The 57,671-nt window shown below is 63.6% G+C and carries 49 protein-coding genes and 1 tRNA gene (1 of these 50 running past the window's edge); 25 read left to right on the top strand and 25 right to left on the bottom strand.

All coding sequences use genetic code 11. The features are described 5' to 3' along the window. Positions 1-522 (top strand): peptidoglycan editing factor PgeF (gene pgeF, locus ACO550_RS34495; RefSeq protein ID WP_485995103.1); only part of this gene is annotated, 522 nt, incomplete at its 5' end. Here the strand turns inward: pgeF and ACO550_RS34500 are convergent. After that, entirely contained in the window at positions 519-761 is a 243-nt protein-coding gene (locus ACO550_RS34500) for a hypothetical protein (RefSeq protein WP_315596658.1), read from the bottom strand. The two genes, pgeF and ACO550_RS34500, sit on opposite strands and share 4 nt — an antisense overlap. A 321-nt stretch (positions 762-1,082) precedes the next feature. Here ACO550_RS34500 and phaC point away from each other — a divergent pair, with 321 nt between their 5' ends. The 9 genes from phaC to ACO550_RS34545 all read left to right on the top strand — a co-directional run bounded on the left by phaC (position 1,083) and on the right by ACO550_RS34545 (position 12,043). Continuing rightward, the gene (phaC, locus tag ACO550_RS34505) at positions 1,083-2,966 is read left to right on the top strand and encodes a class I poly(R)-hydroxyalkanoic acid synthase (protein WP_315596659.1); all 1,884 of its coding nucleotides are present in this window, start codon (positions 1,083-1,085) and stop codon (positions 2,964-2,966) included. Between the two features lie 79 nt (positions 2,967-3,045). After that, complete coding sequence (locus ACO550_RS34510; RefSeq protein ID WP_315596660.1) at positions 3,046-4,224, top strand: acetyl-CoA C-acetyltransferase; 1,179 nt, start codon at positions 3,046-3,048, stop codon at positions 4,222-4,224. A 138-nt stretch (positions 4,225-4,362) separates the two neighbouring features. After that, positions 4,363-5,103 (top strand): 3-ketoacyl-ACP reductase, encoded by a 741-nt coding sequence (locus ACO550_RS34515; RefSeq protein ID WP_315596661.1) that lies wholly within the window; start codon positions 4,363-4,365, stop codon positions 5,101-5,103. Positions 5,104-5,518: 415 nt separating this feature from the next. Next, a complete protein-coding gene (gene phaR, locus ACO550_RS34520; protein WP_315596662.1) occupies positions 5,519-6,070 on the top strand; it encodes a polyhydroxyalkanoate synthesis repressor PhaR in 552 nt (183 codons plus the stop codon). 279 nt (positions 6,071-6,349) lie between these two features. Beyond that, positions 6,350-7,216, top strand: a complete 867-nt coding sequence (locus ACO550_RS34525) for a hypothetical protein (protein WP_315596663.1) — start codon at positions 6,350-6,352, stop codon at positions 7,214-7,216. A 179-nt stretch (positions 7,217-7,395) separates the two neighbouring features. Beyond that, the gene (gene rimO / locus ACO550_RS34530) at positions 7,396-8,766 is read left to right on the top strand and encodes a 30S ribosomal protein S12 methylthiotransferase RimO (protein WP_315596664.1); all 1,371 of its coding nucleotides are present in this window, start codon (positions 7,396-7,398) and stop codon (positions 8,764-8,766) included. 119 nt (positions 8,767-8,885) lie between these two features. After that, positions 8,886-10,070, top strand: coding sequence for a beta-ketothiolase BktB (bktB, locus tag ACO550_RS34535; RefSeq protein WP_315596665.1), 1,185 nt, complete (start codon positions 8,886-8,888; stop codon positions 10,068-10,070). A 35-nt stretch (positions 10,071-10,105) separates the two neighbouring features. After that, positions 10,106-10,735, top strand: coding sequence for a hypothetical protein (locus ACO550_RS34540; RefSeq protein WP_485995104.1), 630 nt, complete (start codon positions 10,106-10,108; stop codon positions 10,733-10,735). A 93-nt stretch (positions 10,736-10,828) separates the two neighbouring features. Further along, on the top strand, positions 10,829-12,043 hold the full coding sequence (locus ACO550_RS34545) for a cystathionine beta-lyase (RefSeq protein ID WP_315596666.1): 1,215 nt from the start codon (positions 10,829-10,831) through the stop codon (positions 12,041-12,043). An 87-nt stretch (positions 12,044-12,130) separates the two neighbouring features. Here the strand turns inward: ACO550_RS34545 and ACO550_RS34550 are convergent, their stop codons facing one another. The 6 genes from ACO550_RS34550 to mfd form a co-directional block, all read right to left on the bottom strand. Further along, entirely contained in the window at positions 12,131-13,762 is a 1,632-nt protein-coding gene (locus tag ACO550_RS34550) for a PepSY-associated TM helix domain-containing protein (RefSeq protein ID WP_315596667.1), read from the bottom strand. A gap of 17 nt (positions 13,763-13,779) precedes the next feature. Further along, positions 13,780-14,079, bottom strand: coding sequence for a hypothetical protein (locus ACO550_RS34555; protein WP_315596668.1), 300 nt, complete (start codon positions 14,077-14,079; stop codon positions 13,780-13,782). Then, positions 14,076-14,387 (bottom strand): hypothetical protein, encoded by a 312-nt coding sequence (locus ACO550_RS34560; protein WP_315596669.1) that lies wholly within the window; start codon positions 14,385-14,387, stop codon positions 14,076-14,078. Before ACO550_RS34560 ends, ACO550_RS34555 begins: the two co-directional genes overlap by 4 nt. Before the next feature lie 221 nt (positions 14,388-14,608). Beyond that, entirely contained in the window at positions 14,609-15,463 is an 855-nt protein-coding gene (gene serB / locus ACO550_RS34565; protein ID WP_315596670.1) for a phosphoserine phosphatase SerB, read from the bottom strand. A gap of 203 nt (positions 15,464-15,666) precedes the next feature. Continuing rightward, positions 15,667-16,878 (bottom strand): acetylornithine deacetylase, encoded by a 1,212-nt coding sequence (gene argE, locus ACO550_RS34570; protein ID WP_315596671.1) that lies wholly within the window; start codon positions 16,876-16,878, stop codon positions 15,667-15,669. A 66-nt stretch (positions 16,879-16,944) separates the two neighbouring features. Then, positions 16,945-20,397, bottom strand: coding sequence for a transcription-repair coupling factor (gene mfd / locus ACO550_RS34575; RefSeq protein WP_315596672.1), 3,453 nt, complete (start codon positions 20,395-20,397; stop codon positions 16,945-16,947). 124 nt (positions 20,398-20,521) lie between these two features. On the opposite strand from mfd, the gene ispD reads away from it, so the two are divergent. After that, entirely contained in the window at positions 20,522-21,316 is a 795-nt protein-coding gene (ispD, locus tag ACO550_RS34580) for a 2-C-methyl-D-erythritol 4-phosphate cytidylyltransferase (RefSeq protein ID WP_485995105.1), read from the top strand. Between the two features lie 23 nt (positions 21,317-21,339). Continuing rightward, entirely contained in the window at positions 21,340-21,846 is a 507-nt protein-coding gene (ispF, locus tag ACO550_RS34585; RefSeq protein WP_315596674.1) for a 2-C-methyl-D-erythritol 2,4-cyclodiphosphate synthase, read from the top strand. A 27-nt stretch (positions 21,847-21,873) separates the two neighbouring features. Here ispF and ACO550_RS34590 read toward each other — a convergent pair whose 3' ends face one another. The 6 genes from ACO550_RS34590 to ompR form a co-directional block, all read right to left on the bottom strand. Further along, complete coding sequence (locus tag ACO550_RS34590) at positions 21,874-22,455, bottom strand: GNAT family N-acetyltransferase (protein ID WP_315596675.1); 582 nt, start codon at positions 22,453-22,455, stop codon at positions 21,874-21,876. 186 nt (positions 22,456-22,641) lie between these two features. Continuing rightward, positions 22,642-23,163 carry a carboxymuconolactone decarboxylase family protein gene (locus ACO550_RS34595; RefSeq protein WP_315596676.1) on the bottom strand — a complete coding sequence of 174 codons (522 nt, stop codon included), beginning with the start codon at positions 23,161-23,163 and terminating at the stop codon, positions 22,642-22,644. Between the two features lie 123 nt (positions 23,164-23,286). Beyond that, on the bottom strand, positions 23,287-23,835 hold the full coding sequence (locus ACO550_RS34600; RefSeq protein ID WP_315596677.1) for a redoxin domain-containing protein: 549 nt from the start codon (positions 23,833-23,835) through the stop codon (positions 23,287-23,289). A 339-nt stretch (positions 23,836-24,174) separates the two neighbouring features. Then, entirely contained in the window at positions 24,175-25,464 is a 1,290-nt protein-coding gene (gene tcuC, locus ACO550_RS34605) for a tricarballylate/proton symporter TcuC (RefSeq protein ID WP_315596678.1), read from the bottom strand. A 327-nt stretch (positions 25,465-25,791) separates the two neighbouring features. After that, positions 25,792-27,141: an ATP-binding protein gene (locus tag ACO550_RS34610; RefSeq protein WP_315596679.1), complete on the bottom strand. Its 1,350-nt coding sequence runs from the start codon at positions 27,139-27,141 to the stop codon at positions 25,792-25,794. 25 nt (positions 27,142-27,166) lie between these two features. Continuing rightward, entirely contained in the window at positions 27,167-27,889 is a 723-nt protein-coding gene (ompR, locus tag ACO550_RS34615) for an osmolarity response regulator transcription factor OmpR (RefSeq protein ID WP_010810107.1), read from the bottom strand. Positions 27,890-28,137: 248 nt separating this feature from the next. On the opposite strand from ompR, the gene ACO550_RS34620 reads away from it, so the two are divergent. The 3 genes from ACO550_RS34620 to ACO550_RS34630 all read left to right on the top strand — a co-directional run bounded on the left by ACO550_RS34620 (position 28,138) and on the right by ACO550_RS34630 (position 33,224). Further along, complete coding sequence (locus tag ACO550_RS34620; RefSeq protein WP_315596680.1) at positions 28,138-28,524, top strand: hypothetical protein; 387 nt, start codon at positions 28,138-28,140, stop codon at positions 28,522-28,524. Positions 28,525-28,673: 149 nt separating this feature from the next. Further along, a complete protein-coding gene (locus tag ACO550_RS34625; protein WP_315596681.1) occupies positions 28,674-30,977 on the top strand; it encodes a peptidase inhibitor family I36 protein in 2,304 nt (767 codons plus the stop codon). A gap of 33 nt (positions 30,978-31,010) precedes the next feature. After that, complete coding sequence (locus ACO550_RS34630) at positions 31,011-33,224, top strand: hypothetical protein (protein WP_315596682.1); 2,214 nt, start codon at positions 31,011-31,013, stop codon at positions 33,222-33,224. A 27-nt stretch (positions 33,225-33,251) separates the two neighbouring features. Here ACO550_RS34630 and ACO550_RS34635 read toward each other — a convergent pair whose 3' ends face one another. Together ACO550_RS34635 and hpnD are read right to left on the bottom strand one after the other, a co-directional pair. Further along, the gene (locus tag ACO550_RS34635; protein ID WP_315596683.1) at positions 33,252-34,514 is read right to left on the bottom strand and encodes a Zn-dependent hydrolase; all 1,263 of its coding nucleotides are present in this window, start codon (positions 34,512-34,514) and stop codon (positions 33,252-33,254) included. 35 nt (positions 34,515-34,549) lie between these two features. Next, positions 34,550-35,380 carry a presqualene diphosphate synthase HpnD gene (gene hpnD / locus ACO550_RS34640; protein WP_315596684.1) on the bottom strand — a complete coding sequence of 277 codons (831 nt, stop codon included), beginning with the start codon at positions 35,378-35,380 and terminating at the stop codon, positions 34,550-34,552. Positions 35,381-35,780: 400 nt separating this feature from the next. Here hpnD and ACO550_RS34645 point away from each other — a divergent pair, with 400 nt between their 5' ends. Together ACO550_RS34645 and ACO550_RS34650 are read left to right on the top strand one after the other, a co-directional pair. After that, positions 35,781-37,028, top strand: a complete 1,248-nt coding sequence (locus ACO550_RS34645) for an efflux RND transporter periplasmic adaptor subunit (RefSeq protein WP_315596685.1) — start codon at positions 35,781-35,783, stop codon at positions 37,026-37,028. A 9-nt stretch (positions 37,029-37,037) separates the two neighbouring features. Then, entirely contained in the window at positions 37,038-40,148 is a 3,111-nt protein-coding gene (locus ACO550_RS34650; RefSeq protein ID WP_315596686.1) for an efflux RND transporter permease subunit, read from the top strand. A 6-nt stretch (positions 40,149-40,154) separates the two neighbouring features. Here the strand turns inward: ACO550_RS34650 and ACO550_RS34655 are convergent, their stop codons facing one another. The 8 genes from ACO550_RS34655 to ACO550_RS34690 all read right to left on the bottom strand — a co-directional run bounded on the left by ACO550_RS34655 (position 40,155) and on the right by ACO550_RS34690 (position 47,895). Next, positions 40,155-40,388: a hypothetical protein gene (locus ACO550_RS34655; protein ID WP_315596687.1), complete on the bottom strand. Its 234-nt coding sequence runs from the start codon at positions 40,386-40,388 to the stop codon at positions 40,155-40,157. A 13-nt stretch (positions 40,389-40,401) separates the two neighbouring features. Beyond that, complete coding sequence (locus ACO550_RS34660; protein WP_315596688.1) at positions 40,402-40,815, bottom strand: DUF3830 family protein; 414 nt, start codon at positions 40,813-40,815, stop codon at positions 40,402-40,404. A gap of 88 nt (positions 40,816-40,903) precedes the next feature. Then, positions 40,904-42,094, bottom strand: coding sequence for an amidase (locus tag ACO550_RS34665; protein ID WP_315596689.1), 1,191 nt, complete (start codon positions 42,092-42,094; stop codon positions 40,904-40,906). Positions 42,095-42,173: 79 nt separating this feature from the next. Continuing rightward, positions 42,174-43,184 (bottom strand): ABC transporter ATP-binding protein, encoded by a 1,011-nt coding sequence (locus tag ACO550_RS34670; RefSeq protein ID WP_315596690.1) that lies wholly within the window; start codon positions 43,182-43,184, stop codon positions 42,174-42,176. Between the two features lie 17 nt (positions 43,185-43,201). Beyond that, positions 43,202-44,284 (bottom strand): oligopeptide/dipeptide ABC transporter ATP-binding protein, encoded by a 1,083-nt coding sequence (locus ACO550_RS34675; RefSeq protein WP_315596691.1) that lies wholly within the window; start codon positions 44,282-44,284, stop codon positions 43,202-43,204. A 2-nt stretch (positions 44,285-44,286) separates the two neighbouring features. After that, positions 44,287-45,174: an ABC transporter permease subunit gene (locus tag ACO550_RS34680; RefSeq protein WP_315596692.1), complete on the bottom strand. Its 888-nt coding sequence runs from the start codon at positions 45,172-45,174 to the stop codon at positions 44,287-44,289. Positions 45,175-45,183: 9 nt separating this feature from the next. Continuing rightward, positions 45,184-46,134 (bottom strand): ABC transporter permease, encoded by a 951-nt coding sequence (locus ACO550_RS34685; RefSeq protein WP_315596693.1) that lies wholly within the window; start codon positions 46,132-46,134, stop codon positions 45,184-45,186. A gap of 183 nt (positions 46,135-46,317) precedes the next feature. After that, the gene (locus tag ACO550_RS34690; RefSeq protein WP_485995107.1) at positions 46,318-47,895 is read right to left on the bottom strand and encodes an ABC transporter substrate-binding protein; all 1,578 of its coding nucleotides are present in this window, start codon (positions 47,893-47,895) and stop codon (positions 46,318-46,320) included. A gap of 259 nt (positions 47,896-48,154) precedes the next feature. Here ACO550_RS34690 and ACO550_RS34695 point away from each other — a divergent pair, with 259 nt between their 5' ends. After that, positions 48,155-49,402: an allantoate amidohydrolase gene (locus tag ACO550_RS34695; RefSeq protein ID WP_315596695.1), complete on the top strand. Its 1,248-nt coding sequence runs from the start codon at positions 48,155-48,157 to the stop codon at positions 49,400-49,402. Positions 49,403-49,487: 85 nt separating this feature from the next. On the opposite strand, the gene ACO550_RS34700 is transcribed toward ACO550_RS34695, so the two are convergent. Beyond that, complete coding sequence (locus ACO550_RS34700; RefSeq protein WP_315596696.1) at positions 49,488-50,273, bottom strand: IclR family transcriptional regulator domain-containing protein; 786 nt, start codon at positions 50,271-50,273, stop codon at positions 49,488-49,490. A 231-nt stretch (positions 50,274-50,504) separates the two neighbouring features. Between ACO550_RS34700 and ACO550_RS34705 the strand changes: the two genes are divergently transcribed. From ACO550_RS34705 to ACO550_RS34730, 6 genes are all read left to right on the top strand, one after another. Continuing rightward, entirely contained in the window at positions 50,505-51,203 is a 699-nt protein-coding gene (locus ACO550_RS34705) for a GntR family transcriptional regulator (RefSeq protein WP_485995106.1), read from the top strand. Between the two features lie 33 nt (positions 51,204-51,236). Continuing rightward, positions 51,237-51,914, top strand: coding sequence for a DUF2848 domain-containing protein (locus tag ACO550_RS34710; RefSeq protein ID WP_315596697.1), 678 nt, complete (start codon positions 51,237-51,239; stop codon positions 51,912-51,914). A gap of 8 nt (positions 51,915-51,922) precedes the next feature. Further along, complete coding sequence (locus ACO550_RS34715; protein WP_315596698.1) at positions 51,923-53,245, top strand: amidase; 1,323 nt, start codon at positions 51,923-51,925, stop codon at positions 53,243-53,245. A gap of 155 nt (positions 53,246-53,400) precedes the next feature. Next, positions 53,401-54,693 carry an MFS transporter gene (locus ACO550_RS34720; protein WP_315596706.1) on the top strand — a complete coding sequence of 431 codons (1,293 nt, stop codon included), beginning with the start codon at positions 53,401-53,403 and terminating at the stop codon, positions 54,691-54,693. Positions 54,694-54,893: 200 nt separating this feature from the next. Next, positions 54,894-54,980: transfer RNA gene (locus tag ACO550_RS34725), tRNA-Leu, on the top strand. 199 nt (positions 54,981-55,179) lie between these two features. Further along, positions 55,180-56,184 (top strand): tyrosine-type recombinase/integrase, encoded by a 1,005-nt coding sequence (locus ACO550_RS34730; RefSeq protein WP_315596699.1) that lies wholly within the window; start codon positions 55,180-55,182, stop codon positions 56,182-56,184. Here ACO550_RS34730 and ACO550_RS34735 read toward each other — a convergent pair. Beyond that, on the bottom strand, positions 56,181-56,492 hold the full coding sequence (locus ACO550_RS34735) for a hypothetical protein (RefSeq protein WP_315596700.1): 312 nt from the start codon (positions 56,490-56,492) through the stop codon (positions 56,181-56,183). The genes ACO550_RS34730 and ACO550_RS34735 overlap by 4 nt on opposite strands. Before the next feature lie 1,142 nt (positions 56,493-57,634). Between ACO550_RS34735 and ACO550_RS34740 the strand changes: the two genes are divergently transcribed. Next, positions 57,635-57,671, top strand: partial view of a hypothetical protein gene (locus ACO550_RS34740; RefSeq protein ID WP_315596701.1) — the 5' end (the start) only. 293 nt of this gene lie beyond the right edge of the window; the window shows 37 of its 330 coding nt (coding positions 1-37); its start codon is at positions 57,635-57,637; its stop codon lies beyond the right edge, outside the window.

Here is a 57,671-nt window from a genome sequence, read left to right on the forward strand (position 1 = left end):
GGGGAGGGCTGTATCCCGCGCGCGGATGCCAGCATGGCTGTCACACCCGGCCACGTCTGCGCCATCATGACCGCGGATTGCCTGCCCGTATTGTTGTGCGATGCGGCAGGCACCGTTGTGGGTGCCGCGCATGCCGGCTGGCGTGGGCTTTGCGATGGCGTGATCGAGGCCACGCTCGGCCGCATGGCCGCTCGTGCGGGCGCGCAGGCGCAATGGCTGGCCTGGTTGGGGCCGGCGATCGGTCCCACTGCATTCGAAGTCGGGGCGGAGGTCCGCGACGCGTTCCTGCAGGCAGCACGCGCAGACGAACGCGCGCAGGTGGACGCTGCCTTCGTCGCGGGTACCCCGGGCAAATACCTGGCCGATCTTTACGCGCTGGCGCGCATCCGCCTGGCGCGAGCCGGCTGCACCGACGTCTTTGGTGGCAACGCCTGCACGGTAAGCGATGCGGAGCGCTTCTACTCGTATCGCCGCGACCGTACCACGGGCCGCATGGCCACTCTGGTCTGGCTGGCTGACTAGGCGCCGAGGTCGCCATCGCCGCGGGGCGGTGGCGCCTTTATCGCCGCCGCTTGCCGGGCTTCCTGCGCTTCCAGGGCCTTGCGCCGCCGGCGTCGGCCCGGCGTTCCCATGATGTAGACGACGATGGATACCGGCGCCAGGCCATAGAACAGGAATGTGGCCACGCCCGCGACGACATTGGTCTCGGTGATGGCCATCATCAGGGCGACGTAGAGCCAGCCAATAGCCACGATGTACATCAGGTTTTCATCTCTCTCTGGTATGCGTTGTCGAGGGCCGCTATCCCGCACGGGGATTACCGTCCGGTAGGTCGGGCTTCACTTGCCTGGCGGACGAATGTGAATGCGGATTTCCGCATTGACAGTCTCCACATTGCAAGGCAACAATGCCTTCAAATGTATCGGAACCGAGGAAGTTCTCCAGGGTTTCGCCGGCAAGCATAGCGTAAGAGGCAAGTCGCCCCAGGGTGGCCTGCGAACGCAACCCGGAATCGGGGCGGGTCGGGAGACAGTTACCCCGAGCCCGTCATCCATCAAGACTGGCAGAGAGACGATTACATCATGGCGACCGGCAAAGGTGCGGCAGCTTCCGGCAAGGAAGGCAAGTCCCAACCGTTTCAGTTTGCACCGGGGCCATTTGACCCAGCCACCTGGCTGGAGTGGTCCCGTCAATGGACACCTGAGGCCAACGGCGAAATGCCGTCAGGCTTTCCGGCAGGGTTGGCCGGCGCGTTTCCGGGTGGCTTTCCGGGCGGCGAAGCCTTTACCAAGGCATTCCAGAATGCGTTCCAGGGCAGCGGCGTAAACGGTGCCCCATTGAAGATTGCGCCGGACCATGTGGCGCGCATCCAGGAACGATATTTCAAGGATTTTGCCGAGCTCTGGCGCGAGATGGGCGGCGGTGCGGTAATGGCCAATGGCTCACCGGCCGACGATGGCGCCGCGGAACCTGCCAGCCACCGTCTTTCGGATCGCCGTTTCGCCAGTCCGGCGTGGCGCAACAATGCGCCATACCGCTATACCGCCGCGTTCTACCTGCTGACCGCACGGGCCATGATCGAATTGGCCGATGCCGTGGAAGCGGACCCCAAGATGCGCCAGCGCATCCGCTTTGCCGTGTCGCAATGGGTGGACGCGATGTCGCCAGCCAACTTCCTGGCCACGAACCCCGATGCCCAGCAACGCCTGATCGAGTCGGGCGGTGAATCGCTGCGCAATGGCGTGCGTAACATGCTGGAAGACCTGGGCCGCGGCAAGATCTCGCAGACTGACGAAACCGCATTCGAAGTCGGCCGTAACGTGGCCGTGACCGAGGGCGCGGTGGTCTATGAGAACGAGTACTTCCAGTTGCTGCAGTTCAAGCCGCTGACCGACAAGGTCTACGCGCGCCCGCTGCTGCTGGTGCCGCCGTGCATCAACAAGTACTACATCCTCGACCTGCAGCCGCAAAGCTCGCTGGTGCGCCATGCGGTGGAGCAGGGCCATACCGTGTTCCTGGTCTCGTGGCGCAATCCCGATGCCACGATGGCCGAGCGTACCTGGGATGACTACATCGAACACGCGGCGATTCGCGCCATCGAGGTGGCCCACGATATCAGCGGCGAGGACAAGATCAACGTGCTGGGCTTCTGTGTCGGTGGCACGATCATTTCCACCGCGCTGGCAGTCCTGGCCGCGCGCGGCAAGCACCCGGCCGCCAGCCTGACGCTGCTGACCACACTGCTCGATTTTGCCGACACGGGCATCCTCGACGTCTTTGTCGACGAAGCCCATGTGCAGTTGCGCGAGGCCACGCTGGGCGGTGCGGCAGGCGCTCCATGCACGCTGCTGCGCGGTGTGGAACTGGCCAACACCTTCTCGTTCCTGCGCCCGAACGACCTGGTCTGGAACTACGTGGTCGACAATTACCTGAAGGGCAATACACCGGTGCCGTTCGACCTGCTGTTCTGGAATGGTGATGCCACCAACCTGCCAGGCCCCTGGTATTGCTGGTACCTGCGCCACACCTACCTGCAGGATGAACTGAAGGTGCCAGGCAAGCTGACCGTGTGCAATGCGCCGGTCGACCTGGGCGCGATCGATGTGCCGACCTACATCTACGGTTCGCGTGAAGACCATATCGTGCCGTGGACGGCCGCCTATGCGTCTACCGCGCTACTGAAGAACAAGCTGCGCTTCGTGCTGGGGGCGTCTGGCCATATCGCCGGCGTGATCAACCCGCCGGCCAAGAAGAAACGCAGCCACTGGACCAATGATGCGCTGCCCGAGTCTGCCCACGAATGGCTGGCCGGTGCGCAGGAGCATCCCGGCAGCTGGTGGTCTGACTGGATGGACTGGCTTGGCAAGCATGCAGGCCAGAAGCGCGCGGCGCCCGGTACATTCGGCAATGCCCACTACCAGGCCATCGAACCCGCACCGGGCCGCTACGTCAAACAGCGCGCCTGATCCGCACGAGGGCCGGTTGCCACGGCGACGGCCCCTGTTTTGAACCGATTCTCGATTCGCTTTCTTGAAAGGACCTCAAATGACCGACATCGTCATTGTTTCCGCAGCCCGTACAGCAGTAGGCAAGTTTGGCGGTTCCCTGGCCAAGATTCCGGCCCCGGAACTGGGTGCCATCGTGATCAAGGCCGCGCTAGAGCGTGCCGGCGTCAAGCCTGAGCAGGTAAGCGAAGTGATCATGGGCCAGGTGCTGACGGCCGGCTCGGGCCAGAACCCGGCCCGCCAGGCCTCTCGCAAGGCCGGCTTGCCCGACATGGTTCCGGCCATGACCATCAACAAGGTATGCGGCTCGGGCCTGAAGGCCGTGATGCTGGCGGCAAACGCCATCATTGCTGGCGAGGCTGAAATCGTGGTGGCCGGCGGCATGGAGAACATGAGCGCCGCGCCGCACGTACTGCCGGGCTCGCGCGACGGCTTCCGCATGGGCGATGCCAAGCTGGTCGACACGATGATCGTCGACGGCCTGTGGGACGTCTATAACAAGTACCACATGGGTATCACGGCGGAAAACGTGGCCAAGGAATACGGCATCACGCGCGAGGCCCAGGACGAATTCGCGGTCGGTTCGCAGAACAAGGCCGAGGCCGCCCAGAAGGCTGGCAAGTTCGACGAGGAAATCGTCCCGGTGATGATTCCGCAGCGCAAGGGCGATCCGGTTGCATTCAAGACCGACGAGTTCGTGCGCCATGGCGCCACGCTGGATAGCCTGGCCGGCCTGAAGCCCGCGTTCGACAAGGCTGGCACGGTCACCGCCGCCAATGCGTCGGGCCTGAATGATGGCGCCGCGGCCGTGGTGGTGATGTCGGCCGCCAAGGCCAAGGAACTCGGCCTGACCCCGCTGGCCACGATCAAGGCGTACTCCAACGCCGGCGTGGATCCGGCAGTGATGGGCATGGGCCCGGTGCCGGCCAGCAAGCGCTGCCTGTCGCGCGCCGGCTGGGAGGTCAAGGACCTGGACCTGATGGAGATCAACGAGGCGTTTGCCGCCCAGGCCCTGGCCGTGCATCAACAGATGGGCTGGGACCAGTCGAAGATCAACGTGAACGGCGGTGCCATCGCGATTGGCCACCCGATCGGCGCATCGGGCTGCCGCATCCTGGTCACGCTGCTCCACGAAATGAAGCGCCGCGACGCGAAGAAGGGCCTGGCCTCGCTGTGTATCGGCGGTGGCATGGGCGTGGCGCTGGCCGTCGAGCGCTGAAATACACGCCCTTGGGGCGTTGCATGACTGTAGTGAGGGGTGAACCGGCGGCGCGTACCGAGGAAGCCAGCCGCCGGTGTCGACAACAAAGACCGAAGTATCGATAACAACGATCGAGCGAGCCAACTAGGAGTGGATATGACTCAGCGCATTGCATATGTGACCGGCGGCATGGGCGGCATCGGAACCGCGATTTGCCAGCGCCTGGCCAAGGACGGCTTCAAGGTCGTCGCGGGCTGTGGCCCGAACTCGCCGCGACGTGAGAAGTGGCTCGAACAGCAACGCGCACTCGGCTTCGAGTTCGTGGGCTCCGAAGGCAACGTGGCCGACTGGGATTCGACCAAGGCCGCGTTTGACAAGGTCAAGGCCGAAGTGGGCGAAATCGACGTGCTGATCAACAACGCGGGTATCACCCGCGATGTGGTGTTCCGCAAGATGACGCGCGCCGACTGGGATGCCGTGATCGATACCAACCTGACGTCGCTGTTCAACGTGACCAAGCAGGTTATCGATGGCATGGTGGACCGCGGCTTTGGCCGCATCGTCAACATTTCGTCGGTGAACGGCCAGAAGGGGCAATTCGGTCAGACCAACTATTCGACGGCCAAGGCCGGCCTGCATGGTTTCACCATGGCGCTGGCCCAGGAAGTGGCCACCAAGGGTGTGACCGTGAACACCGTGTCGCCGGGCTATATCGCCACTGACATGGTCAAGTCGATTCGCCAGGATGTGCTGGACAAGATCGTTGGCACGATTCCCGTCAAGCGCCTGGGCGAGCCGGCCGAAATTGCCTCGATCTGCTCCTGGCTGTCGTCGGACGAGTCGGGCTTCTCGACCGGTGCCGACTTCTCGCTGAACGGCGGTCTGCACATGGGCTGACGGCACGCTGCACCGCCCGATGCGCCATTGATGCGGCGCATCGAGCGCGGTGCACAAGTGCAGGCGACTCGACCGCCAATAGCATGGCCAAGCGGGCCACCCGCGCGCCTCCGGGCTCGCGTGTGGCCCGTCTTTTCGTATGGCTGACGGGTTTGCTGCGGGTTTTCCTTAAACCCCGCTGACTTTCCATAGTGCTTTCTTGAGCATAGAATCAGGGCAATGGCGCAACCGGCACCAAAGTAGCGCGCTCCGCAGGGTCTGGTCCGGTTGTATCTTGCGCGCCGGTAGCGCGTTTGCCCGACGGGTGCCGCAGTCATTGCGCACTGCACCGCATGCGGTGCAGCAGCGGCAGCGATGGCGCGCAGCAGCGGATGCCAACCACCGGCATCAGCGACGACAAAAGGATAGAGCACCGATGGCCACGACCAAGAAAGGCGCAGAGCGACTGATCAAGAAGTATCCCAATCGCCGGCTCTACGATACGCAGACCAGCACCTATATCACGCTCGCGGACGTCAAGCAGCTGGTCATGGATACCGAGGACTTCAAGGTCGTCGATGCCAAGTCTGGCGAGGAACTTACGCGCAGCATCCTGCTGCAGATCATTCTGGAAGAAGAAACCGGCGGTGTGCCGATGTTCTCGAGCGCCATGCTCTCGCAGATCATCCGTTTCTACGGACATGCCATGCAAGGCATGATGGGTACTTACCTGGAAAAGAACATCCAGGCCTTTATCGATATCCAGAGCAAGCTGGCCGAGAACTCCAAGGGCCTGTATTCAGGCGAGGCGTTCAGCCCGGACATGTGGTCGCAGTTCATGAACCTGCAGGGGCCGATGATGCAGGGCATGATGAGCAACTACATCGAACAGAGCAAGAACCTGTTCGTGCAGATGCAGGAGCAGATGCAGAACCAGGCCAAGAGCATGTTCGGTACGTTCCCGTTCAACCAGCAGGAAAAGAAGTAGGCGGGAATACCTTCCGTGTGGCAGCGCGCCCTGTGCAACGCAGGGCTGCGCAAGTTGCGAAGCTGCCACGGAATGTTGTGGATCTGTGGAGAATTGCCAGATTCCGGTAACGGCGGATGCATGGCAAAGACATCAGCGCGCCTTGTGTGATGCAATCGGTCGTGCCCTGAACATGGGGCGCTCCGAAAAGCAGCATTCCTTTCATCGCGCGATGGTCGATGGTGATTCGTTGGCAGAGACTGCCCAGTTTGCCATCCCGCCTGATCCCGGAGGTCTTCAATGTCCAGTCATGCCCATGCATGGCGCCTTTCGCCAGACAACAGCGACGCATCCACTTTCCCAAGGTTCGCGGAGTTCGCGCTTGCCGTCTATGCCCAGTTGACGCAGATCCAGCGTGATGTCGGCGCACTGAACGCGTCGCATCAGGCGCTAGCGGCGCGCATGGATGCCGGCGAGGTACGTAGCACAGAGCAGATGCGTGAGTCGGAGGCGCGCTTCCGTGAGCAGGCGCAACAGTCCGAGAAACGCTTCCGTGAACAGGCGCAGCAATCCGAAGCACGCTTTAACGAGCAACTGCAGGAAACCGATCGGCGCTTCAGCCATCAGTTGGAGGCAACGGAAGGGCGTCTTGGCGAGAAGATCCGGGAAGCAGAGGCACACAGCATCGTCCGGACCGAGGAATCCGAATCGCGAGTCATCCAGGCGCTGAACCAGTTCGAAGCACGTTTCACCGCCAGGATGGACGGCATGGATGCCAGGTTTGACAGACTCGATGCCAGGGTCGACCGGTTTGAAGCCAGGGTCGACAAGATGGAGGTCAATCTGAGCTCGCGCATCCAAGCCGTAGACGACAGTCTGAGCTCGCGCATCCAAGCCGTAGACGACAGTCTGAGCTCGCGCATCCAAGCCGTAGACGACAGTCTGAGCACGCGCATCCAAACCGTGGACGACAATCTGAGCTCGCGCATCCAAACCGTAGACGACAATCTGAGTTCGCGCATCCAAACCGTAGACGATAAGACTTCCGCGTTGAAGGACAAGGTCAACAAGGTTTTCTGGGTGGCGACGGGTGGAGGTCTCGTCCTGGGCCTTGTGTTTGGCTGGAAGCCCATCATCGAGCGGTTGAGTGTGCTGCTTGGCACCTGAAGGGGGCGGTAGTTCGCGCGCCGGCATGTTGGCTGCGCGAAGAGTGCCCGCTCGGGGTAAAATCACGGCCTTTCATGGTAACAACGGCGCCCGGCAGGCTCGCCGGTTGCCGTTAGTCCAGCGCGGCGCGCCACCGGGGACGGTAGGACGCGCCCATACCCCCACATTCGCGGTGCCCCATGTCTGAGAACAATCTGTCCACTCCCGCGCCGAAAGTCGGCTTTGTGTCACTTGGCTGCCCCAAGGCCCTGGTCGATTCCGAGCAGATCATCACCCAACTGCGCGCCGAGGGCTATGCCATCAGTGGCACCTACGACGGCGCCGATCTCGTGGTGGTCAATACCTGCGGGTTCATTGACGAGGCGGTGCAGGAAAGCCTGGACGCGATCGGCGAGGCGCTGACCGAGAATGGCAAGGTCATCGTTACCGGCTGCCTGGGCGCCAAGAAGGACGCCGCGGGGCACGATGTGGTGACCTCGGTGCATCCGAAGGTGCTCGCCGTGACGGGGCCCCATGCACTGGGCGAAGTCATGCAGGCCGTGCACACCCATCTGCCCAAGCCGCATGACCCGTTTACCGACCTGGTGCCGGCCGCTGGCATCAAGCTCACGCCCAAGCACTACGCCTACCTGAAGATATCGGAGGGCTGCAACCACCGTTGCTCGTTCTGCATCATTCCGTCGATGCGTGGCGACCTGGTGTCGCGCCCGGTTGCCGAGGTCATGCTCGAAGCCGAGAACCTGTTCAAGGCTGGCGTCAAGGAATTGCTCGTGATCTCGCAGGACACCAGCGCGTATGGCGTCGATGTGAAGTACCGCACGGGATTCTGGGCCGGCCGGCCCCTGAAGACGCGCATGACGGAACTGGTGGCCGCGCTCGGCGAGTTGGCCAGCCAGTACGGCGCATGGGTGCGCCTGCACTACGTGTATCCGTACCCCCATGTCGACGAGATCATTCCGTTGATGAACCAGGGCAATGTGCTGCCGTATCTCGACGTACCGCTCCAGCACGCTCACCCGGACGTACTCAAGCGCATGAAGCGACCGGCAAATGCGGAGAAGACGCTCGATCGCATTCGCGCGTGGCGGGCTATCTGCCCCGAACTGACCATCCGCAGTACATTCATTGCCGGCTTCCCCGGTGAAACCGAAGAAGAATTCCAGACCTTGCTCGACTTCATTGCGGAGGCCGAGCTCGATCGCGTGGGCTGTTTTGCATATTCGCCGGTAGAGGGCGCTACTGCCAATGACCTGCCCGGCGCGCTGCCCGACGAAGTGCGTGAGGAGCGCCGCGCGCGCTTCATGGAAGTGGCCGAGGAAGTGTCCGCACGCCGGTTGCAGCGCAAGGTTGGCCAGACGCTTCGTGTACTGGTGGACGAAGTCAACCAGGATGGCGGTATCGGACGATCGTCCGCGGACGCGCCCGAGATCGACGGCCTGGTCTACATCGACCCCGCCGCCAAGCCGTCGCAACGCTACAAGACCGGCGACTTTGTCAATGTGAAGATCACTGGCGCCGACGGGCACGACCTGTGGGGCGAGATCGCCTGACACCCCCGATTGTGCGGTCCGGCATACCTGTCCGCACAATTAGGTAAAAGTACGATCGTTCGTTTATCACGGGACGGGTCTATACTGTGCGGCGCAACATAAACGCATGGAGACAAGACATGACGCGTGAAGTGGTGGTTGTCAGCGGTGTGCGCACCGCTATTGGTACCTTTGGTGGCAGCCTGAAGGACCTGGCGCCAACGGAACTGGGCGCGCTGGTTGTGCGCGAAGCACTGGCACGGGCCAGCGTCTCGGGCGACGACGTGGGCCACGTGGTGTTCGGCAACGTCATCCAGACCGAGCCGAAGGACATGTACCTGGGCCGTGTAGCGGCGGTGAATGGCGGCGTTTCGATCAACGCCCCCGCACTGACGGTCAACCGGCTGTGCGGTTCGGGCCTGCAGGCCATCGTCAGTGCCGCGCAGACCATCCTGCTTGGCGACGCCAGTATCGCGATTGGCGGCGGTGCCGAAAGCATGAGCCGCGCGCCTTATCTGGCGCCGATGGCCCGCTGGGGTTCGCGCATGGGCGATGCCAAGCTGATCGACATGATGCTTGGCGCGCTGCATGACCCGTTCCATGGGATTCACATGGGTGTGACCGCCGAGAACGTCGCCAAGGAATACGACATCTCGCGCCAGCAGCAGGACGAGGCCGCGCTGGAATCGCATCGCCGTGCGTCGGCCGCCATCAAGGCTGGCTACTTCAAGGATCAGATCGTTCCCGTTACGCTGAAGAGCCGCAAGGGCGACGTTGTGTTCGATACCGACGAGCACGTGCGCCATGACGCGACGATCGACGACATGACCAAGCTGAAGCCCGTATTCGTCAAGGAAAACGGTACCGTGACGGCCGGCAACGCATCGGGGCTCAACGATGCGGCTGCGGCCGTGGTGCTGATGGAGCGCGCCGAAGCCGAGCGCCGCGGCCTGAAGCCGCTGGCTCGTCTGGTCTCCTATGGCCATGCCGGCGTGGATCCGAAGACGATGGGTATCGGCCCGGTTCCGGCCACGAAAATCGCGCTGGAACGTGCTGGCCTGTCGGTCAAGGATCTTGATGTGATCGAGGCCAACGAGGCATTTGCCGCGCAAGCCTGTGCGGTAAGCAAGGCGCTGGGACTGGATCCGGCCAAGGTCAACCCGAACGGTTCCGGCATCTCGCTCGGCCATCCGATCGGCGCGACGGGTGCCCTGATTACGGTGAAGGCCCTCCATGAGTTGCAGCGTGTGCAAGGCCGCCATGCATTGGTGACGATGTGCATCGGCGGTGGCCAGGGGATTGCCGCAATCTTCGAGCGCGTTTAAAGTCGCACCACGCGAAATTGCCGAGGAAGCCCGTCTTGTCCCGTCTTGCCCCGTCTCACAAGCTGCATCGTTGGTTGATTGTCGCCGCAACCCTGGCGCTGCCGGTTGTGGCTTCGGCGGCAGGCGATGCCTTGTCGACGGGAGACGGGCAGGGCGCCACTTTCGGCATCAATGACGCGATCCGCGCAGGGGAGGCTCGGCGCGGAACATCTCTTTCGACCGGGCCGGCGCGCGCCTTGTCGCCGCGTCCCGAGTATGCGCAGTATCCGGTTTATGTCGGGACGGTCGGTGACAAGCCCGTGCGCATGCGCGTGGCGCCGAAGACCGACACGCGCGACAGCCTGCAAGGCGAGTACTCGATTGGCGATGGCAAAGGCGTACGGCTGTTGTCGGGCGAATGGGACAACGGCAGCTTCCTGATGGAAGAGTCCGATGATGGCACGCGTGTTTCGGGTAACTGGGAAGGTCAGATCGACCAGCACGGAGCGGTGCGCGGAACCTGGACCGACGCCTACAATCCGGCCATCGTCTTGCCGTTCCTGATTCGCCCGTTTGGCGGTTATCTCGTCATCCCGCCGTTCGACATGCGGCCCAGCAGCGGGGTGACTTACGCGCCGCCACCACCCAAGTCGTCGATCTCGACTGGCAAGACCCCCGCGCGATAGTACGGTGGCAACGGGGTTGTGCCCAGGATTGGGGCGATCCCGGCATTTACTGGTAAGCTCGTTCGCCTGATCCGACTTTCCAGGGAATTTGCCGTGTCTGCATCCGACTCGTCCCGCAACTCCTCTCGCCATATCCAGACCGACGCGGTCCAGCCCGAACTCGATATCGCGCCGGGCTTCGAATCGTTCTCTACGCCAACCTACCGCGGCTCTACCATCGTCTTCCGCAATCTGGCCGAACTGCGCGCGTATGGTGATCGCAGCAAGACGTATTGGCGCTACGGGCTGCACGCCACGCCTACCAGCGAAGCGTTGTGCCAGCAGTTGGCGCAGATCGAGGGTGGGCGCCATACATTGCTGCTGCCGTCCGGCATGGGGGCCATCTCGCTCGTGTATTTCGCGTTGCTGCGTACCGGCGACGACGTGCTGGTGCCCGATAACGTCTACGGACCGAACCGCGACCACGGCGAGTGGCTAGCGCGCGAGTATGGCGTGACGGTGCGCTATTACCATCCATCGATCGGGGCCGGGATTGCGGCGCTGATCCAGCCCAATACACGGCTGATCTGGATGGAAGCACCTGGCTCGGTGACCATGGAAGTGCCTGATTCCGACGCCATCGTGGCCGCTGCGCGGGCGCGCGGCGTGCTGACCGCGATCGACAACACGTGGTCGGCCGGTGTCTATTTCAAGCCGTTCGAGAAGGGCATCGATATCTCGGTCCAGGCCTTGACCAAGTATCAGTCGGGCGGCAGCGATGTGCTCATGGGGGCAGTCATTACGCATGACGACAAGATCCATGATCGCCTCAAGCGCACCCGCATGATCATGGGTTGGGGTGTTTCGGCGGACGACTGCTTCCTGGTGCTGCGCGGCTTGTCCAGCATGCCTGTGCGGCTGGCCGCGCACGATCGTGCCGCCCGTGAGATTGCCGAGTGGCTCAGGCAGCGTCCCGAGGTATCGCGCATCCTGCATCCCGCATTGCCCGATTGTCCTGGCCATGCCGAGTGGACACGCGATTTCTCCGGAGCCAGCGGACTGTTTTCGATCATCCTGCGTAGCCGCTACACGCGCGAACAGGTCGACGCGTTCGTCGAGGCCCTGAAGCTGTTTGCAATTGGCTGGTCTTGGGGCGGCGCGCATAGCCTGGCCGTGCCGTATCACGTTGAGACGATGCGTCCGGCAGGCAGCTGGCCGCCCGCCGACTGGGAGGATGCCGGAGAACTGGTGCGCTTGTATATCGGCCTTGAAGATACGCGCGACCTGATCGGCGACCTGAAGCAGGCCATGGAGTCGCACCTGCGTTGAGTCTCGTCTGCGCGTTCAGCACCAGAAAAAACCCCGCCAGGCTGGCGGGGTTTTTTCTTGCCTGGACCGAGGCTAGCCCCGGACTGTTCAGGATGCGTCGGCCTTGCGCATGGTCGCTTGAGGAGCCGCTTGCGCATTACTGCTGCGCAGCGCCCATACGGACTCCGCCGGGCCGTTCTGTGCGCGGCGCTGCGTGGCGCGGGCCAATGCCACATAGCCAACCGCCATGGCGATGGCACCCATATCGAAGCTCGCGATAACCCAACGGCCATTGAGCGCGGCGGCAAGCAGATGATCGCCCGTCAGCAACGCATTCGATAGCGGCACCGTCAGCGTTGCCAATGCGGCCACGTAAAGCAGCTCGACCGCGGCGCGGATCGGTGGTCGCGCCAGCGCCCACGCCGCGGCCACCGCCAGCGCCGGCCAGAATACGTAGCTTACGGCGCGCTCGGGCCAGAGCAGGGCGGCCGGGAAACACAATGCAACGCCAATACAGGTACCAATGCAGATGCCGACCGTGGCTTGTGCCAGCAGCTTGTGCACACGTGGCTGCTCGGCCTGGCGCGCCTTGCGCCGGGTCTCGATCCACAGCAGATTGCCCGAATAGAACAGGAAAGCGCCGGCCAGGCCCGCCAGCAGGTACACCAGGCGTACCGCCAGATCGCCATACGTGCCGAAGTGCAGCGCATACATGGCGCTGTACACCATGTGGTTGGTGTCGCGCGCGCCAGCGGTCTGGTTGGCGATCAACTGGCCTGCATTGGCTTCGTTGGCGGCGGCGTGGATACCGACGCCACCGCCGTTGCCCAGTGCGCGGCTGCTGTCGCCACGCACCTCGGCCACGGCATTTGCGTCGCCGTAGCGCTGGAAGCGGATGGCATTCGGCGTAAAGCGTTCCCCGCCATGTTCGCGCGCAATGGCCAGCAGTTGGGCGGCGGGCATCGTTGGCGATGCGCGGCCGGCGGCCGTGACCTCGGGCGTGGCGCCCGTGACACGCGGCACAACCTCGAACAGCTTGCCGTCGAATGTCAGCACATTGAATACCATCACCATGATCAGCGACAGGCAGAACAGGGCCCCGGTGATCGCAAAGATCAGATGGAACGGCAGGCTGAACAGGCCAATCACATTGTGCGTATCCATCCAGAACCGCTTGAGGTTCCGGCCCGGTCGCACCGCGAACAGGTCCTTCTTCAGGCGCGGCAGATGGAGGATCACGCCCGAGACCAGTGCCAGGCCATACAACACGGAGATGATCCCCATGAAGTACATGCCGTTCAGGCCCAGGCCCAGCGAGTAGTGCAGCGAATTCAGGAAGGCCGACAGTTCACCGGAGACATGATCGAGCGAGGTATTGTTCTGCGCGGCCTTGTCGCCGTTCAGGCGCTCGCCGTTCATGGTATGCCATTCGCCAGCCTTGTCCTGCCAGTAGGCGTTGAAGTCCGGCTCCTCCTTGCTCGGCAGGCCAACGTAGACGCTATTGGCCGCATCGGGATGCACGGCAATCAGCTTCTGCACGAAGGCGTCGACGGCGGGGCCCTCCACCTGGACTTCAGCAGAGTGCTGGCCGGTCAGCCGGGCCGGATTCTGCCAGACGTGCAGTTCATGGTGGAATACGGTGATCGCGCCGGCGAAAAACGCGATAAACAAGGCCCAGCCGGCCATCAGGCCGACCCAGGTATGAAGCGTGTTGAATACGCGCAGGGTATTGGGTTTCATGCGAGGCGCCTCAGGAGTCAGGAGCCCGACACGGCGGACAGTGTCGACGCCGGGGGCATGGCATGCATCAGGCGGATCGCCCACAGGATGCCGTAGCAGATCAGGTTGCCGCCAATCAGCCAGAGCCACGCGGCACGGCTGGTATTGAACAGCAGGCTCAGGCTGATGATGGTGACCCAGAGTACGAAGCTCAGTGTGATGGCAATGATCACGCCACCTTCCCAGCCACCAGGCAACCAGAAAATGCCGAGCGTGCACAGTGCGATTGCCAGCGGCAGGCCCAGCAGGGTACCGGCCAGCCATTTGGTGCCGATCATGATGCGCTCCCTTCGCCCGGTACGTCGTCGTAGCGTTTGTGGTGGATCCAGGTGCCGATGAACGGCCAGGCCGACAGGCAGCAGGCCAGCGTGACCAGCGTGGCGGCAATGGCAACCGGCCAGCCTTCGGGCACGCTCATGACCCACATACCCGCTGCTGCGAACATGACCCCGAGCCAGAACAGAAGCCGGGGTGGCATGGGCGCCCGGCCGTTATTGTCGGCGTCCACCCACAGCACCTGGTTGGGCGCGGCGAGATACAGGCACGCGGCTGCGGCCAGGGAAAACAGTATGGCTAACGCTTGCATGTCGCGTTGAATCGCGTGAGCAAATCAGAAGTGTCGGAAAGTTGGAATAATAATGATTCGCATTAGATTTCACAAGGAAATCAAGGTCTTATGACGTAATTCGGGACAAAGGCGACCGAATTGTGGATGACGGGAATGTAACGTGACGGGCGCAAGAAAGTGTGCGCCGGAGGTGGCGCCCGGCGTGAGGCCGGGCGCGGCGGGGCGGGATTAGCGCGAGATCAGTGCGGGAACAGGTTCAGCAAGCCGTCCAGCCCGACATGGTTGAAGGCGACGCTGGCTTGCGCGCGGACCACGGGCTTGGCGCGGAATGCCACCGACAGGCCTGCCACGGCCATCATCTTGAGGTCGTTGGAGCCATCGCCCATGACAATCGCCTGCGACGGATCCGCGCCGATCTGCTCGCAGACCTCGCGCACGGTGCGCGCTTTCACGTCGGCATTGACGATTTCGCCCACCACATTGCCGGTGAGCTTGCCGTCGACGATTTCCAGGGTATTGGCGCGCGTGAAGTCCAGTTTCAGGCGCGGCTTGAGCTGATCCGTGAAGTGCACGAAACCGCCCGACACCAGCAGCGTGCGCAGGCCGAGAGCCTGGATCGTCTGCAGCATGCGCTCCGCGCCCGGAGACAGGCGCAGGCGTTCTTCGTAGACGCGGTCGAGCACGCTGGCATCCAGGCCCTTCAGCAACGCCACGCGGCGGCGCAGGCTTTCGTTGAAATCGGTGATTTCGCCGCGCATGGCGGCTTCCGTAATGGCGGAGACCTCGGCCTTGAGTCCGCAGAAATCGGCAATCTCGTCGATGCACTCGATCGTGATCAGCGTCGAGTCCATGTCCATGGCCACCAGCCTGAAATCCGACAGCTTCTTGCCTGCCGGCAGCACGGCCCAGTCGATGCCACGCGGACCGCACGCGGCATCGAGCGCGTCGCGCAGTGCCGGCGTCAGCGGACTGCAGTCATCGGCCGTGGCTACGCCTTCGCTGCGCAGCGAAAAAGCGGAAGCATTGGCCACCGTGCGAACGGCGTCGAGGTCGGCAGCGGACAGCGGGGACAGACTCTGGAGAATCAGGGGCATGACAGACGGAAATCGGAAAATCGGGCAGGCAGCATTGTACTGCTTGTGTTTTTGCTCCCCTCTCCCGCGTGCGGGAGAGGGGCTGGGGGAGAGGGCTGGCGGCTCAAGCCGAGACAGGTCGCAATTTGAATCTCATGCCCTCTCCCCCGACCCCTCTCCCATTGCATGGGCGAGGGGAGAACTACCTTAAGGCTGGTGGCCGGTCAGGCCACACGCAAACTATCCACCACCTTGTGCAGGAACGTCTCGCAGGCGGCAAGCTGCTCCAGCGTAACGAACTCATCGGGCTTGTGCGCTTGCTGGATATCGCCGGGGCCGCACACCACGGCCGGAATGCCGGCTCGCTGGAACAGGCCGGCTTCGGTGCCGTAGGCTACCTTGTTGATGTCCCGGTCGGCGGTCAGCGCCCGCACCAGTTGAGTGATGGCATCGGATTCCGCCGCATCGAGCGAAGGCGCCGCGGCAATCTTGCTGATGACCATGCCCGCATCCACGTGCTCGGCGTGCATCTTCGGCAGCAGTGTCTGGGTCACGTATTGCTGGATGCGCGCCAGGATCGCCTCGGGATCCACGCCCGGGAGATTACGGAACTCGAATACGAACTCGCACTCGGCCGGAATCGTGTTCAATGCGATACCGCCGTGGATGGTGCCGGTCGATGCGGTCGTGAATGGCACGTCGAACGCCTGGTCGTACGGGCCACTGGCCTTGAACTCGTCGGCGATATCGCGGATGTAGCAGATCAGGCGTGCCGCATACTCGATCGCGTTGACCCCCTTGGGCGTCAGAGACGAGTGTGCGGCCTGGCCTTTCACACAGCAACGATAGGCGTTGATGCCCTTGTGGGCCACGATCGCGCGCATGCTGGTGGGTTCGCCCACGATGCAGCCGGCCGGCTTCACACCGCGGTCGCGCAATTCCGCCAGCAGGTAGGGGGCGCCCATGCAGCCGATTTCCTCGTCGAACGACAGGGCGTAGTGCACCGGCTCTCGCAGCTTCGCTTCCAGGATGGTCGGCAGCAACGCCAGGCTGGTGCCGATGAAGCCTTTCATGTCGCATGTGCCACGGCCATAGAGCTTGCCGTCGCGCACCACCGGCTTGAACGGATCGGTGCTCCAGTTCTGGCCGTCCACGGGTACCACATCGGTATGGCCCGATAGCACGATGCCGCCATCGGTGGCGCCATTCGCGGCGGGCACGGTGACGAACAGGTTGGCCTTGTCGCCCTGCGGGTTGTAGCTCAGGTGAGGGCGCAGGCCCTTGGCCAGGAAATGGTCGCGCACCGATTCGATCAAGCCCAGGTTCGAATGGCGCGACGTGGTATCGAACGACACCAGGCGCTGGGTCCAGTCGAGCGCACTACCACGCCTGGGAGCTTCGGATGCGGCGGTGCGGGTATCGGTGGTGGCTTGCATGGGGTCGTTGAATCGGTTGATTTATCAAGGGGTTGATCGTACACGCGTCCGCTGGCTCAGGCCACTTCAGGCCAGTTGGCGCAACGTGTGCTTGATGGTCTGCGCACGTGCGGCGATGTCGGGCATCTTGGCCTCGATGCGTAGCTTGTCCTGTCCGGCCAGCTTGATGTGCTTGTTCTTCTGCACGAGATCGATGATGCGGATTGCATCGATCGGCGGGTTTGGCACGAACTGCATGCTGACCGTGCCTTCGCCCGCGTCGATCTTGCGCACACCCAGTGGCGCGGCAGTAATGCGCAAGCGGTGCGTTTCGATCAGTGCCTGCGCCTGCGCGGGTAAGCGGCCAAAGCGGTCGATCAGCTCTTCCTGGATATCGTCGACACGCTCGCCCGTCTCGCAGTTGGCCAGCCGCTTGTACAGCGACAGGCGTTCGTGCACATCGGCGCAGTAGTCGTGCGGCAGCAGCGCCGGCGTACCGAGGTTGATCTCGGTAGTGGCTGCCAGCGGCGCCATCAGGTCCGGCTCCTTGCCGGCCTTGAGCGACTTGACCGCGGCGTTGAGCATGTCCGTGTAGAGCTGGAAGCCGATCTCGTGGATTTCACCCGACTGCTTGTCGCCAAGCACTTCGCCTGCGCCCCGGATCTCCAGGTCGTGCATGGCCAGGTAGAAGCCGGCGCCCAGTTCCTCCATCTGCTGGATCGCTTCCAGCCGCCGCTGCGCCTGCCGGGTGAGTCCGTCGACGTCGTGCACCAGCAGGTACGCATAAGCCTGGTGATGGCTGCGTCCAACGCGGCCGCGCAACTGGTGCAGCTGCGCCAGGCCGAACTTGTCGGCGCGGTGAATCAGGATCGTGTTGGCCGTGGGCACGTCGATGCCGGTTTCGATGATCGTCGTGCACAGCAGGATATTGTCGCGTCGCGCCACGAAATCGCGCATCACGCGTTCCAGTTCGCGTTCGTGCATCTGGCCATGCGCTACCGCGATGCGCGCCTCGGGCACCAGCTCGGCCAGCCTGGCGCGCTTGTTCTCGATCGTTTCGACCTCGTTATGCAGGAAGTAGACCTGGCCGCCGCGCTTGAGCTCGCGCAGGATCGCTTCGCGGATCACGCCGTCTTCCTCGCGCCGTACGAAAGTCTTGATCGCCAGCCGCTTCTGCGGCGCCGTGGCGATCACCGAGAAATCGCGCAGGCCTTCGAGCGCCATGCCCAGCGTACGCGGGATGGGCGTGGCGGTCAGCGTCAGTACGTCCACCTCGGCGCGCAGCGTCTTCAGCGCCTCCTTCTGGCGCACGCCAAAGCGGTGTTCCTCGTCGATGATCACCAGGCCCAGGCGCTGGAACTTCACCTCGTCGGACAACAGCTTGTGCGTGCCGATCACGATGTCGACGGTGCCGTCATTGATCTGTTTGATCGCCGCGTCGATTTCCTTTTTGGTCTTGAAACGCGACAGCTCGACGATGCGCACCGGCCATTCGGCAAAGCGGTCGGACAGGGTCTGGAAATGCTGCTCGGCCAACAGCGTGGTTGGCGCAAGCATGGCCACCTGCTTACCCCCCAGCACGGCAACGAACGCAGCGCGCAGCGCCACCTCGGTCTTGCCGAAGCCCACATCGCCGCAGACCAGACGGTCCATCGGCTTGCCCGACGTCATGTCGGCGATGACCGCTGCAATCGCGGCCGCCTGGTCCGGGGTTTCCTCGAAGCCGAAGCTCTCGGCAAACGCTTCGTAGTCCTTGGGCTGCAACGGGAAGGCAAAACCTTCGCGCAACGCGCGGCGCGCGTAGAGGTTCAGCAGCTCGGCCGCGGTATCGCGGATCTGCTGCGCGGCGCGGCGCTTGGCCTTGTCCCACTGGCCGGTGCCCAGCGAGTGCAACGGTGCGGTCTCGGGGTCGGCGCCCGAGTAGCGCGAGATCACATGCAACTGGTGCACCGGCACATAGAGCTTGCTGCCCTTGTCATAGTCCAGGTGCAGGAACTCCTCGTCGCCCTGGCCCATATCGAGCGTGACCAGTCCCTGGTAGCGGCCGATGCCGTGTTCACTGTGCACCACGGGGTCCCCGAGCTTGAGCTCGGCAAGGTCGCGCACCATCGAATCGACGGTACTGGCCTGTTCCTGCTTGCGACGCCCCGCGCGGCGTGTGGTGCCCGCATAGAGTTCGTTTTCGGTGACGAATGCGAACTGCGCGGCGGGCAGTGCGAAGCCGCTTTGCAGCGGCGCCACCGCGATCGAGAAATGCGAGTCGCCGGCCAGGAACGCCTGGAAGTCCTCGACGACCATCGGGCGCAGGCCGCTTTCCGCAAACATCTGCATCAAGGTTTCGCGGCGGCCGGCCGAGTCGGCACACATCAGCACGCGCGTGGCCTTGTTCAGGAGCAACGACTCCAGATTGACGAGCGGATCCTCGGCGCGCCGATTGACCGAGACATCGGGCAGGTGTGCCGCGAACGATGGCCCATCGGCCGGCGCGGCGTCGCGTTGCAGCACCAGTCGCGCCAATGGCTTGGCACCGACAAAGAACTGTTCCTCGGACAGGAACAGGTCCGATGGCGGTAGCAGCGGCCGTTCCCGGTCGTGACGCATGAACGTGTAGCGCTGCGTCGTGTCGGCCCAGAATCGGCGGATCGCCTCGTCGATATTGCCGGCGAATGCGAGTTGCGTGCCATCGGGCAGGTAGTCGAACAGCGTTGCGCTTTGTTCGAAGAACAGCGGCAGGTAGTACTCGATGCCGGCCGACGGCACGCCGTTGCCAATGTCCTTGTAGATCGGCGACTTGGTCGGGTCGCCCTCGAACATTTCTCGCCAGCGGCCCCGGAACGCGGTGCGCGCGGCTTCGTCGAGCGGAAACTCGCGGCCCGGCAGCAGGCGCACTTCCTTCACCGGATACAGGCTGCGCTGCGTATCGGGGTCGAACGCGCGTATGGTCTCGATCTCGTCGCCGAACAGGTCGATCCGGTATGGCAGCGCCGAGCCCATCGGGAACAGGTCGATCAGTCCGCCGCGCACACTGTATTCGCCGGGGCGCATCACGGCACTGACATGCTCATAGCCGGCCAGCGTGAACTGGGCCTTGAGCGCGGCTTCGTCAAGCTTTTCGCCCTGCTTGAAGAAAAACGTATAGGCAGCCAGGAACGACGGCGGCGCCAGACGATAGAGCGCGGTCGACGCCGGCACCAGCATCACGTCGCATTGGCCGCCCTGGATGTCATGCAACGTGGCCAGCCGTTCCGATACCAGATCCTGGTGTGGCGAGAAGCTGTCGTACGGCAGCGTTTCCCAGTCGGGCAGCAGACGCACGCGCAGTTCGGGAGCAAACCAGGGAATTTCCTCGGCCAGCCGTTGCGCATCCATGGCGTTGGCACAAACCACGGCCACCATGGGCACGCTGGCCCGATGCTGGCGCGCGTACGCGGCCACCACCAGTGCATCGGCGGACCCGGTCAGGCCGGAAACGGCATGGCGCATGCCGGGTTTGACCAGGGGTAGTACGGCAAACGGAAAAGCGGATTGGGTGTCAGGCATTGGCAGCAAATGGCGCATCAATGACAACACCCCGCCGGCAACGTAGAACGGTGCGGGCAGGGATGCCGGTCATGCCTGCCTTTCCACATTGGATCATGGCGGCGGGCGAGGGCCGTATTATAGAATGCGTGCCGGCTCGCCTGCTGGCCCGCCTTTCGCTACTTCATTTCGCAAGCCTGTGTCCGATCGTCGATTCGCCCTGATTCCCTGTGCCGGTACCGGCAGCCGTGCCGGTGGCACCGTGCAGAAGCAATACCAGACCGTGGCTGGCCGGCCAATGCTCTGGCATGCACTGGCCGCATTCTCGGCATGCGAGGCCATCCATGCCACGGCAGTGGTGCTGGCCCCGGACGACATGCCGCTGGAGTCGCGCTTTGGCGCACAGGCGTTTGCGGGACTACGCTTCGATACCGCGTTCGTGGGCGGCGACTCGCGCCACGCTTCGGTGCTGGCTGGCCTGCATCATCTGGCCACGCTCGGGGCGGTGGATACGGACTGGGTGCTCGTGCACGATGCGGCGCGGCCCGGCCTGACGCCGGCCATGATCGATACGCTGGTGCGGGCCGTGGAATCGGACGATGCGGCCAGCGAGCCGATTGGCGGCATCCTGGCGGTTCCGGTGCCAGACACGCTCAAGCGGGCCGATGCCGGTGCCCGGATCGGTGCCACGGTGCCACGCGAGGGCCTGTGGCAGGCGCAGACGCCGCAGATGTTCCGCATCGGTGTATTGCGCCATGCGCTTGAAGACGCCATGGCGGCCGGTGCGGTGGTGACCGACGAGGCCAGCGCGATCGAGCGGCTGGGCCTGCATCCGCGGCTGGTCAACGGTTCGCTACGTAATTTCAAGGTGACGTACCCCGAGGACTTTGCCTTGGCCGATGTCCTGCTGCGCACCGGACCGACGCCATCGGCCTCGTGAACCATTTATCTCAAGGAGTCGTTTTGAATCCGTTCGATTTCCGCATAGGGCAGGGCTACGACGTGCATGCGCTCGTTCCCGGACGCAAGCTCATTCTTGGTGGCGTGGACATTCCACATGATCGCGGCCTGCTGGGCCATTCGGATGCCGATGCCCTGCTGCACGCGGTCACAGACGCGTTGTTCGGGGCCGCGGCGCTGGGCGATATCGGGCGTCATTTTCCCGATACCGATCCGAAGTTCTCGGGCGCGGACAGCCGTGTATTGCTGCGCGAGGCCGCACGTCGCGTGCGCGACGCAGGTTTCGAGATCGGCAACGTCGATGCAACCGTGATCGCGCAAAAGCCCAAGCTGGCGCCGCATATCGCCGGCATGGTGGCCAATCTGGCCGAAGACCTCGGGCTGCCTGTCACGCGTTGCAACGTGAAAGCCAAGACCAACGAGAAGCTCGGCTTCGAAGGCAAGGAAGAGGGCATCGTCGCGCAGGCGGCGGTACTGATCTACCGCCGTAGCGCCGACGTACAGGACTGAAGCTTCAGCCTGAACTCCAGCCCTGAATCATGCCGGTGGACGCGGCGATGCCAGCGCGTCTTCCGACGTGATGTTATAGACGTAGTCGGTCAGGCGTGCCATGGCGCCATGGCGCGAGCCGGCTTCGGTGCGCTTGTGAAAGCCCATCTGCTCGCAAAGCCTGACGGCGGAATCCATCTCTGGCATTGCGCGACAGACCAGCGCCGAAGACCCGATATCGCGTGCGCGCTGAATGCAGATCTGCATCAGGCGCTTGCCCAGGCCCAGTCCGCGTGCTTGCGGGCTGACCGATAGCAGTCGCGCTTCGGGTAGTGCCAGCGTGATGGTGCTGTCATCGAGTGCGGGCAACGTGGCGCCCGGATGGCAGAACAGTACGGCACCGCTGACGCCGTGGTCGGTTTCCGCGACCCACCATTCCATGTCGGGATTGTCCTTGGCGGCCAGCACGGACTGCATGCCGCGCTGGAACGATGCGCGGCAATCCTCCATGATCTCGAGCTCATATTGCCCGTAGGCCTGCTGCGTGACGGCGGCGATATCGCCCCAGTCGTGCACCGCGGCCAGCCGGAAGCGGAAGCGCGGCGAATTATGCGAAGGCAAGGTGCTCATGGCAACAGCTGAAATTCGTGACCTTGCGTCGATTGTAGGCCGTCCGATCCACAAATGCACCGGGTCATTTGGCTGTAACGGGTGTCGGACAATACCGATTGACTTACCCAGATAACGGACCCGTAAACGAAACGTCGGCAGTCACCTTGCAGTGTCTGCCGACGTAGCAGTACTAGCGATGCGCGCTTATTCGGCGGAGATCACGTTGGCAGCCGCGCCAATCACGGCTGCAATCCGGCCTACATCACGCAGTTGCTGGGCGCTCATGCCCTGTTCGTTCTTCAGCAAGTGGTAGTGCGACTTCACACAGAAGTGGCATTTGCCGATGATCGAGGCCGCCAGTGCGTACATCTCGAAGCGGCGCTTGTCCACACCACCATGGGTGGCGTAGGCGTTCATGCGCAGGCCGGCCGGCTGGCTGGCCAGATCGGGGTCCTCGGCCATCTCGACGTACGGATACCAGAGATTGTTCATGCCCATCAACGCCGCAGCAGTTTGCGCGGCATTGACTTCCTCTGGCGACAGCACGTTCGCATTGCGAATGACATCGACGATCACCTTGCTCTTGGCGGCGAATGCGGCAGCCAGTGCCACGCCAACCGCATCATTGCCTTCCAGCGACGAGCGGGCGATGGTGCCATCGACATTCAAACGGATGTCCTTGGCGTAGTCAGGGACCAAACTTTTAATCGTGCTGAGGAATTCCATTCATTTCTCCTATCGTCGAGGGCTCAAAAAACCCGCACGTAGCGGGTTTCGACATGAAAGGGCGCAGGGCCCTTCCATGTGAGGTACCGGGTCGCCCAAGGGGCGCCTGGCAGGCGGGGCCAATTACAGCGTGGCGCCACCAACCGCGCGATTGCACGGGCACAGTTCGTCCGTTTGCAGGCCGTCCAGGATACGCAGGACTTCATCCGGGTTACGGCCGACGTTCAGGTTGTTCACCGACACGTGCTGGATCACGTTGTCCGGATCCACGATGAACGTGGCGCGCAGGGCCACGCCTGCAGCCTGGTCACGCACGCCCAGCTGGTCCACCAGCGAGCCGGTCACGTCGGCGAATTGCCACTGGTTCAGCTTGTTCAGGTCCTTGTGTTCACGGCGCCATGCCAGCTTCACGAATTCGTTGTCGGTCGAGCCGCCCAGCACGATTGCATCGCGGTCGGCGAAGTCGTCGTTCAGCTTGGCGAATGCAACGATTTCGGTCGGGCACACGAACGTGAAGTCCTTCGGGTAGAAGTAGATGACCTTCCACTTGCCTTCGAACGACTTTTCGGTAATGTCTTCGAAAGCCGACTGGCCATTTTCTTCGTGGTTGTTGAAACCCGGCTTGACGCCAACAATTTGGAAGGCTTCCAGCTTTTGACCAACGGTCTTCATTGACTTCTCCTGATACGGTTGAACAGAGTAAGGCGCGCGAATTGCCAACCAGTTCCCGAGCACTACTCGGTACATGAAGGCAATCGCCACAAGCTCAAATTATGCGCCTGCAGACACTATCGGTGCCAATTGATAATCTCAAACGGCCCGATAGGCAATGCCCACTGGCGCAATGCAGCAAATGCGGTAGCGCGCAGTATGCCACGTGCCTTGCGACGTTGCTGTTCGAGCAGGCGCTTCAGGGTCAATTTCTGTGCGCGCCGCACCATGCATGACACGTCAAGGTGTCATGCCGATGACGGCGGCGCGCGTGGATCAGGCAATCAGGCGATCAGGCGATCAGGCAGCGCGCAGGGTGCTCTGTTCGCGGCGCGTACGGAAGATGATCAGCGTTGCGATCAGGCCGCACACGGCGGCGAACATCAGCCACAGGCCCGGTGCAGCCTTGTTGCCGGTGCTGTGGATCAGGTAGGTCGAGATCGCCGGCGTGAAACCGCCGAACAATGCCGTGGCCAGGCTGTAGGCCAGCGAGAAGCCGGCTGTGCGTACCGCGGGCGGCATCACTTCGGTCAGCGTCACCACCATGGCGCCGTTGTAGCTGCCATACAGGAACGAGAGCCACAGTTCCACCATCAAGAGCCGTTCGAACGACGGTGCGGCAACCAGCCAGGAGACGGCAGGGTAGGCGGTGACCAGCGTGGCAATGGTGAAGAACACCAGCAGCGGCTTGCGGCCGATGCGGTCCGACACGGCGCCCATCAGCGGCAGCCAGATGAAATTCGACAGGCCCACGCACATCGTGACAATCAGGTTGTCCACGTCGTCGAGCTTGAGCACGGTCTTGCCGAACGTCGGCGTATAGGCGGTGATCATGTAGAACGACACCGTGGTCATCACCACCATCATGCAGCCGGCAATGATGATGCGCCAGTTGTCGAGCATCGAACGGTAGATCTCGTTGATGGACGGGCGATGCTTGCGCGTACGGAACTCTTCGGTTTCCTCGAGCGAGCGGCGAATGATGAACAGGAACGGCACGATCAGGCAGCCCACCAGGAACGGCACGCGCCAGCCCCAGCTGTCCATCTGTTCCGGCGCCAGCGTGGCGTGCAGGATCACGCCGAGCAGGCCCGCGAAGATCACGGCCACCTGCTGGCTGGCCGATTGCCACGCCACATAGAAGCCCTTCTGGCCCGGCTTGGCGATCTCCGAGAGATACACGGACACGCCGCCGAGTTCCACGCCGGCCGAGAAGCCCTGCAGCAGGCGTCCGAACAGCACCAGCAGCGGAGCGGCCACGCCAATCGTGGCATAGCCCGGCACCAGCGCAATCAGCAGCGTGCCCAGTGCCATCAGCACCAGCGTCACGATCAGGCCCTTGCGTCGGCCGTGATGGTCGATATACGCGCCGAGCACGATCGCGCCCAGCGGGCGCATCAGGAAGCCCGCGCCGAACGTGGCGAGCGACAGCATCAGCGATGCAAATTCATTGCCGGATGGAAAGAACGTGTGCGCGATGGCGGCGGCGTAGAAGCCGTACACCATGAAGTCGTACATTTCCAGGAAGTTGCCGCTGACGACGCGGAACACGGTGCGGAACCCGTGCTGAGAAGTGGGAGTGCTGGACATGGCTGTCTCTCGGTCACCGCCCGTGGGGTCGGGCGGCATGTTGTCGATCGTTGTCGAGCCATGGCGGATTGGGTATTGCGGCAGGCGGCGCCATGACTGCGGATGCCGTTGTATGCATCGGCCTGTCGATGGCCTGAAGTGTGCGTGGTGGCGCTGTCATTCCCCTGTCAACGACCTTTCAAACTCCTATCAAATCCTGAAGAAAACCTGTCAGTGCGGCGCATGCGGTACATGCGCGGCACCGGGGCCGTGGCAGAGGCGGAAAGGGGAGAAAGAAGGAAGCCGTCCGGAGGAGCGGCAGGCGATGAGCGATGTGCTACGGGGAAGCTACGCGCGCCTGAACATCGCACTGACCACGAGGCCGGTTTTCGGGGCGGGACGATTGGCCAGCAACAGCCGCCCGCCATTGCGCTGGAGGATGCGGTTGACGATCGACATGCCAAGGCCTGCGCCCTTGGCTTCGCTGCGGGCGCTGTCCAGGCGGTAGAACGGCCGTGTCAGCAACGACAGTTGCTCGTTCGGCACGCCGGGGCCGTTGTCGGCCACGATCAGCACGGCATCCTTGTCTTCCACGCGCGTGGAGATCTCCACGTCGGCCATGCCGGTTTCCTCGTCCTTGGCATAGCGGCGCGCATTCTCGACGAGGTTGTCCAGAATGCGCTGGATTTCCATGCGGTTGGCCACCGCCATCACTGGTCCGTTCGAGCGCACGTGCACGCGGACATCATCATGCGCGGCGTAGACGCCTACCGACTCCTGCACCAGCGCGGAGAGGTCGACCGGTTCCACCACTTCCTGGCCAGGCCTGGCGTAGTTCAGGAACTGGCCGATGATGGCGTCCATCTGCTCGATGTCGGCAATCATCGCGTCGCGCGTGATGCTGTCCACGGGCGACATTTCGGTTTCCAGGCGCAGGCGCGTCAGCGGCGTGCGCAGGTCGTGCGAGATGCCGGCCAGCATGACCACGCGATCGTCGTCGAGTTGGCGCAGGTCGCGCACCATCTGGTTGAAGCTGCGGTTGGCCTGGGCGACTTCGCTGGCGCCTTGCTCGCGCAGTGGCGGCGGATCGCCGCCCGTGCCAATCAGCTTGGCCGCATTGGTCAGCCGTTTGAGAGGGTAATTGACGCGTGCCGTGATGAACGCCGCCCCGATGATGGACAGCAACAGCGCGGCAATACTCCACCAGAGCCACTGGATACCCGGCACGCGTTCGAAGCGTTCCGGGCTGATGGCGACCCAGTAGTCGTCGCCCTCGATCTCGAAACTGACCCAGACGCCCGGGATGTCGTTGACGGTAGTGGCAAGGACCGTGTCTTCGCCCAGGCGGCTGCGGATTTCCTGCTGGACCAGTTGGGTCAGGAACGGATTGGCAGTGGGAGCCGCGAAATCGTCGTCCTTCTCGCGCGGATAGACCTTGATGCCTTCGTTCTGGACCAGGTCGAGCAGCAGGAACCGGCGCCGGGCCGGGTCCGAATAGAGCAGGGCCGCACGCGTGAGCTTGACCACGCTGACCACCTGCATGGCGATCTGCTGGGCGCGCGGCGCGCGTTCGAAGAGCCGGTAGCTCTGGAACCAGATACCCAGCGAGATCGCCAGCAAAAGGGCGATAAGCATGAAGGTTCGCCAGAACAGCGAACCAAAGAACCGCGTTGCGGTACGGCCGAGAGCGGTCGCCACGATGCTGCTGTGCGGGCGGACCGGATTACTTCACGCCATCGGGAATGAAGACATATCCCAGGCCCCAGACCGTCTGGATGAAGCGCGGGTTGCTGGGATCGGGCTCGATCAGCTTGCGCAGGCGTGAGATCTGCACGTCCAGGCTGCGGTCGAATACCTCGTATTCGCGGCCGCGCGCCATTTCCATGAGTTTTTCGCGCGACAGCGGCTGACGGGGATGGCGGGCAAAGACCTTCAGTACCGAGAATTCGCCGGTGGTGAGCGTGATTTCCTCGTCGTTCTTGGTCAGCGTGCGGGTGGCCAGGTTCAGCACGAAATCGCCGAACGCAAAGGTTTCCGGCGTTTCGGACGGGGCGCCCGGCACTTCGGCGGGACCCTTGCGGCGCAGCACCGCGTGAATCCGCGCAATCAGCTCGCGCGGATTGAACGGCTTGGGCAAATAGTCGTCGGCACCCATTTCGAGACCGACGATGCGGTCCACGTCCTCGCCCTTGGCGGTGAGCATGATGATCGGCGTCTGGTCATTGGCGCCACGCAGGCGGCGGCAGATCGACAGCCCGTCTTCGCCGGGCATCATCAGGTCCAGCACCAGCAGATCGAAGCGCTCGCGCAGCCAGAGCTTGTTCATGGCCGTGGCATTTTCTGCCACGAGCACCGTGAAGCCCTGCTCGCCAAGGTAGCGGCGCAGCAGGTCGCGCAGGCGCGGGTCGTCATCCACGACGAGAATCTTGTGGCTGGTATTTTCCATGGCGGTATCTTAGCGATTATCGCTTTCGCTCAAAATGGCTTAACAAAACGTTACATACTTTACCCTGTGGTATGGCGGCGTGCACCTTTTGTGCATTTACACTCCGCAAACCGTTTCCCCACGCCGTAATCCGGCAGCGCGATGAAACGGTCACCACGGGCATCCCCTGACCCTGCCGACGCCTTGCCAGGCCCGGCTTGAAACGGGCATGGCTGTCGGTGGGCTACCGTCAAAACCACCATTATCCAATGAAAGTGAAGCAACCCCGGCACGGGCAAACCCTGCGTCGCGCAAAGAGCGCACCAGTGGTCTGGCTGGCCGGCATGTCCCTGCTGCTTGCCGCGGCGCCCGATCTGGCGCAAGCCCAGTCGGCGGGCATGGCGCATCTGCTTCACCCGCGCTCGCAATCGGCGCCCGGCAACCAGGGTGCCAACCCGCCAGGTAACCCTCCGCCCCAGGGCGCCAACCGCCAGCCGCCGCGTCGCGCCGACCGTGCCGAGACCGAGCGTGACATGGCCGAACGCGCTGGCCGCCAGGCCCCGCGTGGCGGCAACTCGCGGCTTTCGCCAGACGAACGCAAGGCCCTGCGCAAGAATCTCTACGACATCGGCAAGGAAATGTACCGGGGCAGCTAGTTTCGGTTCATTGCCATTTCGGGCTCCGCCCCGGATTTCTACCGTGGATGCAGTATCTGACCGGATTTCCGGCTCAGGCGCGCCAGCCAGGGCACCTCCTCCCGCGGGTGGTTCGTGCTTCCGGCAACCCCACCACGGAGATCGGCATCATGACGCCTTCCTTGCCGGGCAGGATGTCCTCAAGTGTATTGCTTGCCGTGCTTTCCCAGTTGCCAGCGCTGGCGTATGCCATGGGCTGGTACCGGACACCTGGCATCGTCTACGGCGTGGCTCCGGCCATGTCGTCGGACGACACGTCCGCCTGGGTCCAGGCAAAGGACACCGCCTGCTTCTATAGCGACTGGGACTATGGCGGCACGCGGCGCTGCTACGTCCCGGGCGAACGGATCGATGTCCTGCCTGCGGATGTGGACCGGACTTTCTCGTCGGTCCGGCTCTCGGGCAGCGTTGCCGTGCTGGTCTACAAGGAACCGCGCGGTGGCGGAAGGTCCGTAGTGCTTGATCAGACAGGGGACCATCAATACCTCGAAGGCAAAGGCGTCGATGATGCCATCCGTTCGTTGCAGGTCGTTCGGACCGCATCTGCTTGCACCAGGGATTGCCGGATACCGTCCAGCGATGCGCTCGATCTTGATGCCTTGCTCGGCCGGGCCGATGGCGCCGGCAATGCTCGTGCGCAGACAGTCCTGTGGTTCCGCATGGGAAAGGAGACGGCCTGGCGCCTGCGGCATGGAGCAGCGAACCAGGTCGAAGTCGGCGGCAATCGCCTGCGCGTGCAAGGTGGCGCGCCGGGTCAGCGTCTTGCGGACCAGCCAATCGATGCACGTACCGAATCAGTCGCGGTGACGCTGGAGATGAACCGCGTAGGCAAGGACCAGGGCACGCTTGGCATACACGTGGCACAACTGGACCGGGAGCGCAGGATCGTTTCCGCCACGCCAATTTTTACCACCGCGTGGCCGGCTGACAATGCGGGCGTCATCAGCATGGTGAACCTCGCACCGGCGGGGCACGAGCCTGTGCACCTGTCGAGCCTGTCTGTCTGGCGTATCGATGCCCACCGGCGCCCGGCCCGCGGCGTGCACTGCAACGCCGTATGGCCGCTCGCCCTGTGGAACATGCTGGCCGGTACCTGCGGCGGACCGCGCCTTGAGAGCCACAACCAGCGCTATCTCCAGCTTGTCGCCGGTGAGCCGCCGCCGGCTCGGCCGGTCGTTGCGCCGCCGATGGTTGCGCCACCAGTAGTACGGCGCAAACCGGACGCGGTACTGGCCGAAGTCCTGCAGACGCATGGCAAGAACCCATTGGCGGCGTATGCGGCATCGCGGGTGTGCGAGGTCCCGCTACGGTCATTGCTGGCGCTGCGCATGCGTCGCGGTAACGATCGCCGGGCCGAGTGCAGCTTCAACATGATGGCGATCCTCACGCTGTACTTCCGCATCTTCCAGCAGACGAACAGCGTTGACCATTTCGTCAGCGTTATCCAGCGCATCATGGAGACCGGAACCACGGGTTATGCCGGCGCGAATGCCAGTGGTGCCCCCGAGGCTGAACTGGTGGATGCCGTACGCCAGCATGCAGAGTGGCTACGCGACCAGCCCGGTCCCTCATCCGCGGACCCGCTTGCCTTTTTTGGCCGTGCCTATCGCCATGCCGCTTCGCTTGCAGCGGTATCCGCCAACAAGACGCCCGATCCCGAACTGGCTGCCCAACGCGCCGCAACCGATGCGCGCACTTGCCCGGCGTCCGCGCTGACGAACTGGGTCCAGAAACGGCGCAACGGCAATATCAATGAGTACCTGTTCGATCTGACGGACTACACGGAAGACCGGGTACAACCGCAGGTCTGGCGCCAGGCCACGTCGTCATGGGAATGGGATGCCAATGACGTTTTCACGTTCCTGATCGTCACGGACCAGAACCAGGAAGCAGAGTTTGCCAGCCTGATCCAGCCGCTCACGGCCTGGCACAAGGGCTATCTCGAGATTGTTGCATCGCTGTCCACGGCGCGTACAACGGCGCAGGCCCAGCATGTCGAGTGGCTGGCCAGCCAGAGCGACCTGATGGCCCACTACCTTCGTTCGATGCAGTCGTCGCGGCGTGTGTATGTGGCGGCGCGCTTGCGGGGTGAAACGGTCGCCATCGCGGAGGCATGGATCAGCCGCGATGATCCGGCGGAGGCGACGCTGGAAGGGATCGTGGTGCCGCCGGGCGTGTTCCGCGAAACGCCCGCCGACGGCGCAGTGCGTCGTGCCGCAACCGCAGCGGTTACCAGGCTGTTTGGCTGGCTGCACGAGCGCGGCGTGCGTACGGTCGTGGCCGAGGCCGCGTCCGATGCGGCGGACCAGGCGTGCACCAGGGTCGCATTTACGTTCTCCCAAATGCGCGACTACTTCCGTGACGACACGAGCTACCACAGCGATGAGGACTGGGAGCGAGATTCGGATCTGTGAGCAGATCGGGCGCGGTGCGCGGAGATTGGCATCATGACACCTTCATTGCCGGGTTGGGTTTCTGCCGGACTACTTGCGGCGTCCGTGCCATGGCTGCTGCCGGCATCGGCGCACGCCATGGGTTGGTTCCGGAGTTCAGGCACTGTCCATGGCATTGCGGCGGGACTGCCTGCGCAAGACACGCAGCCGTCGGACACCGCCTGTTTCTACAAGGACTGGGGCTATCGCGGCGAACGGCGCTGCTACAGCCCCGGGGAACAGGTTGACGTACTGCCTGCCGGGGTAGACCAGGCTTTCTCGTCGGTCCGGCTGTCCGGCCGCATAGCGGTACTTGCCTACACGGCGCCGCATGGTGAAGGCGGCCCGGTCCGGCTTGATCAGTCGGGGGACCATGGCTACCTGGGCGGCAAGGGCCTTCATGATGCGATCCGCTCATTGCAGGTGGTCCGGACCTGGCCAGGCTGCACGAAGGACTGTGCTATTGCTGCGGGCGACGCGTTTGATCTCGATGCATTACTCGCTGGCACCGGCACTGGCGACGTCCGCGCACAAGTCGTGATGCTGTTCCGGCTGCAGAACTCCATCCACTTGCGTGTGCGGCATGGCGACGCAAACCTGATAGAAATCAGTGGTCAGCGGCTGCGTGTGCTGGGCGGAACGCCAAGCCGGCCCATTGCCGACCTGCCCATCGATGCACAAGCCGAATCGATCTTCATCACGCTGGAGATGAACCGGGAGGGCAAGGGCGAAGGCACGCTCGGCATGCACACTACCCAGCTGGATCGAGAGCGCAGGGTCATAGCCGCCACGCCGATGGCGACTACGTCGTGGCCGGTGGCAAACGCGGGCGTGATCAGCATGGCGAACCTGGCAGTGGCGGGGGGCGAGCCGGTACGGCTGTCCAGCCTGTCAGTCTGGCGTATCCATGCGCAGCGGCGCTCGACACGGGGTGTGTACTGCAACGCCGTTTGGCCGCTCGCCCTGTTGAACCTGCTGACCGGCACCTGCGCCGGGCAGGACTTTGGGGATCGCTACCAGCAGTATCTGGACCACGTGGCTGGGGACCTGCCACTGGCGCGGCCGACCGTTGCACCGCTATCGGCGCCACGCGAACCCGGTGCGGTACTGGCAGGCGTGTTGCATACGCATGGCAAGAATCCGCTGGCAGTGTTTGCCGCATCGCGCGTGTGCGAAGTGCCACTGCGCAGATTGCTGGCGCCGCGCATGCGGCGCGGTGACGACGGCGCTGCAGCCTGCAGCGCCAATGTGGTGGCGATCCTTACGCTGTATCTGGCCATCTTCCAGCTGGCGACCAGCGCTGATCATTTCGTCGACATCGTTCATCGAATCCTGACCACTGGGTCGACCGGGTACGCCGACGCCAATCCTGTCATGGAGCAGGATCTGGTCAATGCCGTGCGCCTGCAGGTGGAACAATTGCGTGAGCAGCCGGGGCCATCGTCGATGACTGTCGACGATTTCTTCAGGCGTGCCTACGCCGCGGCGGCGTCATTTGCCGGCGTGTCCGTCGCGAATACGCTGGACCCCGAGCTTGCTGCCCAGCGGGTCCCGGACGCACCCGCAGACGCACCGATGCCAGGGCAGTGGGTCCAGACGGTGCGCGAGGGAGATATCAATGAGTACTGGTTTGATGTGTCCGGCTTTGTGCCGCAGCCGGTGAGGCCGCGCGTCTGGGATCCGGCAACCATGTCGTGCCGGGAAACAGTGACGGAGGAATTTACCTTCACTATCGTCACGGATGCCAACCGGCGGCGTGAATCTGCGCTGTTGCAGGCCAAGCTCAAGGAGTGGCACACGCGTTACAGGCGCATTCGTTCTTATCACTCGCTCAGACTCCCCATCACATTGCGGGGCCATCTTGCCGATTGGCAGGCTCAAGAAACCCACCAGATGCTCGACTACCTTCGATACATCCTGCCGTGGCGCAGCGTACATGTGGTGGCGCGCTTTCGCGGCAGGCCAATGGCCATCGTAGAAGCTTCAATCGTCGAGCGCTATCCAGACCTGGCTGAACTCAGGTTCGTAACAGTTGCCCCGAGCGCATTCCTTCAGCCCATTGAAGGCGGCTCGGCCGGACATGGTGTCACCGCGGCGATCACGCAGTTGTTTGCGGTATTGCGCGCGCAGGGCGTGGATACGGTGGTGGCCTATTCCACGTCTTCCACGACAAATGCCGTGTACGATTCGATGTCTTTCAAGTTTGCGGACATGCGCGACGCACAGTAGTCCGGCGTTGCCGCAAAAGGTGTAGCGTCAGTTGCGAGGCTTGAAATGCCGCAGGAAATCGACGAATACCTCGGCGGCCTGCTGGGTATCGCTGGCGGTGATGGTCTCCAGCGGATTGTGGCTGATGCCGCCATTGCCGCAACGCACGAACAGCATGGCGACGTCGGTGATCCGGTGCATCATCATGGCATCGTGACCTGCGCCCGATGGCAGCTTGAATTCCTCTAGCCCGCGCTTGCGCAGCACCGCAGCGAACTGGTCCATCAGCCAGTTGGCGCACGGGGCATTGTTGACCGGCGTAACGCGTTCCACCTTGACCTGCAGGGCGCGCCGGGCCGCAATGCGTTCGATGCCGGCCACGATGTCGGCAATGGCGTCTTCGCGAATGCCGTCCTCGCCCGCGCGGATATCCATCGAGAATACGCAAGCGGCCGGGATCACGTTGCTCGACCCATTCGGGACCTGCAACTGGCCAACCGTGCCGACTAGCGTTGGCACCTGCGCGCAGCGGTCTTCCACCAGCAGGATCATCTCGGCGGCACCGGTGGCGGCGTCGCGGCGCATATCCATTGGCGTGGTGCCGGCATGGCTGGCCAGTCCTTCCACGCGAACCTGAAACCGGCTGCTGCCGGCGATCTGCGTGACGATGCCGAGCGACAGCCCGCGGTTGAGCAGCACCGGACCCTGCTCGATATGGACTTCGACAAAGCCCGCCAGCGTGGCCGGATCGACGGCCGCCGCTCGCAATGCATCGAGATCGCCCGCGCCGGGGAAGCCGGATTCGGCCAACGCCGCGCGCATGGTCACGCCATCCGCATCGATGCGGTCCAGCAAGGCCGGGTCAAAGCGGCCCGCCAGCACGCTGCTGGCCAGGAAGCTGGTCTTGAAACGCAACCCTTCCTCCTCCGCAAAACCCACCACATCGAAGTGATAGGGCAGGCGGATGCCCGCGTCGCGCAGCGCACCCACCACGGCAATCGGCAGCAGTATGCCGAGCCGGCCGTCGTATCGGCCGCCATTACGCACGGTGTCGAAATGCGAGCCCGTCATCAGCACCCTGGGATCGGCCACGGCCGGATCGGCGGCATAGCGCCCGATCACGTTGCCGATGGCATCGATGCGCACCGTCATGCCGGCATCTTCCATCCAGCGCGCCAGTTGCGCCTGAGCCTGGCGGTGCGCCGGGGTCAGGAAGGCACAGGTCAGGCCGTCCTCCATATCCGAATAACGGGCCAGGGAATCGGCACGGTCCAGGATTTGTTGGCCGAGCGAGGAAGTGGCAGTGGTCATGACGCTAGCGAATCATTAAACAGGCAGGGGGAGGCTCAGCCGTTCCTGAGCCAGGTTTTCCAGGCCAGCCAGAGCTTGCGCATTGGCGTCAGCGCGATGCGCTGGGTCAGCACCTGGAACTGGCTCGCCTCGATCTCGTCGAGCAGGGCTTGCTGGATGGCGGCCAGCGCCAGCGCCGAACGTTGTGCGCGGCGGTCGGCACGCGGCAGCAACGCCAGCGCTTCCTTGTACAGGGTACGGGCATGCGTGGCCTGGTCCTGCATCAGCGCGGCAAAACGTTCCGAATGCTGCGACTGCATGATATCCGCCGCCGGCACCTCGAAACGCTGCAAGGTATCCACCGGAAGGTAGATGCGTCCCTGGCGGGCATCACTGCCCACCTCGCGCACGATGCGTACGCGCAGGAGCGACAGGCCAAGCTTCTCGGCCGATTCCAGCGTGCGCGGATCGCTGAAGCCCAGCAGGCGCGCCGCCAGTTTGCCAAGCGTGCCACCGGTCAGCCGGCAATAGCGGGCCAGGGCGGCGTCGTCAACGTAGCGCGACTGTGCGAGATCCATCTCGGTGCCATCGAGCACCTGGGTCATTTCCGCACGCGGAAGGTCGGCCAGGAACGGTTGGAGCGCCTGGCTGACCGGGTGGTCCGGATTACCGGCAAACAATCGGCCCAGCTCGGCGCGCCACCAGTCAAGGCGCTGCAGCGCCACGCCGGCGTCATGGTTATCGTGAACGATGGCATCGAGTTCGAGGCGCCATGCGTGGAGGGCGTTAAGCGCACGGCGGCGCTCCGGGGCAAGCAGCAGCGCGCTGTAGTAGAAGCTGGAGCCGCTGCGGGCAGCCTTGTCCTGGCAATACTGATCGGGCGTCACGCCAATCTCTTTTATGTTGCGGCGGCGGGGGGGCGGCGCCAAAGCCGCGAATTGTAACATCGGGCGAATGACGCAAGCCCGGCGGCTGCCCAGTCGCGCCGCACGCCTGCATGCCACGCCGCATCCGTGACGTTTTGTCGCGAAATACGTCTGTTCGTCATTCTGGCGTTTGACGCACTCGCGGCCGGTCGTTATATTACTGACCGGCCAGTTATTTATTTCCTGCCGGCTGTTGCAGAGACGGCACAGGCACCCGAAAAGGTGCCCCAAGACCCCTAAGATTCTTAAGATTTCCTTACGGCTGCCAGAGTTGCCAGAGTTCGCCGGCCAGCCGCGCTGTACCCCGCAAATCAACACCGTCTTTCAGCTTCACCCTTTCACCGACTCAAGACGCTTGTCCATGCCAGTGCCATATGCCGGGCCGGAAGTTGCGGCCGCTGAAGTTGATGTTCTCTCCAGGACGCGCCGGGGTGCGCACGCGCGGCGCCGTCGCTCGCCTGCGCCCAGCCTTGGCCTGGCGGTGCTGGCCATTGCGGGTTGCCTGGCATTGGCCGGTTGCGGCAAGAAGGCCGAAACCGTGGAAGACGTGCGGCCGGTGCGCGTGCTGCAATTGAGTCCGGCAGCTGGCAAGACCGAGTTCGAATTTTCCGGCGAGGTGCGCCCGCGCATCGAATCGCGGCTCGGTTTCCGCGTCGGCGGCAAGATTTCAGCGCGTCTGGTCGACGTTGGCGCAAGCGTGCGCAAGGGGCAGCCGCTGGCACGGCTGGACCCCACCGACCTGGCGCTGGCCGAAACCGGCGCGCGCGCGCAGTTCGAAGCGGCCAAGACCGACCGGGATCTCGCGGCATCTGACCTGAAGCGCTACAAGGAACTGGCCGCGCGCAATTTCATCAGCGCGGCCGAACTCCACCGGCGCCAGGCCACCTATGACTCGGCGGCGTCGCGTCTGGAACAGGCCCAGGCGAACCTGCGCAACCAGTCCAACCAGACCGGCTACGCGGTGTTGACCGCCGATGCCGATGGTGTGGTCACGGCCATCGACACCGAGGTCGGTCAGGTGGTTACGCCCGGCCAACCGGTAATCCGCGTGGCGCAGACTGCCGAAAAGGAGGTGGCTATCGGGCTGCCCGAGGATCAGGTCGACATGCTGCGTGGCACCTCGGACGTCTCGATCCACACATGGTCCGAGCCGGACCGCGCATTGCCAGGCCGCGTGCGTGAAATCTCCGCCGCGGCCGATCCGGTGACGCGTACCTATCCCACGCGCGTGAGCATTCCGAACCCTCCGGCGGACCTGCGCATTGGCATGACCGCCGTGGTGTCCTTCACACGTACCGGCGAGACCGCGACCATCCGCATTCCGCTGACGGCCTTGCTGCAGGATCGTGGGGCCAACCAGGTGTGGATCTACCAGCCCGGGCAGGGTGGCAGTGGCACGGTCAAGCCCGTGCCCGTGACGCTGGGCGAGGCGCAGGGCAACCTGATCGAAGTCCGTCAGGGCCTGACGCCAGGCCAGACCATCGTCACAGCCGGGGTGCACCTGCTCAAGGCCGGCCAGAAGGTCAAGCCGATGCAGAACGTGGCGCCGGCACAGCCGGCCTCCGATCCGGGCGCACAACTGAGTGCGCTGGACCGCCGGCTCGGTTGAGGGCGGCGCATGGAACATTCCCGCTTCAACCTGTCGCGCTGGGCGCTCGAGCACCAGCCGCTGACGCGTTATCTGCTGGTCGTGCTGTTGCTGGGCGGCCTGTTTGCGTTCTTCCAGCTTGGCCAGGACGAGGATCCGCCGTTCACGTTCCGCGTGATGGTGGTGCAGGCATTCTGGCCCGGGGCCACGGCGGAGCAGATCGCGGTCCAGGTCACCGACAAGATCGAGCGCCAGTTGCAGGAAGTGCCCTATGCGGACAAGATCCGCAGCTTCTCCAAGCCCGGTGAAACCACGGTGATCTTCCAGCTGGCAGACAACGCGCCGGCCAAGGACACCGCGCAGATCTGGTACACGGTGCGCAAGAAGATTGGCGATATCCAGCAGACCTTGCCGCAAGGTGTGCGCGGGCCGTTCTTCAATGACGAGTTCGGCGATGTCTACGGGTCGATCTACGCGCTCTCGGCCGACGGCTTCAATTACAAGGAACTGCGCGAATATGCCGACCTGGTGCGGCAGGAACTGCTGCGCATTCCCGCCGTGGCCAAGGTCACGCTGCTGGGCCTGCAGGACGAAAAGATCTTCATCGAGTTCAACCAGGCGCGCTTTGCCCAGCTGGGCCTGGACATCAACGCGATAGCGAACCAGATTTCCGAGCAGAACAACCCGACCGGCAGCGGCGTACTGGTGACACCCACCGACAATCTCCAGGTGCGTGTCACGGGCCAGCTCGGCGACGTGGAAGACCTCAGGAACCTGGTGCTGCGCGGCCCCAACGGCATTGCCAACATCCGGCTCGGCGATATTGCGCATGTCTATCGCGCCTATGTCGATCCGCCGGTCAGCCGCATGCGTTTCAACGGCAAGGATGTGATCGGGCTCGGCATCTCGATGGAGAAGGGCGGTGACATCATTGCGCTGGGCAAGGAGTTGCAGCGTGTCACCGACGACCTGCGCGGCCAGTTGCCGGTGGGCATCGAGATGGATCAGGTGCAGGACCAGCCCCAGGCCGTCAAGCGCAGCGTGGGTGAATTCGTACATGTGCTGATCGAGGCCGTGGTGATCGTGCTCGGTGTCAGCTTCGTGGCGCTGGGCCTGCATACGCGGCCGCTGCGGCTCGATGTACGCCCCGGACTGGTGGTGGCGCTGACCATCCCGCTGGTGCTGGCGGTGACGTTCCTGTTCATGAACATCTTCGGCATCGGGCTGCACAAGATATCGCTGGGTGCGCTGATCATTGCGCTCGGCCTGCTGGTCGACGACGCCATCATCGCGGTGGAGATGATGGTGCGCAAGCTCGAAGAAGGCTTCTCGAAGATGGAAGCCGCCACGTTTGCCTATAGCTCCACGGCCATGCCGATGCTGACCGGCACGCTGATCACGGCCGCGGGCTTCCTGCCGGTGGGGCTGGCCCGTTCGACGGTAGGCGAGTACACCTTCGCGATCTTTGCCGTGACGGCCATGGCGCTGGTGCTGTCGTGGCTTGCGGCGGTTTACTTCACGCCATATCTCGGTTACCTGATCCTGAAGACGCGTGCCAATGACGGAGGACATCATGAGGTGTTCGATACGCCGTTCTATGCGCGCTTCCGCAAGCTGGTGAGCTGGTGCGTCACCTGGCGCAAGACCGTGATCGTCATCACGCTGGTGTCATTCGCACTGGGTCTGCTCGCATTCAAGTATGTGGAGAAGCAATTCTTCCCGGATTCCAGCCGCCCCGAGCTGATGGTGGAACTCTGGATGCCGGAAGGCACGAGCTTCGCGCAGACCGAGGCGGTCACCAAGCGCTTCGAGGCAGCCATGCGGCAGGACAAGGCGGTGCAGAGCGTCACGTCGTTCGTGGGCGTCGGTGCGCCGCGCTTCTATCTGCCGCTGGACCAGATCTTCCCGCAATCGAACGTGGCACAAGCCATTGTGATGCCGGTGACCGCGGAGGCACGCGACGCATTGCGCAAGCGCATCGAACGCGTGCTGATCACCGAATTCCCGCAGTTGCGCGGTCGCGTGAAGCTGCTGCCGAACGGGCCGCCGGTACAGTATCCGGTGCAGTTCCGCGTGATTGGTCCCGACGCCGCGGGCGTGCGCAAGGTGGCCGACCAGGTGCGCGCCATCATGACCGACAATCCGAATACGGTTGGCGTCAATGACAACTGGAACGAGAACGTCAAGATGCTGCGCCTGGAACTCGACCAGGACAAGGCGCGGGCGCTCGGCGTGACCACCAATGCGATTGCGCGCGCCACGCAGGCCGTGCTGACCGGTGTGGCGGTCGGGCAGTATCGCGATGCCGACAAGCTCATCGACATCATCATGCGTACGCCACGTAATGAGCGCGACACGATGTCCGACCTGAACAACGTGCTGGTGCCGACCAGCTCCGGTCGCGCGGTGCCGCTGACGCAGATCGCGCGCGTGACCCTGAAATCGGAACCCGGCGTGATCTGGCGCGAGAACCGCGACTTCGGCATCACCGTGCAGTCCGACGTGATCGACGGCATCCAGGGGCCGACCGTCACGGCGCAGATCAATCCGAAGCTGGACCCGATCCGCGCCGCGCTGCCCGCCGGCTATCGCATCACGATTGCTGGCGCGCAGGAGGAGTCCGGCAAGGCCGGCGCATCGATCGCGGCGCAACTGCCGCTGTGCATCTTCCTGATCTTCACCTTGCTGATGCTGCAGTTGCACAGCTTCTCGCGTGCGGTGATGGTATTCCTGACCGGCCCGCTGGGCCTGATCGGCGCCGCCGCCACCCTGCTGATGCTGCATGCGCCGATGGGCTTTGTCGCGCAGCTTGGCATCACTGCGCTACTGGGTATGATCATCCGTAATTCGGTGATCCTGGTCGACCAGATCGAGCAGGACATCAAGTCGGGGCTGCCACCGTGGGACGCCATCGTCGAATCGGCGGTACGCCGCTTCCGCCCCATCATCCTGACGGCGGCGGCCGCGGTGCTGGCCATGATCCCGTTGTCGCGCTCCACATTCTGGGGGCCGATGGCGGTGGCCATCATGGGCGGCCTGGTGGTAGCCACCGTGCTCACACTGCTGTTCCTGCCGGCGCTGTACGCCACGTGGTTCCGGGTGAAGCGCCCGGAGGAACATGGCGGGGTGATGGCGGGGTGAGTTACTTCAGCGCCGCTTTTTCCACTCGTAATCCGCGGGCGGGTCGGCCGCCCCGGGTTTTCCCACCGAGTTGGGGTTCTCCGAACACAGTGTCACGAAGCTGACTGGCTCGCCGGCAAACTGCCGCCGGCGCAGCGCTTCGGTGAATTGCAAGGCGTCCTTGAGCGCGTCGCCGGGAAACGATTGCGCATGGGGCGCCATGCCATCGGCGGTCGCTTCGGTCCAGTAGATCATGTACATGAGCGGGACGGACTTACTCGGCCAGTTCGAACACCACGTCCTGAGCGCCTTCCCACAGTACCTTGGTGCCCAGCGCGCGCAGGTTTTCCTTGCCTTCGACAATGGTCAGGAAGTGGTTGCCGGCCAGTTGGCCCATCTTGCTGGCGAAGCAGCAACTGCCGTAGGCCAGGATGATCTCGGTTTCGCTATAGCCGCCCGGGTAGAACAGGATGTCGCCGACAGACGGGTGGCTGGTGTGATTCTCGAAGCCGACGCCCAGCTTGAACTCGCCCAGCGGAATCCAGCAGCCTTCCCCGCTCCAGCGTACATGGATCAGCTTTTGCCGATAGGGCAGCAGCTTCATGAACGCCGCGACGGTGTCCGGTGCGTCCGGGTGGGTCTCGGCGATAAACGTCTGGCCAGCGGCCGTAATGCGAAGTCGGGTCATATGTGTTGATCCGCGATGGGTTTGCTCCCCTCTCCCGCGCGCGAGAGAGGGGCCGGAGGAGAGGGCAAGCGTAACGTATGCCGGCGCATCAGGCCAGTGCCGCTACCAGCGTCTCCGCCACCGCAATCAGGCTCCGGTCGCTGCCCTTCGGCCCCAGCAGCGAGATGCCCAGCGGTGCGCCATTGCGCCCCGACAGTGGCAGGCTCAGTTGCGGAAAGCCGGACAACGGGGTCAGGCACAGCGTGTGGGCGGCGGCGGTGCGGTAGTCCTCCAGCGATTCCATCGGCGTGCTGCGTAGTGGGGCGATGTCGGGCATCGACGGCAGTATCAGGATGCTGTCGTGGCCCAGCAGGCGGCCCAGATGTGCCGTGAACTCGGCCCGCACCGCGCTCGACTGGTCGAACTGCGCTTGCGTCACGCCCTTGCTGAACGCGAAGCGGCCGGCTACGTCGGGGCCAAGCTGCAAGCCGTAGTTCTCGATCATTGCGCCGTCGGCTTGCCACGCTTCCCAGCCCTGCACATAGCGGAAGGCCCAGTACAGGTCGGACAGCGGCCGGTCGGCCACGTCCACCGGTGTGGCGTTGCCCAGAACCGCTTCAATGCGTGCCACGGTCGGTGCCAGCGCGGCACGGGCTTCCGGCGTAGGCAGTTCGAACAGGTCGGACGCCAGCAGCAGTTTCGGCCTGGCCGGCAGCGGATCGCCATCGATGCCGAACAGCACATCGGCAACGCGGGAAAATGTGCCGATATCGCGCGCGAAGAAGCCGCAGGTATCGAGCGATTCGCAGAGCGGCATGCAGTTTGCCAACGAGATCCGGCCATGCGAGGGGCGGATGCCAAACAGGCCGCAGTGGCTGGCCGGCGCGCGTACCGAGCCGCCGGTGTCGGTGCCCAGCGCAAAATCGGCCAGCCGGTTCGATACCGCCGATGCCGAGCCCGATGACGACCCACCGGTGATACGGTCAGGCGCGGCGCCATTGTAAGGACCACCGTAGTGGTAGTTCTGCCCGTTCATCGAGAATGCGAGTTCGTCGGTGTGCACCTTGCCCGCGAATGTGGCGCCGGCATCGAGCAGTTTCTGGACCGTGGGTGCCGTGGTTGTCTTGATGCCTGAACGTGCCAGCACATGCGGATTGCCACCACCGGTCGGATACCCGGCCACATCGAACAGGTCCTTCACCGCGAAGGTTAGCCCTTGCAGCGGGCCACTGGCGGCATTGGGCACGACGGCATCGGGGTAGGGCAGGAATGCGCGGGCGGGATGGGTGGCAAGGCTCATGGTATCGGGCTTCCGTATGGTTCCGGTGTTCGTTTCTATTTTCGTTTCGATGTTCGTTGCTGTATGCGATGCCGAACGATCAGGCGGCGCATTCGCTGGAGGCGGACTGGCTGACGCGCACACAGCTGACGCGGTGGCCGTTGCCCAGCGATACCGCACGCGGTACCTCGGCCAGGCATTCGGCACCGGCATGCGGGCAGCGCGGGGCAAACGTGCAGCCCGGCGGCAACGCGGCCAGGTCCGGTGGCGCGCCGCCAATCGTCTGCAGGCGCTGGCCGCGGTCCATGCCGTGCTGGCGGCTCTGCAGCAAGGCGATGGTGTAGGGGTGGCGCGCTTCACGCATCAGTGTGCGGATCGGACCTTCCTCGACGATGCGGCCGCCATACATCACCGCCACGCGGTCGGCGATTTCCACCGCTGCGCCAATGTCGTGGGTGACGAAGATGATCGATAGCCCCAGTTCGCGCTGCAGTTCGCGCAGCAGGATCAGCACCTGGATCTGTACGGTCGCGTCGAGCGCCGTGGTGGGCTCGTCGGCCAGCAGGATCTTCGGTTGGGCGGACAGGGCCAGGGCAATCATCGCGCGCTGGCGCATGCCGCCGGACATTTCGTGCGGATAGGCGGCCAGCCGACGCTCCGGGCTTGGGATCCGTACGGATTCAAGCGCCTTGAGCGCCAGCGCGCGGGCTTCCGTCTTCGAGACCTTGCGATGGGTGCGGATGCATTCGACGATCTGCTGGCCGACCGTGTAGACCGGATCGAGTGCCAGCAGCGGTTCCTGGAACACCATGGCCACGGTGCCGCCGCGCAGGCGGGCCAGCGCACGCTTGTCGAGCTTGAGCACGTCCTGGCCGTCGACACCGATAGCGCCGCGCATCTGCGTACGGCGCGGTGGATGCAGGCGCATCAACGCGCGCAGCGTCACGCTCTTGCCTGAGCCTGATTCGCCGATCAGCGCGACGGCCTCGCCGGGGGCAACTTCGAGCGACACACCGTTGACGGCCTGGATCGTCTTGCCGCCGCCCGAGAACGTGACATGCAGGTCGCGCACCGAGACGGCTGGTGTCATGGATTTGGAGTCAGGGGACATCGTTATCTCCGGCAAAGTCACGGCGTGGCGGCGTGCAGGCCGGGCGTCATGCGGCGCAGCGGCAACGAATGGCCGCCGTCGGGCATGGCCATCAGGCATGACACCGGATGACCGGCCAACGTATCGGTCAACGCCGGCGCGCGGCGTTCGCAGACCGGCTCGGCGCGCGCGCAGCGCGGATGGAAGCTGCAGCCCGACGGTGGGTTGATCGGATTGGGCGGATCGCCGGCCAGCGGCGCGGCAAGCGTTCGATGGTCGGGGTCCATCGACGGCATCGACGCCAGCAGCGCGCGCGTGTAGGGGTGGGCGGGGTTGGCATAGACGGCTTCGGTGTTGCCGATCTCGACCACCTTGCCCAGGTACATCACCATCACGCGATCGCACAGGTAGCGGATCACATTGAGATCGTGGCTGATAAACACGTAGGTCAGGTCGAACTCGGCCTTGAGATCGAGCAGCAGGTTCAGTACCTGTGCCTCCACCGATTTGTCGAGCGCGGATACCGCCTCGTCAAGGATCACCAGGCGTGGCCGCAACGACAGCGCACGCGCGATATTCACACGCTGGCGCTGCCCACCGGACAGTTCGTGCGGATAACGGCCCGCAAAACGCCCGGGCTCCAGGCCCACGCGTTCGAGCAGGTAGCGTGCGCGTGCCGTGGCCTCTTTGGCGGGCACGCCGTGAACGCGTGGCGTGAAGGCAATCGATTCCTCGATGGTCAGGCGCGGATTCAGCGACGAATAGCTGTCCTGGAACACCATCTGCACCTGGCTGCGGAACGCCTTCATCGGCAACTGCGCGGAGCCCACGCCCTGCGCATCGAAGATCAGTTCGCCGCTGTCGTGCGGCGTGAGTTGCATCAGCAGCCGCGCGGTGGTGGATTTGCCGCAGCCTGACTCGCCGACCACGCCAAGCGTTTCGCCTTTCAGCACGTCGAAGCTGACGCCGTCGACTGCGCGCACCACGCCACCAGGCCGAAACGGCACCGGCGACTTCAACGGAAAGTGCTTGACCAGGTCGCGTGCGATGACCAGTGGTTGGGCCGGGCCGCCTACGTCGGCGAGGGCGGAGGGGGAAGGGGGCGCAAGCGTCTCGGCCATGCTCACTCCTTGATTTCCATGGCCGAGCGGATACCGTCGGCCAGCAGGTTGAACGAGATCGAGGTCAGGAAGATCATCGCGCCGGGCAGTGCGGCCACCCACGGCTGGGTGTAGATCGCGGTGCGCAGTGTGTTCAGCATCAGGCCCCATTCGGGCTCGGGAGGCTTGACGCCAAGACCCAGGAACGAGAGGCCCGAGGCCAGGATCATCGAGACCGAGATCAGGCTCGTGGCATAGACAAAGATCGGACCCAGCACGTTGTTGAGCACGTGGGCGCGCACGATGGTCAGCGACGATGCGCCCGAGGCGCGCGCCGCATCGACGAACTCGCGGTTGCGTACCTGCGTGGTCACGCTTTCGGCCACGCGCACGATCTGTGGCACGAACACGATGGTCAGCGACAGCAATGCATTGCCCACGCCAGCGCCGAGCGTGCCGGACAGCGCAATGGCCAGCAGCACCGACGGGAATGCGTAGAGGATGTCGGTGAACCGCATGATGATGGTATTGGTCCAGCCACCGGCATAGCCGGCGACAATGCCGACGGCACTGCCGATGACGAATGCCAGCAACACTGGCGTGATGCCCATGAACAGCGATAGCCGCGCGCCGAGCATCAGGCGCGACAACATGTCGCGGCCGAGTTCGTCGGTGCCGAGCGGATAGCCCGCGAAACCGATTGGCTTCAGGCGCTTGAGGATCGATGAGTCATACGGATCGGCCGGCATCAGCGCGGGCGCGAAGATCGCCATCACGATCAGCGCCAGCAGGACCAGCGCGGCCAGCATCGCGAGCTTGTTGCGCAGCAGCCGGCGGCCAACGGTGGTCCAGTAGCCAGGCGAACGCTCGACGGGCAACGGCGCGACGGCCTTGTTCAGCGTCATTTCCATCGCGATCTCCTAGTTGCGTTGGATGCGGGGGTCGAACAGCGTCTGCAACGCGTCGACCACCAGATTCAGCAGCACGAAGAACACGGCCAGGACCAGGATCGTGCCTTGCAGCAGCGGAAAGTCGCGCTGGAAGATGGCCGAGTTCAGCAGGAAGCCCGTGCCGGGCCACGAGAACACCGTCTCGATCAGGATCGAGCCGCCCAGCAGATAGCCGAGTTGCAGGCCCATCACCGACAACGCGGTGGGCGCCACGTTCTTGACGACGTGACGGAACACGGCGGTATCGGACAAGCCGCGTGCGCGCAGGCCGACGATGAACTCATTCGACAGGATTTCTGCTACCAGCGCGCGGATCGTGCGCGCCACGATGCCCATCGGGATCACGGACATCGTGACCGCCGGCAGCAGCAGATACTGGATGTGGTCCCAGTCCCACGTCCAGTCGCTGGAACCGCCAGGACCGGCGCCGGTGGCGGGCAGCCAGCCCAGCAGTACCGAGAAGGCAATGACCAGGACCATGCCGAGCCAGTAGTGCGGAATGCTGACGCCGAGCACCGACAGGAACGACGCGATGCGATCGGGCACCGAGTCGCGCAGGTAGCCTGCCACGAAGCCGAACAGGCAGCCGAACGTAAAGCCGATCAGCGTCGCCACGGAGGCCAGCCGGATCGAATTGATGACTGCGTTGGACACTTCGGCCATCACGGGCCGGTTGGTGGCGATCGATGTGCCAAGGTCGCCATGCAGCGCACGCACCAGCCAGTGGATGAATTGTTCAAGGAACGGCTTGTCGAAACCGTACAACGCGGTCAACTGGCGCCGCAGATCTTCCGATGCATCGGGCGGCAACACCGATACCAGCGGATCGCCGGGCGCGATATGGACCAGCGAGAAGCAGAGCAGGGCGACCCCAAGCAGGATCGGCAGCGCATACACGATGCGGCGGAGCAGGTAAGTCATGGTCTGTAGCCGGCTTGTGGGGTTGATGTTTTGCTCCCCTCTCCCGCATGCGGGAGAGGGGTAGGGGGAGAGGGCCAGCGGTTGAAAAAAGACGACGCATCACCAAGCTTGAAGCGCCTGCCCTCTCCCCCGGCCCCTCTCCCGCGCGCGGGAGAGGGGAGTCAACCGGCGGTAGTACAAGCCTCAATCCATCGACATCGTCGCGATATCGATGAACCAGCTTTGCGGTTGCACCACGCCCTTGACCTTCTTCGAGATCGCCCGCGGGCCTACGTCGTGGGCAATCAGCACGAACGGCGCTTCCTCGACGATGCGTGCATGCAGTTTGGCCAGCGCGGCATCGCGATCCTTCTCGCCAAACGAGGTGCGTGCGGTTTCGATGAGCTTGTCGAATTCGGCATTGCCGAAGTAGCCCCAGTTGTTCGATACCGGCGGCTGGGTCTTGGTACTGACGAAGCGGACCATGGCGAAGAACGGGTCCATGGCCGCGAAGCTCACGTTGATGGCATTGGTGCCATGCGCGCTGGCATCCTTCGCGCCGATGCGCCAGTTCGTGAACAGCGTGTTCCATTCGACTACGTCGAAATCCACGTCAAAGAAGCATTCCTTGAGGTTCTGTTGCACGTATTCGTTCATGGGCAGCGGCTGCATCTGGCCCGAGCCCGATGCCGATACCTGGACCTTGACCTTGACCGGTTTGGCGGCCGAGTAGCCGGCCTCGGTCATCAGCTTGCGCGCGGCATTCGGGTCGTACTTGATGTCGAACTTCGGATTGCCCCACCACGGGTTGCCGGCTTCGACGATACCCTTCGCTTCGGCCATATAGCCGCCCAGCAGCGTCTTCAGGCCGGCGCGGTTCACGCAGAGGTTGGCGGCCTGGCGCACGCGCTTGTCGAGCCACGGCGAGTTTGGTGCGAATGACAACTGCCACGGCCACATATGCGGCTGGGCGTTGGCGTAGACATCGAAGCCGCGGCTCTTGATCTGCGCGACGGCGTCCGGTGCCGGCGCCTCGATCCAGTCCACCTGTCCCGACAACAGCGCCGCGGTGCGCGCATTGGCCTCTGGCATCGGCACCATCACGACCTTGTCGATCTTCGGCACGCGCTTGCTGTCCCAGTAGCTGGCATTCCTGGCCAGTTCCAGGCGCTCGCGCGGCACGAAGCGCGTCATCCGGAACGGGCCGGTACCCGAGGCGTCGGCGGCAAAGGCCACCCACGCCTGTTTGCTGCGCTCGGCCGGATCGGTCACCGATGCCGGTACCGCGGCGAACTTCTTCTCCCACTGTGTCGGCGACGCCATGAACAGGTTCGAGACGTTGTACGGCACGAAAGAGTCGGGCTCGGACGTCACCAGTTCCACGGTCAGGTCGTCGATCTTCCTTGCGCTGCGCAGCGTGGGCATGCGGGAGGCGGTCACGCCGACCTGGCTTGGATCGAACTGCTTGGCGGTCTTGTCGAGCACCTTGCCGACGTTCCACACCACCGCATCGGCGTTGAATGGCGAGCCGTCATGGAACTTCACGCCGGGACGCAGCTTGAACGTCCACTTGGTCTTGTCCTTGTCGTCGACCTTCCATTCGGTGGCCAGGCCGGCAATCAACAGGCTGGGGCCGTTGCTCTTCGACAGGTCCCATTGCGTCAGTGCGTCGTACATCGGGATACCAGTGAAGCGGTTGCCCTCGAAGCCCTGGTCGGGCTGGCCAAGCGTGCGCGGAATGTCGGCGGCCGTCATGCCGATGCGCAGTACCTTCTCGGCCATCGCGGCACCGGGCAGGGCCAGCAGCGATAGCGCGACGGCGGCCGTTACGGAACGGATGGCAGCGGAGAAACCTTTCGCGTGGGACGACGTGGGGTGTTTCACAGGCATGGCTCCTGAATGATGGGGTAGCGGGAAGGGCTGGCTTCGAACTAGCAATTGATGTGCCAGTGGCCGTGCACCATCGATGGATCACGCATGAGCGTGGTCTGCTTCTTGCTGAAGGCAGCATCGATCTTCACTCACTGCAGACAACACAGACATGGATTCGCAATTCACTCCCCGTATCAATGGCGCCCGCCTGTGGCAATCGCTCATGGATCTCGGCGCGATCGGCGCCACGCCGAAAGGTGGCGTATGTCGTATCGCTCTGACCGAGGAAGACCGCCGGGGGCGCGACCTCGTGGTGCGGTGGTGCCGTGAGGCCGGGCTGGAGGTTCGCGTGGATGAGATCGGCAATGTCTTCGCGCGCCGCGCGGGTACCGACCCCGACGCGCCGGCGGTGGCCACCGGCAGCCATATCGATACGCAGCCATCGGGCGGCAAGTTCGACGGCAACTTTGGCGTGCTGGCGGGGCTCGAGGTCATGCGCACGCTCAACGACTGCGGCATCGCCACGCGCGCGCCGCTGGAGGTGGCGTTCTGGACCAACGAGGAGGGCACGCGCTTTACGCCGGTAATGATGGGGTCGGGGGTGTTCGCCGGCGTGTTTGACGCGGCGTTCGCACGCGCGCAGCAGGACCGCGAGGGCATCAGCGTGGGCGATGCACTGACGGCCATCGAATATCGCGGTACGCAACGTGCCGGCGAGGTGCCGGGCGGCATGTATGCGGCTTACTTCGAGGCGCATATCGAGCAGGGGCCGGTGCTGGAGGCTGCCGGACTGCCGATCGGCGTGGTATCCGGAGCCCTCGGACAACAATGGTATGACGTGACGGTGACCGGCCAGGACGCCCACGCAGGGCCCACGCCGCTGGCATTGCGCCACGATGCAATGCTGGCAACCGCGCGCATGATCGAGGCCGTGAATCGCATCGCGCGCGACGAAGCGCCTCATGGCCGTGGCACGGTGGGCTTTGTCGAGGTCACGCCGAACTCGCGCAACGTGATTCCGGGGCGCGTCGACTTTACGGTGGACTTCCGCAACCTGTCGCAGGACGGGCTTGATCGCATGGATGCGGCCATGCGCGCGGCGTTCGCGGGTATCGCCGACGCGGCTGCCGTGACTGTGGAGGTGCATCAGGTGGTCAAGTTCGAGCCATGCATCTTTGCGCCGGCCTGTGTGAACAGCGTGCGTCGCGCGGCCGCCTCACTGGGCCTGCCGCATATGGATGTGGTGAGCGGCGCGGGTCACGATGCGGTCTACGTGGCGCAGCGTGCGCCAACGGGCATGATCTTCGTGCCGTGCAAGGACGGCATCAGCCATAACGAACTGGAAGACGCGCTGCCCGAGCATATCGAGGCCGGCGCGAACGTGTTGCTGCAAGCGATGCTGGAGCACGCCCGCTAAGGTTTTTCTTGCGCCCCTCTCCCGCGTGCGGGAGAGGGGCTGGGGGTGAGGGCCTGGCGGTTCTGCTTGCCGATTGCCCTCCCATTCAATGCGCGATGGACCTCGATATCGCCCACGCGCATTCAATCACCAGCGGTCCCAGTTTTCTCTGCGCCTCGGCCATGGTCCAGCGGCTGGCGGGTGGCGATACGTGGACCGCGCCGACTGCCTCGCCGCGGCTGTTCACGATCGGCGCGCCAATCCCCATGTCACCGAGGAACAGCTCTTCCTCATTGCACGCATATCCCACGCTGCGGCATGCGGTCACGCGTTCGAAAATCGTGTCCACGTCGGTAAGCGTGGCCGGTGTGCGCGGTGCGCGTGTCGATGCTTCGAGCATGGCGCGTACCCGTTCATCGGGCAGCGTGCTCAGGTAGGCGCGGCCCGAACTCGTGCAATACATCGGAATCCGCATGCCCACGGGCGTCAGCACGGGCATGTGCTTGGCCGTCATGAGCTGCGCCACGTAGACCATGTCGAGCCCGACGGGCTCGGTCAGGTTGGCGGTTTCGCCGCTGGCATTGGCCAGTTGCGAAAGGTAAGGGCTGGCAATCTGGATCAACGCGTCCGCAGCCAGATAGTTGTAGCCAATCTCCATCACCTTCGGTGTCAGCCGGAAACGCCGCGTCTGCGGATGCTTGTCGACATAGCCGAGCCGCTCCAGCGTATGTACGGTGCGTTGGGCCGAGCTCTTGGTCATGCCGGTCAGGGTAGCCAGTTCGGCCAGCGTTAGCGTGCGATGCACGGCGCTGAAGGCCCGCAATACTTCGAGGCCTTTTTCGAGGGACTGGTTGAACAGCGGGTCGGGGCGTTCTCCGCCAGCGGTGGTCATCGGTTCGATCCGGATTCGGCACCATCGTCGTGACCCGCTGCACCACGATGGCTGAATATTGCACCAAGATACTCACGAATCGATTATCGATTCTCGACGGATTGCCAATGATACGCCACCGCTTGATGTACGGCGCATGACTGGTGTTTACCCCTAGTAAATTCCCGGTTGTGCGCAGTGAAATATCACACTAGTATCACAGCAACTTCAAATGCAGATACTGAGTCCGCCGTGGTGAATCCCATCAGACTGGTTGGCGCCGCCGACCCGGCCCCCACATTGCCAACGCCCGCCCAGAGCGGCGCCGCGTTGCGCGAGCAGGCCTATACCGAAATCAAGCGTCGCATCATCTCGTGCGAATTCCGTCCCGGCGAGCCGTTGAACGAGGCGCAAGTGGCCGCATTGCTGGGTCTGGGCCGCACACCCGTGCATCAGGCGCTGCATCGGCTCGAAGTGGAAGGGCTGGTCTCGATCCTGCCGCGCAAGGGTGTGCTGGTAACGCCGTTGTCGCTGAACGAAGTGCTCGACATGATCGAGGTGCGTGCCACCAATGAAATGCTGTGCGCGACGCTGGCCTGCGAGCGCGGGCATGACAGCGATTTCAAGGCGATGCGCGAGATCGTCGATCGCTCTCCCGAACTGATCGCAAAGCGCGACATTCCGGCGCTGGCGTCCCTGGACCTGAAATTCCACACCGCGATGTCCGCCGCATCGCGCAACCGCGTGCTGGCGGAACTGCTGCGCGGCCTGCATGAGAAGCAGGCGCGTTTCTGGTTCCTGTCGCTGTCCGATCCGCAGCACCTCGAGAACGTCTACCAGGAACACCTGGAGATTGTTGACGCCCTTGAACGGCGTGACGTTCCGGCGGTACGTGCCGCGATCCGCGAACACATTGACGAATTCCGGAAGAACATCATCCGGACCCTCTGACCGAACTTTTCCCCTCGTAACAGGTAGCAAGCAATGCCGACACTGCATCTCCAGGTAGCCGGCGGGGGCGCGCTCGCCCTCGACATCGAACGACTGATCATCGCCGGCTGGACCGGCCGTGACATGGATGCCGTCCAGCACCATATCGACGAGCTCAAGGCGATTGGCGTGAAGCCGCCCGCCACGGTACCCACGTTCTATCCGCTGGCTGCGCAACTGCTGACCACCGACGACGTACTCGAAGTGCCGCGCGACGATTCGTCCGGTGAAACCGAATTCGTGCTGCTGCAAGGCGCCGATGCGCTCTATATCGGCATCGGCTCGGACCATACGGACCGCAAGGTGGAAGCCTACGACGTGACCGTGTCCAAGCAGATGTGCGCCAAGCCGATGGGCCGCGAAGTGTGGCGCTTCGATGAGGTTGCCGATCACTGGGACACGCTGGAAATGCGCTGCTGGCGCGTGCGCGACGGCCAGCGCGCGCTATATCAGGAAGGCAAGGTCACCCGTCTGCTTGACCCGCGCGACCTGATCGAACGCCTGACCGGCGAGTCGCAACTGCCGTCCGGCACCGCCATGTTCTGCGGCACCCAGGCCGTGATTGGCGAAATGGGCCACGGCGAAGCGTTCGAAGTGGAACTGCACGACCCTGTGCTCAGCCGCAGCCTGCGTCACGCCTACCAGGTGGCCACGCTGGCCGTTGCCGGATGAGCGCCATCATGAAGGCTCCCACCATTGCCGAACTGGCCGCTGCGCTCGCAGTCGGCAGAACGACCAGCGTGGCCTTGACCGAGGAAGCGCTGGCCAATATCGAACGCCACATGAAGGCCGGAGGCGTGGCCTTTATGAGCGTGGATGTCCAGGGCGCACTGGCGCAGGCACACGCGGCCGACCAGGCGCGTGCGGCGGGAAATGTGGCCTCGCCGCTGGCCGGACTGCCGGTATCGATCAAGGACCTGTTCGATGTGCGCGGCCAGGTGACGCGTGCCGGCTCCAGGGCCCTCGACGGTAGCGCGCCGGCGCAGGACGACGCGCCGGCCGTGGCGCGGCTGCGCGCGGCGGGTGCGGTGTTGATCGGCCGCACCAATATGAGCGAGTTCGCGTTCTCGGGCCTGGGCCTGAATCCGCACTACGGCACGCCGCGCACACCGTTCGATCCCGATCGCATCAGCGGCGGCTCGACATCGGGTGGGGCGGTTAGCGTTGCGGAACAGATGGCCGTGGCGGCGCTGGGTACGGACACCGGTGGTTCGATCCGGATCCCGTCGGCGTTCTGTGGCCTGACTGGTTTCAAGCCCACGGCGCGACGCGTACCGCTGGATGGCGCCGTACCGCTGTCGACATCGCTCGACTCGGCCGGGCCACTGGCCCGCTCGGTGGCTTGCTGTGTGGCGATGGACGCGGTGCTCAGCGGCGAAGCGCTCGATACGCGCGCGGCCGATCTGGCTGGCCTGCGTTTGTACGTGACGCGCGATTTCGTGGGGGAGGGTATCGAGGCTGAAGTGGCGCAGGCGTTCGACGCCACGCTGGCCCGGCTTTCCGCACAGGGTGCGCGGATCGTGGAGTTCAGCTTCCCCGAGCTGCGCCGCCTGCCCGAGATCAACGGCGGCGGTGGCCTGACCGCGGCCGAGGCCTGGACCTGGCATCGCGCGCTGCTGCAAGGCAAGGGCGACCAGTACGACCAGCGCGTGGCCCAACGCATTCGTCGCGGTGAGAAGCTGACCGCGACCGACTACATCGTGCTGCAGGCCGAACGCCGCGCGATGCAGCAACGTGCCGCCGAACTGCTGCGTGACGCCGATGCCTGGCTGATGCCGAGCGTGGCGGTGCGTCCGCCGCGCATCGATGCGCTGGAGCGTGACGAGGATTTCTTCGCCATCAACGGACTGGTCCTGCGCAATGCCAGCGTCATCAATTTCCTTGACGGATGCGCGGCGTCACTGCCGATGGGCCAGGATCTGGGGCTGGGCGTGTGCGGCCTGCACGGCAGCGATGCCCGCGTGCTGCAGGTGGCCGCGGCCATCGAGACCGCCATCGCGTAGAGGACATGTAGCGGCAATGTTGAAGTCATAAAGGGCGGATTCCCACGCCAGCACAACGCACTGCGAGAGGGCTTCGCCAACGTAGCGAAGCCCCGCTAACCACACCCAAGGAGTAGTCACCGATGTCTTCCGTGATGACCGGCGCCCCAGGCGCCATGGAGAACCTGCCGCCAGCGGAACTGGCGCAGCAACGCAATGAGGCGTACCGCAAGATCACCGTGCGCCTGATCCCGTTTCTTGTGTTCCTGTTTGTCCTGGCGTGGATCGACCGCGTCAACGTGGGCTTTGCCAAACTGCAGATGCTGCAGGACCTGCAGTTCAGCGAGGCCGTCTACGGCCTGGGTGCCGGGATCTTCTTTATCGGCTACTTCCTGTTCGAGGTGCCGAGCAACCTGCTGCTGGAAAAGGTCGGCGCACGCAAGACGCTGGCGCGCATCACGATCCTGTGGGGCCTGGCCTCGATGGCGATGATCTTCGTGAAGACGCCGATGCAGTTCTATTCGCTGCGCTTCCTGCTCGGCATCTTCGAGGCCGGATTCTTTCCGGGCGTGGTGCTGTACCTGACCTACTGGTTCCCGGCTGCGCGTCGTGCGCGCATCAATGGTCTGTTCATGACATCGTTCGCCATTGCCGGCGTGATCGGCGGCCCGCTGGCCGGCTTCATCATGAGCGCCATGGACGGCGTGGACGGCCTGGCCAACTGGCAATGGCTGTTCGTGATCGAAGGCATTCCGTCGGTGCTGGCCGGTTTTGCCGTGCTGATGTACCTGCCGGAAAAGCCGGTCAACGCGAAGTGGCTCTCGAAGCAGGAGCAGGCCATCGTCACGCGCGATGTGGAAAACGAGGCGCGCGATCCGGCCAAGCATTCGTCCCTGAAGGATGCGTTTGCCAATTCCCGGGTCTGGATCTGCGCGGCAATCTACTTCTGCGTGGTCAGCGGCAATGCGACGATTGCATTCTGGTCGCCGTCGATCATCAAGGAACTGGGCGTACACGGCAACTTGCAGATTGGCCTGGTATCGGCAATTCCGTTCGTGGCCGGTACCATCGCCATGGTGCTCAACGGCATCCATTCGGACCGCACCGGCGAGCGCCGCATGCACTGCGCACTGGCCACGTTGCTGGCCGCGGCGGGCCTGACACTGACGGGCATGTGGCTGCATAGCGCCGTGCTGGCACTGGTGGCGCTGACCATTGCATCGATCGGCATCCTGGCCGCCTTCCCGGTGTTCTGGTCGCTGCCGTCGGCATTCCTGGCCGGCACCGCGGCCGCCGGTGGCATCGCGCTGATCAATTCGATCGGGAATCTGGCCGGTTTCGTGGCGCCGTACATGATCGGCTGGTTCAAGACCAACACCGGCCAACTGTCCTCGGGCCTTTACTTCGTGGCAGCGCTGGAAGCTTGCGCGACAGTGCTGGTGATCGCCTTCATCAGGGCACGCCAGTAGTATTCGGGGATGTTGCCGGCCGGGCGGGCAGGGGGCTGGATTCCCCTGACGCCTTGCGATACAATCCGCATCCTTATTACGCCGCAGGCTGAAGTTACGCATGCGGCACGGACCGGATTCCGGCGCATCGCGCGCCAAGACAAAGGAAAGGCGGGCAGTCCAGCCGCCTTTTTGCTTTGTTGGACCCGGCTCCAGGGACCGCGAGGGTGGCGAAATTGGTAGACGCACCAGGTTTAGGTCCTGACGCCAGCAATGGTGTAGGGGTTCGAGTCCCCTCCCTCGCACCAACCTTCCTTTTCGTTGCAACTCTGCAACGGTTTCACTCCCTCCCTTTCTGACTCACTTTGTGCCCCAATCCTAGGCTGAACAAGGGTTATCGGGTCATCGACTGACTTTCCCTTTCCGCCAACCGGTGCCTCGGAACTGCACTGTATAATCAGTCCAACTCCCCGCGAACTCCCCGCGAACTCCCCGCGGCACCCACAGATGGCGTCCTTCCAAAAGGTGGCAAACGGTTGGCGAGCCCAGATCAGCGTGAAAGGGCAACGCGACGACCGGACCTTCGACTCCAAGGCGGCAGCCCAGGATTGGGCCGTCAAACGAGAAGCCGAAATGCGGTCGATCTCCGGCGGTCAAGGCAGCAAAACGCATACCGTCGGGGACGTGCTTGATGACTACCAGCGAAAGGTCAGCCCCACGAAACGTGGCGCCCGATGGGAGATGCTTCGGCTCGACCTGATTGGTCGCAAGGAAATCGATGGCAAGGCGTTCCGCAACATCCGACTGGCCGAGTTAAAGCCAACGCATATCGCTGCCTGGCGCGATGCCCGCGCCAGAGAGGTGGCCGGTTCATCGGTATCGCGCGAGATGTCACTCTTGTCCCACGCTTTGCAGGTAGCCCGAACGGAATGGGGGTGGCTCGTTACTGATCCGATGAAGGATGTACGCAGGCCGCCAGACAATCCGCCGCGAGACCGTCTGATTAGCGATAAGGAAATTGAGCGCATCACCCTGGCGCTTGGGTATCAGGAGGCCATGCCAGTCGCATTACCCTCTCAACGTGTCGCAGTCGCCTTCCTGTTGGCCATCGAAACGGCGATGCGCTCGGGTGAGATTCTGGGGCTTACAAGCTTGGCCGTGGATCTGAAGAAGCGCGTCGCACATCTGCCGCTGACGAAGAGTGGCGGTGCGCGGAATGTCCCCTTGTCGTCGCGCGCGGTTGTGCTGCTGAAGATGCTACCCGCCGTGCCGGAAGGGCAGCCGCTGTTTGCTTTGACGTCGGCCAGTCGCGATGCACTCTTCCGTAAGGCAAAAGAGAAAGCCAGGATTGCCAACCTGACGTTCCACGACACGCGGCACGAGGCGATCACCCGATTGGCCAAAAAGTTGCAGCCGCTGGATCTGGCCCGCATGACCGGTCACACAAATCTTCAAGAGCTAATGACGTACTACAACGAGTCGGCCGAGAGCATCGCTCGGCGACTGGGTTAGTCCGCGGCCTTCCTGGGTCGGCCCAAAGGCTTGTCCCGATAGGACTCCGTCCACGCGATCACCTCCGCCGCTTTCCATCGCGGCAAGGCCTTGGCTTGCCTACCACCGCCCGATTGAACGGACGGGATTCGGATCGGTTTGGGAAAATCAGGAAGATTGACGACCCGCTCGCGAACGACCTTTGGCGAGCGCACCAGATAGTTGGCGATCCGTTCGACATCCCATAGCGCCACCGACAGAGGTACCACGGGATTCAGCCGTTTCTCAATGGCATCCGCCAGTCGTTCGAGGATTGCAAGGTCGCTCATGGTTTGCTCTCGTCATGGGTAATAGACTTCAGCCATTGCTAGCTCGCTTTGCTGGTGGCCGTGTGGGACCTCTCGCGTCGACTGACAACTATTGTTTCAGACTCAGTTCAAGCCCACCCTGGCAATCGACGAGTGCCAGCCACTCGATGCCGTCCTTGCGAAACGCGATACTGGAGAGCTCGGCGTCGTACGTCGAGCCGGGAATAAACACGATGTCGTCGGCCTTCTTGTCATTCCTGGCGGTGGCATGACCGGAGTGGTACCCGGGCCGCCAGTCCCCCAGAACGGGTCGGCATTCGGTGGATTCGCATACACGGTAACGGTCGGTAACGTAAATTCGGGCACGTCGATTCCTTTCGGTGCGACACGATTAGGACGTAGTCACTAGATCCGAGGGTGTGTGCGAATGGAGAGGTGGACGCAGTGATGGTGAGCCTTGGTCGCGGCCTGAGCAACCTGCTGTAGCGTCGTACAGCGTAGGGACGAAGAAATGGGCTAGTGGCCTGCGCTGAGACGTCTATCGATCAAGCACTGAATTCGGGAGTTGCGGCGAGCCTCAGATTACTGGTTGTTGCGGCAAATCTTGTGCAGGGAGCAATGTCGTTTTGATGCGCCCTTGCGCTGCCGAGTGGCGCTTGTCGGACCCTTAGCGGTCTTTCGATTATCTCGAAAGCAGCCTGTCTCGGTTCATTGCCGGCACTCAGGATAGCCAAATCTTCTTGCAGACTTGGAGTCTGATCGTTGCGAGTTGGCGCGAGAACTACAACTTTGGCCATTGCGGACTGCTCTAGGATACTCTGCGGCTTCTTCAAAGTGTTTCCGATTCACAACGCTCGGCGCGCTCTCCTTGCAGCAGCCGTGCCGCACTTGCGAGGTAACGACTCTGGGGAGGAGCTCTGGTAACATCAGCCCTCAATCGGCCCAAGAGCGTAGTTTTAGTGGATTATGCGCCTCTTTTTCTGCGACTTACCCAACGAACAGTAGCCATGGATGGCTAGAAATCTCTTGCGGAACTTACCACGGTGGTAAATAATCGAAAAAACGTAAGCCAATACGCCGGAGCGAGTCCCTCAGATGTAGGTGGGGGCAGTCGTAAAATTCAGGGGAAGGCAGATGGGCCACTTTACAATCCTGCCGCACTCATGGCGCTGCTCGAAGTTGGGGCGGATGGCGAGAACT

Source organism: Cupriavidus sp., from assembly GCF_057315035.1.

Excerpts from the sequence above, each read along its gene's own strand:
- ACO550_RS34500 (WP_315596658.1), bottom strand. The coding sequence starts at position 761 with ATGTACATCGTGGCTATTGGCTGGCTCTACGTCGCCCTGATGATGGCC.
- phaC (WP_315596659.1), top strand. The coding sequence starts at position 1,083 with ATGGCGACCGGCAAAGGTGCGGCAGCTTCCGGCAAGGAAGGCAAGTCC.
- ACO550_RS34510 (WP_315596660.1), top strand. The coding sequence starts at position 3,046 with ATGACCGACATCGTCATTGTTTCCGCAGCCCGTACAGCAGTAGGCAAG.
- ACO550_RS34515 (WP_315596661.1), top strand. The coding sequence starts at position 4,363 with ATGACTCAGCGCATTGCATATGTGACCGGCGGCATGGGCGGCATCGGA.
- phaR (WP_315596662.1), top strand. The coding sequence starts at position 5,519 with ATGGCCACGACCAAGAAAGGCGCAGAGCGACTGATCAAGAAGTATCCC.
- ACO550_RS34525 (WP_315596663.1), top strand. The coding sequence starts at position 6,350 with ATGTCCAGTCATGCCCATGCATGGCGCCTTTCGCCAGACAACAGCGAC.
- rimO (WP_315596664.1), top strand. The coding sequence starts at position 7,396 with ATGTCTGAGAACAATCTGTCCACTCCCGCGCCGAAAGTCGGCTTTGTG.
- bktB (WP_315596665.1), top strand. The coding sequence starts at position 8,886 with ATGACGCGTGAAGTGGTGGTTGTCAGCGGTGTGCGCACCGCTATTGGT.
- ACO550_RS34550 (WP_315596667.1), bottom strand. The coding sequence starts at position 13,762 with ATGAAACCCAATACCCTGCGCGTATTCAACACGCTTCATACCTGGGTC.
- ACO550_RS34555 (WP_315596668.1), bottom strand. The coding sequence starts at position 14,079 with ATGATCGGCACCAAATGGCTGGCCGGTACCCTGCTGGGCCTGCCGCTG.
- ACO550_RS34560 (WP_315596669.1), bottom strand. The coding sequence starts at position 14,387 with ATGCAAGCGTTAGCCATACTGTTTTCCCTGGCCGCAGCCGCGTGCCTG.
- serB (WP_315596670.1), bottom strand. The coding sequence starts at position 15,463 with ATGCCCCTGATTCTCCAGAGTCTGTCCCCGCTGTCCGCTGCCGACCTC.
- argE (WP_315596671.1), bottom strand. The coding sequence starts at position 16,878 with ATGCAAGCCACCACCGATACCCGCACCGCCGCATCCGAAGCTCCCAGG.
- mfd (WP_315596672.1), bottom strand. The coding sequence starts at position 20,397 with ATGCCTGACACCCAATCCGCTTTTCCGTTTGCCGTACTACCCCTGGTC.
- ispD (WP_485995105.1), top strand. The coding sequence starts at position 20,522 with ATGCGTGCCGGCTCGCCTGCTGGCCCGCCTTTCGCTACTTCATTTCGC.
- ACO550_RS34590 (WP_315596675.1), bottom strand. The coding sequence starts at position 22,455 with ATGAGCACCTTGCCTTCGCATAATTCGCCGCGCTTCCGCTTCCGGCTG.
- ACO550_RS34595 (WP_315596676.1), bottom strand. The coding sequence starts at position 23,163 with ATGGAATTCCTCAGCACGATTAAAAGTTTGGTCCCTGACTACGCCAAG.
- ACO550_RS34600 (WP_315596677.1), bottom strand. The coding sequence starts at position 23,835 with ATGAAGACCGTTGGTCAAAAGCTGGAAGCCTTCCAAATTGTTGGCGTC.
- tcuC (WP_315596678.1), bottom strand. The coding sequence starts at position 25,464 with ATGTCCAGCACTCCCACTTCTCAGCACGGGTTCCGCACCGTGTTCCGC.
- ompR (WP_010810107.1), bottom strand. The coding sequence starts at position 27,889 with ATGGAAAATACCAGCCACAAGATTCTCGTCGTGGATGACGACCCGCGC.
- ACO550_RS34620 (WP_315596680.1), top strand. The coding sequence starts at position 28,138 with ATGAAAGTGAAGCAACCCCGGCACGGGCAAACCCTGCGTCGCGCAAAG.
- ACO550_RS34625 (WP_315596681.1), top strand. The coding sequence starts at position 28,674 with ATGACGCCTTCCTTGCCGGGCAGGATGTCCTCAAGTGTATTGCTTGCC.
- ACO550_RS34630 (WP_315596682.1), top strand. The coding sequence starts at position 31,011 with ATGACACCTTCATTGCCGGGTTGGGTTTCTGCCGGACTACTTGCGGCG.
- ACO550_RS34635 (WP_315596683.1), bottom strand. The coding sequence starts at position 34,514 with ATGACCACTGCCACTTCCTCGCTCGGCCAACAAATCCTGGACCGTGCC.
- ACO550_RS34645 (WP_315596685.1), top strand. The coding sequence starts at position 35,781 with ATGCCAGTGCCATATGCCGGGCCGGAAGTTGCGGCCGCTGAAGTTGAT.
- ACO550_RS34650 (WP_315596686.1), top strand. The coding sequence starts at position 37,038 with ATGGAACATTCCCGCTTCAACCTGTCGCGCTGGGCGCTCGAGCACCAG.
- ACO550_RS34655 (WP_315596687.1), bottom strand. The coding sequence starts at position 40,388 with ATGTACATGATCTACTGGACCGAAGCGACCGCCGATGGCATGGCGCCC.
- ACO550_RS34660 (WP_315596688.1), bottom strand. The coding sequence starts at position 40,815 with ATGACCCGACTTCGCATTACGGCCGCTGGCCAGACGTTTATCGCCGAG.
- ACO550_RS34665 (WP_315596689.1), bottom strand. The coding sequence starts at position 42,094 with ATGAGCCTTGCCACCCATCCCGCCCGCGCATTCCTGCCCTACCCCGAT.
- ACO550_RS34670 (WP_315596690.1), bottom strand. The coding sequence starts at position 43,184 with ATGTCCCCTGACTCCAAATCCATGACACCAGCCGTCTCGGTGCGCGAC.
- ACO550_RS34675 (WP_315596691.1), bottom strand. The coding sequence starts at position 44,284 with ATGGCCGAGACGCTTGCGCCCCCTTCCCCCTCCGCCCTCGCCGACGTA.
- ACO550_RS34680 (WP_315596692.1), bottom strand. The coding sequence starts at position 45,174 with ATGGAAATGACGCTGAACAAGGCCGTCGCGCCGTTGCCCGTCGAGCGT.
- ACO550_RS34685 (WP_315596693.1), bottom strand. The coding sequence starts at position 46,134 with ATGACTTACCTGCTCCGCCGCATCGTGTATGCGCTGCCGATCCTGCTT.
- ACO550_RS34690 (WP_485995107.1), bottom strand. The coding sequence starts at position 47,895 with ATGGCCGAGAAGGTACTGCGCATCGGCATGACGGCCGCCGACATTCCG.
- ACO550_RS34695 (WP_315596695.1), top strand. The coding sequence starts at position 48,155 with ATGGATTCGCAATTCACTCCCCGTATCAATGGCGCCCGCCTGTGGCAA.
- ACO550_RS34700 (WP_315596696.1), bottom strand. The coding sequence starts at position 50,273 with ATGACCACCGCTGGCGGAGAACGCCCCGACCCGCTGTTCAACCAGTCC.
- ACO550_RS34710 (WP_315596697.1), top strand. The coding sequence starts at position 51,237 with ATGCCGACACTGCATCTCCAGGTAGCCGGCGGGGGCGCGCTCGCCCTC.
- ACO550_RS34715 (WP_315596698.1), top strand. The coding sequence starts at position 51,923 with ATGAAGGCTCCCACCATTGCCGAACTGGCCGCTGCGCTCGCAGTCGGC.
- ACO550_RS34720 (WP_315596706.1), top strand. The coding sequence starts at position 53,401 with ATGGAGAACCTGCCGCCAGCGGAACTGGCGCAGCAACGCAATGAGGCG.
- ACO550_RS34730 (WP_315596699.1), top strand. The coding sequence starts at position 55,180 with ATGGCGTCCTTCCAAAAGGTGGCAAACGGTTGGCGAGCCCAGATCAGC.
- ACO550_RS34735 (WP_315596700.1), bottom strand. The coding sequence starts at position 56,492 with ATGAGCGACCTTGCAATCCTCGAACGACTGGCGGATGCCATTGAGAAA.